Raw genomic sequence first — 49,132 nt, forward strand, 5'->3', positions numbered from 1 at the left:
GTTTGCAAGCTAGCTTGCCCAATATGTTTTGTATGGTTAGTAGAATGGCGATAAGTTGTACTTATGGGAACATTGGTACTTGTTGTAAGCCTTCGTTTTCAGGTAATCCAAATATTATATTCATGTTTTGGACTGCCTGGCCTGCTGCTCCTTTTATGAGGTTGTCAAGGGCTCCCATCATTATGATTCGTCCTGTTCTTTCATCTATTTTGAAGCTTACATCTACATAATTGCTTCCTTCTACCCATCTTGTTTCAGGTGGTGTTTCGTTTTCTAATACTCTTATAAACTGTTCTTTTTTATAATATTTATCGTAAACTGCTTTTACTTCTTCATATGTAACTTCTTTTTTGAGATTTGCGTATGCAGTTACTAATATTCCTCTCTGCATTGGTACTAAGTGTGGTGTGAAGTTTATAAGCACTTCTTCGCCTGCAGCATATCCTAACTGCTCTTCTATTTCAGGTGTGTGTCTGTGTGTTCCTACACCATAAGCTTTTATGTTTTCATTTACTTCGCAAAATAAGTTTGGAACTTTTGCTCCTCTTCCTGCTCCTGACGTTCCTGATTTAGCATCTATAATAATTGATTTTGGATCAATTAATCCTTCTTTTACCATAGGATATATTGACAAAATGCTACATGTAGTGTAACATCCCGGATTTGCAATCAATCTTGCTCCCTTTGTCTTTTCCCTATTTATTTCACATAATCCATAAACAGCTTCATCTATAAATTCAGGACTTTTGTGTTCTATCTTGTACCATTTTTCATAAGTAGCAACATCCTTAATTCGGAAGTCTGCACTTAAATCTATAATCTTTACCTTATTTAATATTTCTTCATTAACTAATGATGAACATAATCCCTGTGGTGTTGCTGTAAATATTACATCTACTTTATCTGCCAACTCTTCTATATTGTCATCCAGACATTTTTCATCAACTATCTCAAACATATTCGCAAATACGTCTGCATATTTCTTATCTATATAGCTTCTTGAGCCATACCATACAACCTCTGCATCTTTATGCTGCTGAAGCAATCTTACTATTTCTACTCCCGCATATCCTGTAGCACCTATGATTCCTACTTTTATCATAACAGCCTCCTCTATTTATTCGGTAAAAAACTAACTAAATTCTATAATTACCTATTTAATTGCCGTAACTTTTATTTTAATCCTTTCCTTTATATATGTCAAAGATTGGTTACTGTAATCCTATCTTTTCTTATTAAAGATATAAATTTATTAATTTCTCTTTCTTTTGTCCGTGGTTCAGTATACATCTTTTATGTATATTATGCAATATATTCTTTAAATTTTGCATAAGACAGCTCATTTTTAATTTTATCTTGCATTTTATACATCATTGTTGTATAGTATCAGATAGTAAAAATATTAATGGAGGAATCACATGAAAGAGAAAGTTGTTTTAGCATACTCAGGTGGACTTGATACTACTGCTATCATCCCTTGGTTAAAAGAAAATTATAATTATGATGTAGTTTGCTGTTGTGTAGACTGTGGACAGGGTGAAGAATTAGATGGTCTTGAAGAAAGAGCCAAATATTCAGGTGCTACTAAATTATATATAGAAGACATTACAGATGAATTTTGCGATGACTATATTGTTCCTTGCGTTCAGGCTGACGCCGTATATGAAAACAAGTACTTATTAGGTACTTCAATGGCTCGTCCGGGCATTGCAAAGAGATTAGTTGAAATTGCAAGAAAAGAAGGTGCTGTTGCTATTTGCCACGGTGCTACAGGTAAAGGTAATGACCAGATTCGTTTCGAGCTTAGTATCAAAGCTTTAGCTCCTGACATTAAGATTATTGCTCCTTGGAGAGATGATAAGTGGAAAATGGATTCTCGTGAAGCTGAAATTGAATATTGTAAAGCTCATGGAATTGACCTTCCATTTGGTACAGATCAAAGTTACAGCCGTGACAGAAACTTATGGCACATCAGCCATGAAGGCTTAGAATTAGAAGATCCTGCAAATGAGCCAAACTATGAACATCTTTTAGTTTTAGGTGTTTCTCCTGAAAAGGCACCTGATGAACCTGAATATGTTACAATGACATTTGAAAAGGGTGTTCCTACTTCAGTTAACGGAAAGCAGATGAAAGTTTCTGACATCATTCGTGAATTAAACCGTCTTGGTGGAAAGCACGGAATTGGAATTATCGATATCGTTGAAAATCGTGTAGTTGGTATGAAATCACGTGGTGTTTATGAAACTCCAGGTGGAACAATTCTTATGGAAGCTCACAGACAGCTTGAAGAATTAGTTCTTGACCGTGCTACAATGGAAACAAAGAAAGATATGGGCAACAAGTTAGCTCAGATTGTATACGAAGGAAAATGGTTTACTCCTCTTCGTGAAGCAGTTCAGGCATTTGTTGAATCAACTCAGGAATATGTTACAGGTGAAGTTAAATTCAAACTTTACAAAGGAAACATTATTAAAGCCGGAACAACTTCTCCATATTCATTATATAATGAAAGTCTTGCATCATTTACAACAGGTGATTTATATGACCATCATGACGCTGACGGATTTATTACTTTATTTGGCTTACCATTAAAAGTAAGAGCTATGAAAATGCAGGAATTAGAAAAAAATAACAATAAATAATTAATTAAAATTTAAAAGCCTGACAATAGATTGATTGTCAGGCTTTTTGTCTTTCCTTTTTTTACATTTTATAGTAAAATGGTCTTTGTGTTTAACTATTATTATTGTTAGTTATTACGGTGATTTTATTACTTTTTACCAATCACCCGATTTTACAGATAAAAGATAATAAAAAGGATAATAAATTATGAAAGTAAAAGATTCAATTATTGTTATCCGCAAGGCTATTTTGTGCCATATAAAAAATCCCGAAATAAGGCAGTTTCTATATGGTCTTTTAAGTTATGAAATGATATCATACGTCTTTTTTGGCGTATTTACAGCTATTATAGATTATTGTGTTTATGCATTTTTGTCTGTTCTTGGAATAAACGTTATGTTTTCAAATGCATTGTCATGGTTGTGTGCCGTGATATTTTCATTCTCGACTAACAGACGATGGGTTTTTAAAATGGGTTTTGATAATATTAAGGATGTTTTACATTCCTTTAATAAATTTGTGTGTGCAAGATTTGCCACCCTTATCATGACTGAAGTAATGTTATTAATAGCACAGTTTGCGGCTTTCAATATATATCGTACTAAGATATTTGCCATGGTTTTAACGGTAATTATCAATTACATAATAAGTAAATTATTTATTTTTAAGTAAAGCGGACTTATATTTATATCGGTTCGTGTTTACATTAATATATAATGAATTGAGGATGTTTAAGGAGAATAAAAATGAACAAGAAAAATTTTTCAATCTCAAAATGGTTCGATGAAAACAAGTTATATTTGCTTGCTTTTATTTTGCCTGTAATTTCAATGTTATTTGTTTACTACTTTAAGGATGTCTATCCTTTTGGAGACCAAATGTACCTTCGTAGTGACTGTTATCATCAGTATGCACCTTACTTAGATATTTTAAAAGAAAAATTATCTTCCGGTGGCAGCCTTCTTTATACCTGGGAAATTGGTGGTGGTATGAACTTTGTAGCTCTTGCGGCTTACTATCTTGCAAGTCCGTTCAATCTCTTAGTTTTATTTTTACCGGGAACAATTTCAGATGCAGTAAGTTTCTTTATTATTGCTAAAATGGGACTTGCCGGTTTTTCAGCTGCATACTATCTTTCAAAAAGATTTGGTAATAAAGACTTAAGCGTTGTGATATTTAGTATGCTTTATGCTTTATCAGCATATTTTGCAGCTTTTAGTTGGAACATTATGTGGCTTGACTGTATGTTCCTTCTTCCATTTATTATGCTTGGACTTGAAAGACTTGTTAATGAAGGAAAATGTAAAATGTACTGCATTTCTCTTGCTTTAACAATTTTTTCTAATTACTATATAGCAATTATGTTATGTATTTACAGTGTTTTATACTTCATTTACTTATCATTAGTTCGTAATTTTGATGAAGAAATAAATAAAGTTAAATCTCACCTTATTGCAATTAAAGATTTTGCTTTATATTCATTATTAGCAGGTGGACTTGCAGCATGCGTTGTTCTTCCTGAATATTTTAACCTTTTAACAACAAAATCTGCTGACTCAAGTTTTCCTGAAAAACTTGAAGAATATTTTTCAGTATTATATATGTTATTCAGATCGTTATTTGCAATTCCGGTTGCAGATTTAAAGTATCCACATGACCCTAATATCTACTGTTCTATCATAGTATTTATTTTGGTTCCATTATTTGTAATCTGCAAAAAAATTAATATCAAAGAGCGAATTGGCAAAACAGCTTTAGCTTTAATTTTCCTTTTAAGCTTTAGTTTTAATATTCCAAACTACATATGGCATGGATTCCATTTTCCAAACAGCCTTCCATGTAGAGAATCATTTATTTACATTTTTCTTATTGTAACTATGGCATATGAAGCATTTTTACATATAAGAGAAATAAATGGAAAACATTTAGCCGCTACTTTTGCAGGCTCTGCTTTATTAATTCTTGTATTAGAAGAATTGTTCAAGAATGCTGACTTTTTCAGTGATTTAGTAATAACAACAGACATTACAAAAATAATTTACACAAGTTTATTATTCCTTGTTATTTACGTTGTACTTATTGCATTGTATAAATATCATGAGAACAAATCATTTATAATTTCCTATTTAATTGGATCTATTATTTTCATAGAATTGATACTTAATTTTACTATTACAGGTATTCCAAGTACTTCTAACAGGGATGCTTATGTTGAAAGTAACGAAGCCTTCAAGCAGTTAAATGAAGCTGCAAAGAAAGATGCTGACGCTGATGGAGTTAAGTTCTATAGAAGTGAACAGTTATCACATAGAACACGTAATGATGGAGCATTGTTCAAATACAATAGTATTTCTACTTTCTCATCTGTATCATCCGCAGCTATTCAGGATTACTTTACTTCTATCGGATTACAGACATCATTTAACGCTTATTCATCATATGGAATTACTCCACTTACAGCAGCTTTATTCTCATTAAGATATGAATACTCTACCGGTGATACTTCTTTCCCTTCAGAAAGTTCACTTTTATCATCAGCAAGTTATATGGCTGATGGAAATAATCAGACAACACTTAATATTTATAAATATGAAAAGAGTCTTCCTCTTGGATTTGTAATTAACTCAAGTACAATGTCTGAATGGGATTTATCAGGTAGTGACCCATTTACAATTCAAAACAGTTTTGTAACTACAGCTATTAGCGGTGGCAGTACAATATTCCATAAAATTCAGTCAGACAGTACAGCTTCATTTACTGCAGAATTTGCTCCAAGCGACGGAACAGATAATAATATTCCAACTGTCACACCGTCAAGTTTGGATGTATATTTCTACTGTCCTACACCTGCTGAAACTTTAAATGCCAATATTACTACACCTGATGGTGTTACAACATCACAATCTTTCTCATCAACTCAGCAGAATTATATCTGCCATATCGGTACCGTTGAGAAAGGAAGCACAATTACAATTACAGCCGGAGATGGTTCTGCAATTTCCGAATGCTATGGTTATGCTTTTGACAGTGATGCATGGGCTGTTGATTATGAATTATTAAATTCTCAGCCATACACTATCGAATCATTTAAAGATACTAAAATTGAAGGTTCTGTAACTGCTGCATCAAGCGGATTACTTTACACTTCAATCCCATATGACAAAGGTTGGTCAGTATATGTTGACGGGAACAAAGTAAAACCTATTGCTATATGTTCCGGCTCATTAATGGGTGTTTATGTATCACAGGGAACACACTCCGTTACATTTAAATATACACCTAGTGGATTTGTTTACGGAATACTTATTTCACTTGTATCATTGTTAATTCTTTTAGCTCTTATATTTAAGAAAAAATTAATTGCATTAATAAAGAAAGAATCTATAAACGGCAATGGCAGCAAGAGCAAAAAAGATAATGCCAAAAGTAATAATTCTAAAATTAAAAATGAAAGTATAAATACAAATAGTAATAAAAATAAACAGAAAGAAATAACTTCTGAAAACAATGCTACAGATAATAATCCTAAAGCTTCTGAGCATTAATCAAATAAAAGATTTATGAATTAGAATTAATAATAAGCATAGATATGAATATATACTAATACGAATATATATCAATGTATTATATTTCATTCATAACAATATAAAAAAAGAACTGAAAATGATATTTTGTCTGCTTGACATTAACGTATCATTTTCAGTTCTTTTTTTTTATTATTAAATTAAATATATGTTGGGTCAAAAACCCCAGTTTGGATACTTACGGATTTTTTGTGTCATGTACACTCACAATCCCAATCTTAAATAATTCAAATTATATTATTCAGCTGCAATAGTATCAAACACATCCATTATATTTGTGCTAACCATATTTTCTCCATCAGGAAGTGCTATATCATCCCATGCAGATGTATTAAAATCACTCTTTACGTCGCTAATATAATTGTCATATACCTTACTAAATGCAGAATTCTTAGTACTTTCAATAATTGCACTCTTATTCTGTGCTGTCTCATCTTTTAAATAACTGTTTTCACAATATACCAGATATAATCCGTCATCCTGAGTAATTATTGAACTCATTTCTTCATTTGCTAAATCAAATGCGGCAATTTCATAATCCTGTGTTGCCTCATTTTTCTTTATTGTTTTTGTTACTAATTCATCATCACTATACTGCTTTGCTTCTTTTGCAAATGTCTGATATCCACCATTAACAAGACTTATTACTTCCTCTAACTGTTTAGTTGCTTTATTTGTTTTCGTCTTTGTAGTATCGATATGAATATACTGAACTTTAATTACTCTGGCTTCTTCATCGCTTATCTCTTCTCCTACATTAGCTGTCAATGTATTATAAGCTTTCTTTGCCTTGTAATAATTTGTAAATAATGTTTCAACTGTCTCTTCTGTTGCCGTTGTATAATCCTTTTCTTCATCTGTAAGACTATTATAATACTCTTTTGCTGCTGCAGCTATTGAAGTCTTTTCTGCATCATCTATTGTTACATTATTCTTATCAGCTAAAGCTGCCATTGTGTATGTGATTGATATATCATTCTTTACTTCGTCTTTTACAAAATCACCAAGTGTAGTCTTCTCAAGTTTCTGGCTCCAGTCAACAATTCCTCCAAAGTCATTTTTGTATTTATTTGCACTGTTAAGTATTATTAATTTTGCTTCCGACACCGAGCATATTAATTTGTCTACTACAAATGCCTCATCACTTTTAAGTCCAAACAAATCTCCGACTACAGGAGTATCGCTTTTTAAACCACATCCACTAAGAACTGTTGTTGCCATTACCATACTAATGCCTAAGGCAATAACTTTTTTCTTTATCATAACTGATACCCTACCTTTCAATTACATTCTCAAAATATCTTCTAATATAGAGTCAACATCAGGAGTTATATGCTTTGCACACTTTCTTATATCTGAAGGAGAATGTTGCATTGCATAACTATAATAAGAACGTTCAAACATTTCAACATCATTATAATTATCTCCAAATGTTACTGTATCTTCTGAAGTAACTTCGAATATATGCTGTACAACTGCAAGTGCATTTCCCTTATTCACATATTCATCAGTTAAATCTACCCAATTATTGCCTGATATGGCGATTTTTATTTTATCACCCCATCTGTCAACTATTGATTCATAAAATTCCTCTGTAAGTCCATATTTTGCATATATGGAGATTTTTGTAATAGGTTCTTTAACTTCCTTAAAGTCCTTTACATTTTCTGTGGAAAATCCATGCTCTGCAAGATATCTTGTAAAATCAGTATCATATGTGCTTACATAAGATCCTGTTTCTCCTGCTAAAAGAACTCTGCAGTCTCTTTTCTTCTGCATTTCATTCATTATTGTTACGCTAAGCATTTTATCTATAGGTGTCTTACATAAGACTTTCCCCTGATACATAACAACTCCACCATTATTAGTGATATAAATAATGTCATTTTTTATCTTTCCAAAAAGGGGTCTGATAGCATCATAGTCTCTCCCTGATGCTACCGCAAACAAAACTCCTTTTTCCTTTAATTCACCCAAAAGAGACAATGTTTTCTCACTTATTCTTGTCTCTCCCGGTTTTATTAATGTTCCATCTACATCGCTTACAACTAACTTTATCATTGTTTTCTCTTTCAATTCCTTTTATTTTATTACTACATATTACTGCTATTTGCTCAAAGATACAACCTTAGAATATTTTCCATATACTTTTTTCCCATAAACTACCTTGTAACTTCTTACTTTGTAATAATATGTATAGCCGGAAACTGCTTTATCATCAGTAAATTTTACAACAGTATTTTTCTTTGTTGTTCTTACTCTTCTATATTTTAACTGGATGTTTGACTTTTTGTATACCTGATATCCTGTAACCCATTTATCTCTCTTCCATCTTACTACAGCACTATTTCCCTGCAACGCCATTGCGGATACAGATTTTACCCTCTTTGGAACTACTTTTGCAGATGCTGCTGCTGAGAATGATGATTTATGTGTTTTTCCACCACTAACAGTATAAGTTCTTATTTTGTAGCTATATGTGTTTCCTGTAACAAGTTTTTTATCTTTATATGATGTTACGGAAGCCGGCACTTTAGCAATCTGTTTATATTTACCTGCACTATTTCTTCTGTAAATAATATATCCACTTACATTCGTTGCCGCATTCCATGTCAGTTTAATTGTGTTCTGATTATATGAAGCAACTGACTTAAAGCCAATCCGACCTGAAATAACAGTTATCAATGCCGTTGCTGTCTTTTTACCATTGTTAGTGGTAACTGTAATTGTTGCTGTTCCCGGAGCTACTGCTGTTACCACTCCCTTTTTAACTTTAGCTACAGCCGTGTTATCTGATTTCCATTTTACATTTTTATTAGTAGCATCCTCAGGAATCACCGTTGCTTTTAAAGTATATGTTTTTCCCACTCTTAAAGTCTTCTTTGTTTTGTTAAGTTTTACTCCTGTTACCGGACGTATAACTTTAATTTCACAAGTACCTACAGCTCCACCTATAGCTGTTGCAGTCGCAGATATTGTGGCTTTTCCTACTCCAACACCTTTTACTTTTCCTGTTTTTGAAACTTTAGCTACTAACGTGTTACTTGAAGTCCATGTTACTGTCTTATCCGGTGCATCAGCAGGATATACTGTTGCATTTAATTTTACTTTCTTGCCTATACCAATTGTTGCCTTTGTCTTATCTAATACACATCCTTTTGTGAATACTTGTATTGTATATGTTGCAAAATTACCACTTACTGCAAATGCTCTTATTGTAGTTGTTCCATCACCTACAGCGGTAATATTTCCTGCATCATCAACTGTTGCTACAGCAGGATTGTCTGAACGGTAAATTACTTTTTCATTAGGATTTGATGTAGTTGCCTTAACACTTACTGTTGTACCTGTAATCAAATTATTTTCAACTTCAGGTGTAACATATTCTGTTGAAACATATCCTGTATAAGAAACTCCGTTTTTTACTACATCAACTTTGGTCCAATATGGATTACTTAACCAGCTTACTGAATAATTTCTGTCTGTAAGCACGTTTTCTTTTATTGTAACGACATCATCTTTACTTAATTTAGTTAATGAACTATATCCGGTACTTGGGCCCTGTCTAAGATTTACATTTGATGTAATAACACCTGTCTTATCTCCTGATTTGCCCATTGTAACAGTTGTATTATCTCCAGGCATATTGTTGTATACAGGAATTATAAAATGACGCTGATTACTTTTAATTCCCAATGTATCATAAGCTTTTGCTGTAGTTCCTGTCTCTGATGCACAGCCAAATATATTTGTCATGTACTGATGTTTATATGTATTTTTAGCTGTTACATTAAACTTCTGCAAATATGTTGTATTCTGTCCTACATTGATATACTTTTCAGCTATATATTGTGCTCCACCTATTATTGAAGCTCCCGGAGTATTCCAAGGTGTACCATATCCATTCTTTGCGTTTGAAGCCCATTTTAAACCGTTTAAAATGGGCTGTGAACTTGTACTTGCACCTATATTATAGAAATTATAAATTCCTTTATATGATGTTGAATAATTTCCGGATACACTTCCACTTGCTCCCATTCCTGCATAAGTTCCGTTTCTACCTGAACCTACTTCCTGTAATATTTTTGAAGCAATATAATATGCACTTGCACCTGAAGTCTGAGCCGCCTGCAATATCTTTGATGAATAGCTTTCTGCCGTTGGAATATATGTTCCATTTGCATCAAGGTAAGCTATATTTGTATTAGCCATAAATGAACCTGTAAGTATTGCCTCAACGCCTGCCTGTGTCTGATTAGCTGCATCATATGCTAAATTTTCAAACATAAAAACATATGTATCGTTAAGAAAATTTCTTGGATCCATAAAGTATGCTACTGCATTTTTAGAAGCTGTTACCCATGTACTTCCATCTTTTGCAATATATTTTCCTGTAGCTGTATTATAGTCACCTGAAGCATTGCTCTGTAAAAACTCTGAATAGTTTGTATGTGTAAGACTTCTGTCATTAGATGCTTCATTATCTACTGCTGTTCCAAAATCAATTCCTGTATTAAAAGGCTGAAATGTCCAGTTAGGATATGTTGCATGTAACTGTCTTAAATACGGCTTGTAACTTTCCGGAAATCCACTTATGCTCGCCTCAAATGTTGCGTCATCTGCTTTGACTTCCGTAACTCCACTAAACTGTATGCTACTTACGATAATTGCAATTGCTAAAATTGTAACCTGTATATTCTTTGCTATTTTTGTAAAAATTTTACTTTTCAAGTGTATCCCTCTTTTCTCCTAAGTCCTTATTTATATTCGGACTTTAACACCTTTCGTATCTCTTCTTCCTGTTTTAAGTTTTCTAAGTTCAACTTTCTTTCCCTTGTATTCAACAACATCATTGTCTCCTACATCTAACAGATAAACATTACTTACACAATCATCTGCATTTAATTTAATTCCTCTTACACCAACTGCAGTTTTCTTCTTTTCAGGAATCTCCTTAAGTGGAAATCTTAAAAATACCCCATTTTCCGTCTGAAGAACTAATATTTCCCTTGTATACTGAAGTTCTGTATTATTTCCTGCACTATCCATTTGCGAAGGTGTATCAAAATTCATTTCTAACTGAACATCATCCATAGGCATAAATTCGTCATCTGAACCTCCTGTTAATGCAATCGGCATTTCATACTCTTCATCCTCGACAGGCTTTGAAGTAATTCTTGTAATCTGAACTCCTACAAGACTGTCATCTTCCCCAAGCTTTGTAGCTGCAATTGTATTTCTTGTTGTCTCAAATTCACTGCCATCAACAAGCTTCATCATACCTTTTTTAGTAGTAAACAATAATTTCTTATCTTTAATCATTGAAGCACTAAATAATGCCACAATGCTTTCTCCTGCACTACTGTAATTTCCAAGATTATCTATTGGAACACCTTTATCCCTAAATTTTTTAATCGGCATTTTTATTATCTTTATCTGATGCATGTTTCCATTGTCTGTAAAAATGCACACCTTGTCTGTATTCATGCAATTAAAATAATATTTGTTTTCTTTAATTACCGCTTCTCTGTTTCTGTCAAATGTGGCCTGGTCAATTAATTTGGCATAACCAAATTTATCCATTACAAATACTACTTCCTGCTCAATTATCTTATTATCATCAAATACAGCTTCTTTTCCATCTTCAATAACAGTTCTTCTTGGCTGACCATATTCTTTCTTGATTGCAAGCAAATCTTTCTTGATTACTTTTGTCATGGAACGTCTGCTGTGAAGAATATCCTCGTATTTAGCAATTTTATTTACTAAATCTTCATATTCTTTCTGCAATGCAAGAACTTCTAAACCTATTAATTTAGCAAGTCTTAAATCAAGAATTGCCTGTGCCTGCTTTTCTGTAAAATTAAGATTAGCTGCTAACAGTTCTGATTCAGGATTCTTAAATTTAATGCCTTCAGTATTTCCATTTACAAGACACTCCTTTGCCTGTTTTAACTGCTGACTTCCTCTGATAATTTCAATAATCAAATCAATAATATTTGTTGCTCTTATAAGACCTTCTTTTATTTCTTTTTGTTCTAAAGCCTTATTAAGCATTGTTGTATATTTTCTAGTAGTTATTTCATACTGAAAATCCACATTATACTTAATTATTGATTTAAGCCCCATAACTTCCGGTCTTCCATCAGCTATGGCAAGCATATTTACACCAAATGTATCTTCAAGCCTTGTCTTTTTATATAGCATATTTGTAAGTTTTTCTACATCTGCTCCTTTTTTAAGTTCAAGTACTATTCTTATACCATTTTTATCTGATGCATTTGAAATATCAACAATATCATTTGTTTTTTTATTTTCCACAAGTGAAATAACGTCTGATATAAATTTACTAATATTAGCACCTATCATTGTGTAAGGAATTTCTGTTATTACAAGCTTGTCTTTCTCTTTTCCTTTACCTTTTTCAAATTCAAGCTTTCCACGTAATTTTAATTTACCGTTTCCTGTCTTATAAATGTCTGCCAACTCAGATTTGTTGGCTACAATTCCTCCTGTTGGGAAATCCGGTCCCGGCATTATTTCCAGTAATTCTTCTGTTGAAATGTCATTATTCTCCATATATGCGATAACTGCATCTATTACTTCACCTAAATTATGAGTAGGTATATTTGTTGCCATACCAACGGCAATACCTTCTGCTCCGTTAACTAAAATGTTAGGAACTTTTACCGGAAGAACTACAGGTTCTTTTTCCATTTCATCGAAGTTAGGCATGAAATCAACAACATCTTTATCTAAGTCTGCTAAATATACATCCTGTGTAAATTTCTTTAATTTTGCTTCCGTATAACGCATTGCGGCAGCTCCGTCTCCTTCAATTGAGCCGAAGTTTCCGTGCCCGTCTACTAAAGCCATTCCCTTTTTAAAATCCTGAGACATTACAACTAATGTTTCATAAATTGAGCTATCACCATGTGGATGATATTTACCCATTGCTTCACCAACTATACGTGCTGATTTACGATGTGGTTTATCATAGTTAAGTCCTAACTGTTCCATGGCGTACAAAACTCTTCTCTGTACCGGCTTAAGTCCATCTCTTGCGTCAGGAAGTGCTCTGGCACAAATTACGCTCATAGCATAATCTATGTATGATTTTTGCATTACCTCAGAATATTCTGTTTTCACTATCTGTTCTGACATATGTTACTCCTATATAATATGTATTGTCCCTCTCTACGATGGGGTTGGTAATCGGAAACATCTATAGAAAATAAATTCATTTTGTTTCCTAAATGCTTATATATCTAATTCTGCATCTGTCGCATGTTCGTAAATGAAGTCCCTTCTAGGTCCTACGTTATTTCCCATAAGCATTTCTGTTACTTCTGATGCTAATCTTGCATCTTCTATTTCTACCTGCTTCAAAATTCTCGTTTCAGGATTAAGTGTAGTTTCCCACAACTGGTCTGCATCCATTTCTCCTAAGCCTTTATATCTTTGAAGCGTAAATCCTTTATGATCTTTTCTGTATTTTTCTAAAGCCTTGTCATCATATAAATACTGACCTTTTCCCTTTTTAGGTACAACCTTATATAATGGCGGTGTTGCTAAATAAACATGTCCATGCGTAATTAATTCAGGCATAAATCTATAGAAAAATGTTAATAACAATGTATCGATATGAGCTCCGTCAACATCGGCATCCGTCATTAAAATAATCTTGTTAAACTTTAATTTTTCTATATCAAAATCATTTCCATAACCTTCAGAAAATCCACATCCAAACGCATTAATCATTGTCTTAATTTCTGCATTTGCAAGAACTTTGTCGATAGAAGCTTTCTCAACATTTAAGATTTTTCCTCTTATAGGTAAAATTGCCTGTGTTCTACGCTTTCTTGCGCTTTTTGCTGAACCACCGGCAGAATCTCCTTCGACAATAAATATCTCACATTCTTCTGCTTTTCTGCTTTCACAGTTAGCAAGTTTTCCATTACTGTCTATTGAAAACTTTGTCTTTGTAAGCATATTTGTTTTTGTTTTTTCTTCCTGCTTACGGATTTTTGCTGATTTTTCAGCACATGCAATAACATTTTTAAGCACTTCAACATTTCTGTCAAAATACAATACCAATTCTTCACCTGTAATTTCAGCAGCAACTTTTCCGGCATCAGGATTATCTAATTTTGTCTTTGTCTGTCCTTCAAATCTTGGTTCAGGGTGCTTAACTGCCACAACTGCCGTCATACCGTTTCTAACGTCTGCCCCTGTAAAATTAGCATCCTTTTCCTTTAATATTCCTAATTCCCTTGCATACTGATTTATTACCATTGTAAATTTTGATTTAAATCCTGTAAGATGTGTTCCACCTTCCTGTGTGTAAATATTGTTACAAAATCCTAAAATATTTTCAGAAAATTCATTTACAAACTGAAATGCTACTTCCATTTCAATCCCATCAACAGTCTTTTTGAAATAAATTACATCATGAACCTTTTCTTTTTCTTTATTTAATTCTGCAACATACGCACAAATTCCATCAGGCTCATGGTAAGTAATTACTTCTTCTTCTGCAACTCTTTTATTTTCAAATATAATTGTAAGATTTGGATTTAAATATGCTGTTTCATGTAATCTGCTTTTAATTGCATCTGCTTTAAAATAAGTTTTTTCAAATATTTCGCCATCCGGGTAAAACTGTACTGTTGAACCTGTGTCATTTTTTCTACATGTTCCTACTTCTTTCAAAGGATACATTATTTTCCCACGCTCATATCTTTGATTATAAACTTTTCCGTCTCTTTTAACATTTACCTCTAACCATACTGAAAGCGCATTTACAACTGATGCACCAACACCATGGAGACCACCGGAAATCTTATAACCTCCGTCTCCAAACTTTCCTCCGGCATGAAGTACTGTAAATACTACTTCAACTGCAGGACGCCCTGTCTTATCATTTATATCAACCGGAATGCCTCGACCATTATCACTAATAGTAGCACTACCGTCTTTTTCCAATGTTACTTTTATTTCATTACAATATCCTGCTAAATGTTCATCAACTGAGTTGTCAACAATTTCATAAATCAAATGATTAAGCCCTTTTGTTCCAACACTTCCTATGTACATTCCGGGTCTTCTTCTAACCGCTTCTAACCCTTCTAATACTGCAATACTATTACCGTCGTAATTACTTTTTGCCATTACTAACTCCTTGATTACTTATTTGGATTCAAAAATCCATTGCCAAAATGTTTTCTTAATAATCTGTCTTCATCTTCAAAATGAGCATAATCGTTAAGTCTCTCGATATGATATGTTCCCAAATCTTTATCATACATAATCTCAGATATACTACAATTTTCAAGTTGTCTGCCAAATGTAAGCCACTTAGCATAATCAGCCTTAACTATGCCTGTAAGTAATGCCCTTATAGCACCTCCATGAGTTACTACCACTACATTTTCATAATCTTTATGTGCTATCTCATCTATCGCTTCAAAAACTCTGTTAAATACCATTTCACAATTTTCACCACCGGGATATGCCATATCCTTTTCCATCTTTGAACGCTCTGCGAGAAAATCCTTATATCTTTCTTTAAGGACACTGTTTTCAAGTCCTGTTAAATCACCAAACTCTGCTTCCCTTAATCTTTCATCAACAAATCTTGGTTTCTTAACATATTCATTTATTATATCTGCTGTTTCCTTCGCTCTAATTAAATTGCTTGAATACACAGCTTCAATTCCATATTTAGCTAAACGCTTTCCTACCAAGTGCGCCTGCTCTCTACCTTCATCGGACAATTCCACATCAACATTACATAATTTACTGTTCTGTCTGCCATGTCTAATTAAATAAATATTCATATCACACCTGCCTTATCTAAATCTTTCCTTTTTTTACATATATATGATACCTTCAGATTGCTTCGTGCTTCACACTCTCGCAATCTGACCAACATTCGCATATCGTGGGATTTCATTCCACTTTTATGCTCATGTTGGGACGGGTCATGAATTCCATAAACCACATTTGAGCAAGCTCATGTGGTTTATGGAATTATAACCCTGGTATCACAGGTATTGAATCATTCCAGGGCCTAATTTGTCCGTTGGTCTTTCTATAAATCCACATTTTTTATAAAAATGTTCTCTTCCCTTTGCACACATTAAATCAAACATCATTTCCGTACCGGGAATCTTTAATTCTAAAACAAATTCTTTTATATTTTGTAATAGTCTGTATCCTATACCACTTCCCTGATATTCCGGTACTACAATCAGATCCTGTACATAACATATAACTGCTCCATCTCCCACGACTCTTCCCATTCCTACCGGTTTGCCATTTTCATATGCAACAACTGTATATAAACTGTTTTCCAATGCTTTTTCAGCCTGTTCTTTAGTCAATGGTTTCCATTTAACTTTTCCCCTTAACATCAAATATGTATCTACATCTAAAACATTTTCTTTAAGTACCATCTTGTTCCTCTATTCAATCACATATTCTGCCCACTTTAACTAATACATTATACTTTATCTGCCAATTCACTTCAAGAAATTTTATTTTTTGCTTTGTTTTTGCTTTATTTTCATGATTATTATTTTTCATTTTGCCCACACTATTTTTATGCAGATTATTTTGTAAACCCATTTTGTAGATTATTTTTGTGGAGGTAATTACAGATATGAAAAACAGATATGCTTTTATAAATTCTTTTAGTTTTTCCCTGATTTTCAAATTATTCGTTTTAGGAATAGCATCATTTTCTTTATATTTACATATTGATATTGATGATTTACCAAATACATTTAGATTTTTTGGATACTTTACCGTACTTTCTAATTTATTCTGTTTTATTATATTACTTTTAAATATTATCAAAATGATTTATAACCGTATTTCTTTTTCGGAAAAATATACTGCTTTAAAAGAATACTCACATTTTTTTGTTTTATTTAAAGGAATGAGCCTTATGTCAATAATCTTAACATTTTTCATATTTCACTATATGGTTGCTAATTACAAATATCCTCTGCTTATAAATAACATCTTAAATCTTCCTATAAAAGATTTATTCGCTCATTATCTGCTTCCGCTTTTTTATGTTATAGACTGGCTTCTTTTCGCCCCTAAGGGATTGCAGAAATTAAATGCTCCCTTCATCTGGGCTTTATATCCTTTTGTTTATCTTATTTTTACATTTGTAAGACTCTATCAGGTGCCTGCTTCTTCATATTTTCATTTAAATGAGGCTCCTTATTTTTTTCTTGATATAAATAAACTTGGATATGAGCGGGTAACAATTTTTTCAATAATTATACTTTTTATTATTTTGTCTATTGGATATTTGATTATCGGAATTGAAAAAATTATGTGTATACTTCAAAATCGAAAGTTATAATCCAGCTTTCACTTATTTTGCACGCAAACAAATACCAGGCTGTGAATGTAATTTGCAGACTTGTTATTAACTTGGGTTACCCCCATTCTTGACAAAGAACAAAAAATAGTGCTTCACTTTTCCAGCAAAGCACTATTTTTATACTTTTTTTCTGAAAGTCGGTTTTCATACCACTTTCGGTTTTCTTATTAAGTTTATTTTTCAATTTCTAACCTAATACAAAGCATCTGATTGCCATGTCAATTCCAACGATAATCAACAATGCTCCACCTGCTATATAAGCCTTTGTTTTTTGTTCAAATCCTGCTCTGTATCCTGTATACATTCCTGCATATGAAGCAACCCATGTTACAACCACTACTAAAATTCCTAAATTCAAAGGATTCGTATTACAAAATCCTGCTGCAATACCTGTAGTTATTGTATATCCTCCAATTACCACCAATGGAAGAATGTATTTTTTTATTTCCATTTTCTCTTCTAATTTTTCATTGATTATATCATTCTTTAGTGCCTTAATAATTAACCTTATTCCTAGCAATACAAATATAGCAATTGCCAAAATGTGTCCAATAACTACTTCGTCGGTTGTTGTTACTATGTTAATTAAAAGTCTTGAAATTATATATCCTACTCCAAGCATTACAAGCTGAAGCAACGAAAGAATTACTCCAATTATAGTAAGTCTGCTTTTTTTAATATTTGCCACCATGGAGCCATTACACTCCATGATTGCAAATACTTCAAAGGATATACCAAATATAATCATTACATTTTCAATCCAAGTCACACAACCCCTCCCTTTTATCTGCTTTAATTTGAGGTTGAATATCAATTGATTTTATATCAATTTATTTTCACAACTAACTAAACCTAATGTTATTCACATAACATATTATGTGCTTTATTTTTATTATTTATCAGCTGAAACTCCATCAGTCTTAATAATGAACTTAACGTTGCTGTTTACTCCATCTGCTGTCTTAGTAAATGTTGTATAATCCTGAGCTGCTCTTGAAGTTGCGTTTATTCTGTTAACTAACTTCTTAACATCTCCGTTGTATGATGAAATAAGTTTCTGAATTGCTTCATCATTGAATTCTTTCATTCCATCTTTAAGTTCATTTGCACCATCATCTAACTTACTTACGCCATCACTAACAGTTGTTGTTGCTTCATTTAACTGTTTTGCACCTTTGTTAAGAGTATCATTGTTTGCAACTAATTTGTCACTACCTGTTTTTAACTTCTTAACACCTGACTTTAATGTTGGCATGCTATCATTTAATGTTCCTACACCTGTGTAAAGTGGAGAAATAGCTTTTTCATATAAAGTTTCAATTCCTGAATCTAATGATTTTGCACCATCTTTTAAGTCTGAGCTTCCTGATACAACTGATGATAAACCTGATTTAATCTGGCTTGCACCTTCAGATACTGATTTTGCTCCGGCTGCTAACTGCTTTGTGCTGCTTGCTACGCTTGTCATTGTAGTATCCAATGTATTTACACCTGTTGCAGCTTTTCCGGCTCCTGTTGCCAATTCTTTAGCACCATCCTGTAATTCTTTTAAATCTTCTTTCTTAGCTGAAACATTGTCTGCTACTTCATCCATAACTTTCAATGAAGCTACAGCTTCTGATAAAGAATTAACATTTTCTGTTGTTTTTGTAAGAACCTTTGCTGCACTCTTTGCATCTGTAACACCATAAGCATCAAGTCCTGTATAAGTATCTGCTGCAATTGCTGTAAGAATTGCAGTCTGAAGTTTCTTAGCATCTTTTAATGCTTTGTCAGCCTCATCGTATGACTTAACTCCGGCTTTAGCTAATTTTGTATAAATTCCTTTTTCCTGCTCTGCGATTGTGTTTCCAAGTCCGTTAATTGTGTCAGCTACTTCATCAACACCTGCGCTTACTTTCAATGCTCCATTCTTCAAATCTGTCATTGAAGTATTTAATATTGAAACCTGACCTGCAATTGTTGTTACACCATTGCTTAATGTTTCCATGTTAGTGCTTACAGTATTACTTCCTGTAGCTAATGTATCTGCACCTGTTGATAACTTATTAACACCTTCATTTAATGTCTTACTTCCATCTGCAAGTGCTTTAGCACCACCACGGATTGTCTTTGAATTTTCTTTTGTTCCAAAGTTTGTATAAATAGCATCTACAGCTTTTTTAACTGACTTCATGCCTTTTACAAGTTTTCCTGAAGATTTATATAATGTATTAATTCCTGAACTTACCTGACTTACACCGCCTGTATATGTTGCAATACCATTTTTAAGTGTAACCATTCCTGACTTAAATTCAGGCATATTGTTATTTAATGTATCAAGTCCTTCAGCTAAATCACTTGAACCATCCTGCAATTTTCCAGCTGCATCATCGATTTCATCAACTTTTTCATCTAAATCTGATAAGTCAATATCGCTAATGTCAAATCCTTCATTACATAAAGCAACTGTCATTGTCATATCGAGACTGAAGTTTTCAACATCTGCTGTCATTTCTACATAATCAGGAATTTCAACTTCATCATCACTTAAATCAAGATTGTCTTTCATTCCAGGCATTGCCATACCAACTACAATCTGATTCTTACCATCAGAAATTACCTTACCATTCTTAACATCTACATTCTGGAAATCATCATTTAATATCATTCCTGAAACTGCGATAAACGGTACATAAATTTCTTCTTCTGCTCCATTTATGTCTGCTTTAACTTTTTCGTTATTTGTGTAATCAAATCTTACAGTAACTTTTCCACTCTTTCCGGCGATTTCATCTGCTGTCATTTCTTTTCCATCTAAATAATATGTTATTTTAACATTAACAGGAGTTTCTTTTTCTGTAGTTCCCTGATAATAAATATCATTTCCTTTTGCTTCCCATTTGATGTTTTCGCCATCTTTTGTAAATGTTTCATCTCCATTTACATTCTTAATATCTTTCAAATCAGATTTATCTACAATAACATCTTCTCCTGCTGCATTTTTCAAATGATCACTTACGATTGTGCTTGTAGCTTTACCTGTGTTATCAGCAATTACATATACTGTTTCATCTTTGCCTATTTCTTTTTCTGAAACTGAGATAACATTATCAATTGCATCTTCTAACTCGCTCTTGTCATCACTATTTACATCTGTCTGAGTTTCTTCTGTAGAAACATCCTCCGGATTTGCAAATGTTGTATATCCATATGTTGATGCACCTGCAACAACAACTGTCATTGCACATGCGATTGTTCTTATTATAAACTTCTTACTAATTAAATTTGATTTTCTCATAGCGAACCTCCTACTTATTTGAAACTAACTCTTTGTTAATGAAACCTTTACTTGTTTTAATTATTAATTTATCAAATATCATAAATAATGACGGTAAAACAAATATAACTACTATCATACTTATGATTGCTCCTCTTGCCATTAAGTTACATAATGAACTAATCATATCGATATTAGAATACATACCTACACCGAATGTAGCTGCGAAGAAACTTAAAGCACTAACTATAATTGACTGCATGGATTCTGTAAGTGCCTTTGTAATGGCTTCCTTCTTACCTAATCCTGAGTATCTTCCATTCTTATACTTTGTTGTCATAAGAATTGCATAGTCAACTGTTGCACCTAACTGAATTGTACCAATTACGATTGATGCAATGAATGGCAATGTTGTTCCTGTGTAATACGAAATACCCATATTCATACAAATAGCCGCTTCAATAACTGCTACCAAAATGAATGGTAATGAAATTGATTTAAATACGAATAATATAATTACAAATACCATTGCAATTGAAAGTGCATTAACTACTTTAAAATCGGTATCTGTTGTTTCAATTAAGTCTTTAGTACAAGGTGCTTCACCTATTAACATTCCATGCTTGTCATAACTCTTTATTATTTTTTCCAACTGAATACACTGTTCATTTACTTCATCTGAAGCCACCGCATATTCAGAACTAATTAATAAAAGTTCATATTTATCATTAATCAAATCTTCTGAGAGATTCTTTGGAATGATATCTCTTGGTATTGACGGACTTAATATTGAATCAATACCTAATACTGTTTTAACTCCATCTAAGTCTTTCATCTGATTAATCATCTTATTTGCATCTGCCTGTGAAAGACTGCTGTCTACCATTGCGATATGAGTTGCACCCATTGCATACTGTTCATCCATCTTAGTATTTGCTGTAATACTTGGAAGTGTCTTTGGTAATGAACCAACTAAATCGTAGTATACTTTGTTGTTCTTGTAACCAAATACTGCAGGTACTAATAATATTAAGAAAATAATTATGCAAATAGCTCTTCTCTTAATAACTGTCTTACCAATTCTACCTACATCAGGGATAATTGGTTTATGTCTTGTCTTCTGAACAAATTTATCAAAGATTAAAAGCATTGATGGTAAAATTGTTACACATCCAATTACACCGAATACTACACCTTTTGCCATTACCACACCAAGGTCTAAACCTAATGTAAATGTCATAAAGCATAATGCAATAAATCCGGCAATTGTTGTTATTGAACTTCCTGTTACTGAAGCAAGTGTTTCACTAATTGCATTTGCCATAGCCGTATTATGATCATCCGGCGTCTTTTCACACTGTGCTTCATAACTGTGCCATAGGAAAATTGAGTAGTCCATTGTAACAGCCAACTGAAGTACTGCTGTTAACGCTTCTGTTAAATATGACATTTCACCTTGAATGAAATTTGTACCAAGGTTATAAACAATTGCCATACCAATTCCAAGTAAGAAGAATAATGGTGCTGCTGCTGAATCCATTGTTAACTGTAAAATTATAAGTGAAAGGATTGCTGCGATAATTACATAAATTGGAATTTCATGCATTACCAAATCTTTAATATCTGTAACTACAGACGACATACCACTTATATAACAATCTTTAGATGCAACTTTTCTTAATTCTTTTACTGCATCCATTGTTTCATCTGAAGACATTGATGAATCATATAAAACAATCATTAATGTGCTGTCAGCATCTTTATTATTGAAAAATTCCCGGATATCATTTGGAAGAACATCCATTGGAACTGTAAGACCTGCAATTGAGTCATACCAGATAACTGATTTTACATGTTCAACTTTCTCCATGTCCTTTCTCATTGCTGATATATCTTTTTCATCCATTCCTTCAACTACACATAAAGAAAAGGCTCCTGTTCCAAATTCATCTAACAGAATATCCTGTCCTTTCATAGTTTCCATATCCTGTGGTAAATAGGATAAAATATCGTAATTAATTCTTGTTGTTATAAAACCAAATGCAGAAGGTATTAATAAAAGTAAACTGATAACAAATATCAATACTCTGTATTTAACAACTTTTTGTCCGAATTTTTTCATTCTTATCACTTCACCTTTCTTATTTTTCTGCACTCAGTATAAAAAAAAAGACCGAATACTTAAATATTCAATCTTTTTTCCATGTCTCTTTTAAATATACAAATCTGTCAATTTGTATATTTGATTTATTCAACTGTAATATCATTGTATTTTACATCTGACACAAAATTTTAACATTAAAAGAAATCTGTCATCTGCTTAGTCATCATATATTCATACGCTGCTGCAATTTCTCTTGGTGGGATATTCATCCCTGACTTTATCCATTCTATAACGATATAACACATAGACTGCGCATAAAACTGTGCAACCCTCTCATACGTAATCCACGGATGAGCCTTATCCATCTTAGGTCCCTTTTTCTCCATAATTGCAAGTAGTATCTGTCTTACACAATCCTCTGCAATGCTCTGCAATGAATTCTGTCCTTCTAACTTTACTGCATTCATATAAAAAGGCTTGTCCTTTTCTAATGATGTAAACATTAAAACAACCGCTTCATTAAACATACCATTCTCAATTAACGGAGCTGCCGGCCTTATAATCTGCTCCATAACTATCCATTCTATCAGTTCATATTTATCTTGAAAATGATTATAAAATGTTGGTCTGATTACTCCTGCTTTATCCGTAATATCTTTTATGGTTATTTTTTCGATAGGATGTCTACTTGCAAGTTCCTTGAAACTTTCTGCCAACGCTAAATCAATTGCCTGCTTTCCCTGTCCTGTCATATTCTCCTCCTAGTGTTTCACACGCATTCTCTGTTCACTCTCTCCATAATATTCACAACTATGGCTTAGTATAACACGTTTCCACTTTTTTTCAACCTGTGTTATAATTATAAAAATAGTAAAATTATACGATTTAATCATATATTTACGGAGGATTTTAAAATGAATAAAATAACAAGTTTTACAATAAACCACCTGAAATTATTACCGGGTGTCTACGTTTCAAGAAAAGATAAAGTAGGCGATAATGTTCTTACAACATTTGACCTTAGAATTACCCGTCCAAATTATGAACCTGTTATGAATACTGCCGAAATTCATACAATAGAACATCTTGGTGCAACTTACCTTAGAAACAACTTTGAGTGGGGTGATAAAACTATATATTTTGGACCAATGGGATGTAGAACAGGTTTCTATATGATTCTTGCCGGAGACCTCACTTCTAATGATGTATTGCAGCTTGTAAAAGATATGTTCCTATTTATAAAGAACTATGAAGGTGATATTCCGGGTGCAAGTGCAAAAGACTGCGGAAATTATCTTGATTTAAATTTATATATGGCTAAATTTATTGCTGCAAAATATTATGACATTTTATCAAATATTACTCCTGAGCAATTAGTTTATCCTGAATAAAATATATTGTTATATATAACAAAGACCCTCTTACCTTATTTAATAAGAGGGTCTTTACTATTACTATTTTAATTTCATTAATTTACAATTTTCTATACCTGCATCCCAAAACTTGCTTAAAGGAAGGTTTCTAATCTGACACACAATACTTGAATTCATTGCTCCATGCCCTACAATAAGAACATCTTTTCCTTCATTTAAATCAGGCATAACAACTTCTTTAAGGAATTCTCCTGTTCGTTTAAACAACTCATAAAATGTTTCGCCTTCCTTAACTCCTTTGTATTTTTCAGGTTCTTTAAAAAATGTACGAATAGGACTATCTGTCGCTTTCGCCGGATTTTCCATTCCTTCATATATTCCAAAGCTCATCTCTCTTAATCTCTCATCATATATAATAGGAACATTTCTTCCTTCAAGAACTAATTTAGCTGTTTCTTTCGCTCTTACTAAAGGTGAACAATAACATACATCAAAATTAATATCTTTATATTTTTCCCCGGCAATTTTTGCCATCTGTCTTCCTTCTTCATTTAATGGTATATCTGTTCTTCCCTGAAGTTTATGTAATTCATTCCATTCAGTTTTTCCATGTCGCATTATGTAAAGCATTTTTGCCTCCTAAACTATGCTCTTCCTTCCGGTAATTTCTTTATGATTGTATTATAAATCCTTATTAAAAATGTAAGTGATACTGCCAACGAAATAATTTCTGCAATTGGGAATGACCACCATACTGCATGTAATCCGCCTACTTTTGCAAGAATATATGCTGCCGGTACTAAAACAAATAACTGACGCATAATAGAAACTATCATACTAAATACCGCTTTTCCTAAAGCCTGAAATACTGTTCCCGCAACGATACAGAACCATGCAATTAAGAAATGAATTCCTATTATTCTAAGTGCCGGTATACCAATTTCTAACAGCTGTTGTGAAGAATTAAACATTCCAAGAAGTACCTGTGGTATTGCTTCAAATGCTATAAATCCAACAAACGTCAGACAAAATGCTACTGCCATACTTAATTTAATGGTATGAATCATACGTTTTCTCTGCTTTGCTCCATAATTATAAGCAATAATAGGTGTAATTCCGTTGTTCAATCCAAATACAGGCATAAAGAAGAAACTCTGTAATTTGAAGTAAACACCAAAAACAGCCGTTGCCGTCGGTGAAAATTCTATTAAAATGCGGTTCATGCAATATGTCATAATTGAACCTATTGACTGCATAATAATAGATGGAACACCTACTGCATATATTGTTCCAATAATTTTTAAGTCCGGTTTAAATCCTTTAAAGCTTAATTTAACATCATGATTATATTTATGATTACATGCGGCTGCCACAATTCCTGCAACACACTGTCCAATAACTGTCGCAATCGCCGCACCTGTAACACCCATTTTTGGTGCCCCAAATAAACCGAATATTAAAATAGGGTCTAAAATAATATTAGTTACTGCACCTGTAAGCTGTGATGTCATGCTGAAAATAGTTCTTCCTGTTGATGTTAATAAACGTTCAAAGAAAAACTGTGTAAATAACCCAAATGAGAAAATCATAACTGTACTCAAATATTCAATTCCCATTTCCATTATTTCAACATCTGCATTGCCAATCTGACTTAAATAAAAAGGTTTAACAACACTAAATCCTAAAATCAAGAATAAAATATAACTTAAAATATATAATACTGCTGCATTTGCCGCCGTGTCATTTGCCTTTTTAAAATTCTTTTCTCCCAATGACTTTGATAATAAAGCGTTCATACCAACTCCGGTACCTGCTCCCACTGCAATTAACAATGTCTGTAATGGAAACGCTAACGAAACTGCTGTCAACGCATTTTCTGACAATTTGGCAACAAATATACTATCCACAATATTGTACAATGCTTGAACAAGCATTGATACCATCATAGGCAATGACATATTAAAAATCAGTTTACCTACAGGCATTGTTCCCATTTTATTTTCTTCTTTTACTTCTGTTGCTATTTCCTGACTCATTTTTCCTCCAAGCTGCTATCTCATGATTATTAAAATATTAAGTATATAACAATCTATAATAATTCTAGTTTAATAATTTTTTAGTTCCAATCGAGTACTATAACACAAACCTTTTTAATAGACAACTATTTTAATTACAGCCAGTACAAACAAGTGAACCGGATAGAAAAGGTAGAAAAACCATTTCCATTTATATTTTCCTCTTTTTTCATTATAAAAGGCAATAGGAATAACACTTAAACTTCCAAGCCATTGAATACCCAAAGAATAAAATCCCATATTAAATACCATATTTCCAATTGCTTTTCCTATATGATATTCTCTAAATGTATAGAAAAAGAATATAAGTAAAATTCCTGTATAACTGTAAGTAACCTTTAGCATATATGCAAGTCCCATAGCGCCAAATACAGCAATTAACTGGGTAATCCAATTTAATGTACCAAAACTAAATACTTTTAATAAGATTTTTGGATATCTTATTCTAAACATTGATATATTATATAAAATCCATATCATTATATAGCCTATAAGCAGTCCTACCATTACGCTCTGACCTAATAGATTTATAAAATGTCCATGTATCATATCGTAAGGTACTTCCGAAACAACAGCAAATAGCAAAAGCCTATATAAATGTTTTTTCTTATCTCTTGTGTGATAAAATCCTTCAACAAGTAAAAAGCAATATATAGGAAAACTCAATCTTCCAATACTTCTCATTACCATATATAAACTACTGCCTTGCGCTAAAAAAGCCATAGCAATATGGTCAATAAGCATAGTCACTACAGCTATAATTTTTAAGGCAAATGAGGATAGTCCATATTTATCCAAATCAATATACATCCCCATTCCTTTTTTATTTAATTCCTGAAAATTCATAGATTATGTATAAGCCAATTACACTAAATTGTAATTGGCTTTTCCTTTCTAGTATTATTTTGCAATTAAAATTGCCACACTCCTTGGTTGGGCAGTAAATATTCTGTCACCATCGTAAGCTGTATTTGAATCAGTTGTGCATAATAATTCCCATTTTTTCTTTTTTCTTGCTGATGGGATTCCAAATTTCTGTGGTTCCCAATGCATATTATAGGCTACATACACATCTGCCTCTTCGTCTCTTCCTGCCTCCATGGCGTATACTCCGCAATACATAGCAGAAAAATGTCTGTTAATATGTGCGAAATCCGGATACCACGCTTTACTTCCATGATATGACATATCCGGAAGTCCATATGATTTATAGTCCATTAATCTTAATTCTTCAGGCATGTGTAAAATCTTATGTTCTTTTCTAAACTTTATCATTGCCTTTGTATATGCAAATATTTCTTTTGCACATGCATTAGTATTCCAGTTTGTCCATGAAATTTCATTGTCAAGACAATAAGGATTGTTGTTTCCCTTCTGAGAATTGCACATCTCATCTCCTGCATAAATCATCGGTACTCCCTGACTAAGTAATACTAATGCCAAAGCATTTTTCATCTGCTTCTTTCTAAGATCCATTACCTTTTTCTTACGGGTTTCACCTTCAAATCCACAATTCCAGCTATAATTGTATACTGCACCATCATTGTTATTTTCACCATTGTCTTCATTATATTTTCTGTCATATGAAACCATGTCAAACAATGTAAATGTGTTATGATTTGCCACATAATTTACATAGGCTACTCCCGGTGGATTTGCCTTAATCTTATATGAAATGGTATTAATCATATCCTCATCCCCTTTAAGGAATCTTCTTGCTGTCACCATAAAATCATCATTAAAATTAGCAAGGTTCTTTATTTCAGGTCTGTCATTATAAAAATCAGTATCTGCAGCAAAACTATATGTAAAAATCTTTGTATCTGATAACAAATTATCCGTCTGAATCATCTTCATAACCGCCGGCTCACAATTTGCATGAATTCCATCTATGTGATAACTCATAACCCAATAATGAAGGCAATCTAAAATTAGTGTTGGATTCGTTCCTTCCGGGAAGAAAAATTCCATTGAAACTTCTATTCCGTTCTTATGAAGTTCCTTTACCATATATTTAAATTCATCTACTTCACTGCCTGATTCCTTAGCATAAGCGTAAGAAGCCTTTGGAGAAAAAATATATCCATCGGTATATCCCCAATAATTTAATTTTTCATTAGGAATACTAAAGCTACCTTTCATTGACGTCGGCTGTTTTTCAACATATACTTCATTAAATTCATATGCCGGCATAAGTTCTATCATTGTAATTCCAAGTTCCTTTAAATACGGAATCTTATCTACAATTCCAAGATATGTTCCCGGATGCTTTGACTTTGCACTCTTATGCTTTGTAAACCCTCTTACATGCAAACGATATATTATTGTTTCATCAAATGGATGATGCAATGGGCCATCACCTTCCCAATCATAATCATCATCTATAATTGTTCCTCTTAAATTTTGTGGCTGTACTCCCCATTCTTTCTTTCCTGAAAGCGACTTTGCATATAAATCAGTTACAATATTTCCATCAACAATAAAATTATAGTCGTATTTTCTATAATCCAAACCTTCTACTGACATTGCATGAACATTGCCTATAACCTGAGAAGCCTCAAATGATAATTGTTCTTCTTTTCCTGTCTCTCTGTCATAAAGAATCACTTTACACTGACTTGTATTCTTTGCGGTAATTGCAAAATTAACTTTATTTCCAATTACGCTTGCCCCCATTATTAAAGGGTTTCCTCTTGTGATTTTTATATTAGTTATATCCATGCTGCCTCCTTGATTTGCTGACCATTTTTATCATAAAAATCTGTAAGTAAACTTAAGCTTTTGTTGTTTACGCAATACATTATTGCTTATTACAGACCCTAATACAAATGTAATTATATCATAGTAAAAATATAAGAGAAACCTTGAATTTAATTTTACATCCTTATAATTTTATTTTTCATTGTCACAATTGCTATTTTTCAAAATTTTATTTTCCTATTTATATGTATTTTTCACCGTTGCTTTAATAGATAAAAACTGATATACTCTAATTTACGGAAAATTTTTGAGTATTATAAATTCATGAGAGGTAATATTAAATGATAAGTACAAGTAATGTTTCATTGAGATTTGGCAAGAAAGCCTTATTTGAAGACGTAAATATTAAATTTACACCGGGTAACTGTTACGGATTAATTGGTGCTAACGGTGCCGGTAAATCAACATTTTTAAAAATTCTCACAGGTGAACTTGAGCCAACAAGCGGTGAAGTTATTATAACTCCGGGTGAGCGTCTTTCATTCTTAAAGCAGGATCATTTCCAGTATGATGAATATACTGTTCTTGATACTGTTATTATGGGTAACCAGAGATTATACGAAATTATGAAAGAAAAAGATGCCATTTATGCAAAGCCTGATTTTAGTGATGAAGATGGAATCCGTGCTTCAGAATTAGAAGGTGAGTTTGCAGAAATGAACGGATGGGAAGCTGAAAGTGATGCCGCTACTCTTTTAAATGGTTTAGGTGTAGATACAGAATACCATTACAGCACAATGAAAGATTTAAACGGTAATTTAAAGGTTAAAGTATTACTTGCCCAGGCATTATTTGGTAACCCTGATATTCTTCTTCTTGACGAACCTACAAACCACTTAGACTTAGATGCTATCGGATGGTTAGAAGAATTCTTAATCAATTTTGACAACACAGTTATTGTTGTATCTCATGACAGATACTTTTTAAATAAAGTCTGCACTCAGATTGCAGACATTGATTATGCTAAGATTCAGCTTTATGCCGGAAACTATGATTTCTGGTATGAATCAAGCCAGTTAATCGTTAAGCAGATGAAAGAAGCTAACAGAAAGAAAGAAGAAAAAATCAAAGAATTACAGGACTTTATTCAGCGATTCAGTGCTAATGCTTCTAAATCAAAACAGGCAACATCAAGAAAACGTGCTTTGGAAAAAATCGAACTTGACGACATTAAGCCATCAAGCCGTAAATATCCATACATTGATTTCCGTCCTGCCCGTGAAATCGGAAATGAAGTATTAACTGTAGAGCATTTATCAAAAACAATTGACGGTGTTAAAGTGTTAGATGACATTTCATTTGTAGTCGGACACGAAGATAAAATTGCTTTTGTTGGTTCTAATGGACTTGCAAAGACAACATTATTCCAGATTTTAGCCGGAGAAATGGAACCCGATGAAGGTTCATATAAATGGGGAATTACAACTTCTCAGTCATATTTCCCTAAGGACAACACAAAAGACTTCGATTGTGACGACATCATTGTTGACTGGCTGACACAATATTCTGAGATTAAAGATCCTACATACGTAAGAGGATTCCTTGGAAGAATGTTATTTGCCGGCGAAGACGGTGTTAAGAAAGTTAGAGTTTTATCCGGTGGTGAAAAGGTTAGAGTTATGTTATCAAAGCTTATGATTTCAGGTGCTAATGTTTTAATTATTGACGAACCTACTGACCATTTAGACATGGAAAGTATTACAGCACTTAACAACGGATTAATCAAATTCCCTGGCGTATTATTATTCTCTTCAAGAGATCATCAGGTAGTTCAGACAACAGCTAACCGTATCATTGAAATTGTAAACGGTAAATTAATCGATAAAGTTACTACTTATGATGAATATCTTGAAAATGACGAAATGGCAAGAAAGCGTACTGTATATACAATGGACGGTCAGGATTCTGATAACTAATTTAGTATTACTACGATATATTGTTAAATATCATTTTCATTACAATTCATATTACTTTTATGATGTAATAGAATGGAGAATATTATGAGACCTGCAACTATAATGTTGCCTCCCGGAGATATGGAGGCAATAGGAATTATAGAATTTGTTCACGGTATGTGTGAACACCGTAATCGTTACAACCATGTACTTAAATATTTCAGTGATAAAGGATTTATCTGTGCAATTGCAGATATTAAAGGACACGGAGAAAATGTTCTTACTCCTGACGACTATGGATATTTTGGCGAAGATGGTTACAAGGGACTTATTCAGGATATTGACGACTATACTACATTTTTAAAAAGAGAATACCCTAATCTTCCATTAATTTTAATTGGTCACAGTATGGGTTCTCTTCTTGTAAGAGGTTACATTAAGAAACATTCAGAGAAGATTGATGCTTTAGTTGTATGTGGTTCACCATCTGAAAATTCATTTACAGAATTAGGTAAAATTCTGATTCGCGTTATGGAGGTTTTTGTTGGAAACAGATACAGAAGTCCTTTTATTTCAAGGATGTTAAACGGACCATTTGAAAAACCATTTAAAAAAGATGGAATTAAAAACGCCTGGTTATGCAGTGACCTTTATGAGGTTGACAAATATAACAAAGACGAAAGATGTGGATTTGATTTCACACTAAACGGCTACTACTCATTATTTTCTTTAATGCAGTATGTCTACAATAAAGATGGCTATAAAAATAAAAACCGTGATTTAGAAATAATGTTTATCTCCGGTGATGATGATCCTTGCAAAATTAACGATAAGAAATTTAAAGAATCCGTACTTCTTTTAAAGAAAAGAGGATTCCAGAATACTTTTTCAAATACCTATCCCGGCATGCGACATGAATTGTTTAACGAACCCGATAGAGAAGAAGTTTTTAAAGATATTTTAAAATTTATAGAAATTAAACTTGGAATTGAAACTTCAAGAGAATAGAAATCTATCACATCTGAAAGAGAAAGATTGTTTCATCTGAAATTATATTTCTCTGTTAAAAGCCAGCGTTTCAATACGCTGGCTTTTACTTTATTTATGTCTCAATACTTTTATATCAAAATAAAGAGAAACTAATATGAATTATTTACAATTTATAATTTGATTAGGCTATATACTAAAATCATCCAACAGTATTTTTACCATTCGAGGATTTTCTCTTTATGTTTACTATTTAACTTTGATTTCCTTAGTTGTGAATTTTCCATATACTTTCTCGCCATTAACCTTTTTATATGCATTAACAGTAAAGTAATATTTCTTTTCACTCTTTAATTTTTTCTTTCTGTAACTTGTTTTCTTAGCTGAAACACTCTTTAGTTCCTTCCAAAGACCTTTCTTTGATGTCTTATAGTAAATAGTATAACCACTAGCACCTTTTATCTTTCATATTCTAAATAGATTGTAGTGTCGGTCGCACCCTGTTGTTTCAACTCTCGAACCTGTCTGTTAATGTCCTGTAATTCCTCATTCGTAGAACATCTTGCATATCCGTAAATCATTAAAAACACCTCTCTCATAATAATGTGTTCGCGTATTATAAGATATAAATGAAAAGATTTCAACTGTTTCGTTTATAGATTTCGGGTATCTTAATAGTTCTTAATAGTTTCGTAACATCTTCTCATGGGTAGAAAAAATATAAACGGAAAGAGATGTTTTATTTTATATAGATTGCAAAACAAAATCCCCAAACAGCGATTTGCTCTTTGAGGATTGTCTTTCAAACATACAATTATTGTTTCTTAATGTACTCATCAATCTCCTTATAAAAATCCATTGCCTTTTCATATTGTTCTCTGGCATCTGTTGCTGATACAATAAAAAAGTCTGCATAATCTGTGTTGTTTCTTATTTGAAATGCCTGACTTAAATACTTTGAATATTTAACATCAAATACTCCCGTTTTGATATAATTCTTTTGAAAATAAGAAATTACACCAGCATGTTTCGAAAAATCCTGTCCATCTAATGCTAATATTGCTCTAACGGAAGTAAACATTGCATAATATGACCTGCCAATAGAATCTTTAAATTGTCCATTATCCAATAACAGTTTTGCAGACTCCAATCTTTCCTTTGCCATTTTCATACGATATTTCATTAAATCAATTCTGTTATCAGGCACTTATCTCCACTCCCTCTCTGTCAATATTCCTATAATATGGTAAATCGTTCTTATACTTCATGTATTCCTCATATGGAATGACAGTTGGTGATACGATTGTTTCATATTCTAATTCCAAATCTGATGAAGCATCCCATACCCGAACTAGTTGTTTTTGTAACAACTCCCGGTTTCCATTTACAATCGCAACAATATCAATATCTGAATCCTTTTCATAATCTCCTCTGGAATATGAACCATATAAAATCACTTTCACAATATTATCACCATATACCTCACGATACACTTTCACTATTTTTTTCAATATAATCTGAAGTTCATTTTGAGTACACATAAATATTACCTCATTTTTAATCTATTGCTATGCATGGTTATCTGCTCTTTTATCTTTATTATATGTATAATCTTATGGAAAATCAATCAAATTATTACTCTACTAAATAATATGTTCCTTGTATATTAGCATGAAAAAATAAGCATGTCCAAATAATTACAAATCATTCAAACATGCTTATATATTTAACTATTACTATATATTCCTTATCCATGCATTTGCCAAATCCATCCAGCATTCACATTCCTTCACTACTCCATATCCGTCAGAACTCATTGTAAGTTCTCCTGCTGTTCCGATTCCATGTGCTCCACCTGCAAACACATGTAATTCTGTAGGTATATTATGCTGTCTTAATGCTGTCGCAAACATTAGTGAATTTTCTACAGGTACTGTCTCATCATCAAAGCAATGCCATATAAAAGTCTGTGGAGTATCATTGTTCACATATTTTTCCATGGACATTTTATAATTAAGTTCATCAAATCTGTCTCCTAAAAGGTTTTCTATTGATTCCTTATGTCCATATTTACCTGATGATATAACCGGATAACACAAAATCTGTGCATTAGGTCTGCATACTTCATTTCCATTTGCCCTGTTATTTGTAAACTGTGCTTTATTCCATGAATTTCCATAACTTGCAACCAAATGACCACCCGCTGAAAATCCACAGATAATTATCTTGTCTGCATCTATGTAATATTTATCTGAGTTTTCCCTAAAATACTTAACAGTTGCTGCTAACTGTAATAATGCTGTTGGATAAACTGCCGGTTTTACCGAATATCTTAATACTGCAGCATGATATCCCATAGCCATGAATTTTAAAGCAATTCCTTCAGCTTCTCTATCAGACGTCATCTCATAACCGCCACCCGGACATATAATAATCAATGGTCTTAATCTTCCATCGTACAATTCTTCTGAATTGCCAATCATATATGTAGTTATCTCAGCTGTTGGATGATGCTCCCCTATCTTTACACTAATCTTTTTGTGTATCATATTCTTTCCTTTCCCTTTGAAAATTCAAAGTTTTTTCATCCGTCATAAAATTATATTTCTAATAATTTCCTAAAATCTGCATATTTAACGCCTCTGCATTAATACCACTTAAAGCATTAACAACTCCCGGCTGGTCTGATTTTCCTTCAAATTCAACGTAAAATCTGTATTCCCATTTCTTTCCCGGAACCGGTCTTGATTCAATTCTTGTCATATTCAAATCATTATAAATAATATGTGAAAGCATTGTATACAATGAACCACTTTCATGCGGCATTTCAAAACTTATACATATATTATTTGCTTCACGTCTTGCAATCTTTCTACGGCTTACTATTATGAACTTTGTTGTATTTATACTGCTTTGATTTACATCTTCAGCTAAAACTTCTAATCCATATAGCTTAGCTGCATTTTTGCTTGCAATACATGCTCTTGTATTATCTTTTTCCTGAGATATAATCTGTGCCGCAATTGCAGTATTAGCACAATTTACTTTATTCCATCCGTATTCATCAATAAATTTGCTACTTTGCATTAACGCCTGTGGATGAGAATAAACTTCTTTAATTGTTTCTAAAGTTGTTCCTTTTACCGCACTTAAACAATGGCTGATTTTTACATCAAATGAATCAACTATATAATTTTCAAATTCAACCAGTAAATCATATACATCTGTTACAATTCCTGCTGTTGAATTTTCAAATGGAAGTACAGCATAATCTGCAACTCCATCTCTTACTTCTTTCATTGCCTGTTTAAAAGCAAGTACATTGTGGTATGTAGCATTGTCACCAAAATAACTCATAGCTGCCTGCTGACTGTACGCTCCGTCAATTCCCTGATATACCACCTTAACATTTTCCATAGGAAGTTTACTTATGATATCAAATCCTATATCATTATTTATTCCTTCTTCTGTTAAAAGCTTATACTGAAGTTTTCTACTCATTGACATTATTTGCTCAAATAATTCTTCAATGCTATGAGCATAAAATTCATCTGAAGCCATAGATTTAAGAACTGCGATTTTTTCCAATTCTCTTTTTCTGTCTAATACAGGCTTTCCTGTATAAAGTTTATACTCTGCAACTTCCTTGCAAAGTTCCATTCTCTCTTCAAATAATTCTATAATCTGTTTATCTACGCGATCAATCTCGCCTCTTGTTTCTTTAAGATCTAACATAATAGTACCTGCTTCTCTATGATTTATTTTCTCATTGCACAGCCCTGACATCCTGCACATCCCGAATTAACATTTTCTGACTGTCCTCTTAATTCATCTAAAAGCTGTTCTGCTGTCTTTTTACTTATTGGATTTATTGCATATGGCGCAATCTGTACTAATGGTTCTAACACAAATTCCCTTTTATGCATTTCTCTATGTGGAATAAACAAATTGCTGTCTGCAACTATTTCATCATCATATAAAACAATGTCCACATCTAATGTTCTTGGTCCCCAGTGAATTTCTCTTGTTCTGTTAGCTGATGCCTCGATAGCATTAACAGCCTTCAATAATTCCTGTGGAGAATATAATGTTTCAATTTCAACACATCCGTTTAAGAAATCATCCTGTTCTACCGGACCATAAGGCTTTGTCTGTATAAACTTGGAAATTGCTCCTACTTTACAGTTTTCATCATCATATAGCATATCTACAGCCTGATTAAGATATCCCTCTTTATCACCTATATTTGAGCCTATGCTAAGATATGCCTTATGCCACTCTCTGCTCACACTTACAGCCACATTTCCAAATGGTAATTTAATAGGGGCATTTGGCTTATTTATAGTAAAATCTACTTTTCTTATTTTCGGAAATTCTTTTAATAATGCCCTTGTTGTCTGCTCAGCAACTGCCTCAATTAAATCAAATCTGTTTTCAGTTAAAAACTTATTTATAAATTTACATGCTTTTGCATAATTAACCGTATCCTCTAAATCATCGCTGAGTCCCGGTGTCATTACATCTGTATACAGATTAGCATCTACATAAAATTTCTGACCATCTCTCTTTTCTTCTTCATTGCATCCATGATATGCGAATATCTCAAGTTGCTCTATTCTAATAATGTCCATAAATACTCCATTAATATATTTAAAATTAGATTAATCTTCTATAATAATAGTGACATAAATATAATGCCGGGATCAAAAACCTCAACTTTGATGTCACTTTATTTCTTATTCATTTACATTAAATATTATCTTATCTTTGTTTGCAAATAGCCTGAGCCATCAAAAGTGCCTGATAATTATCTCTTACATCATGTACTCTGAATATTCTGCAACCTCTTTCATATCCGATAACAGTTGTAGCACATGTTCCAACACTTCTTTCAGGTGCAGGAATATCTAATGTAAGACCGATAACTGATTTTCTTGAAGTTCCAAGAAGCACAGGGAATCCAAGATTTACTACCTTGTCACATTCATTAATAATCTGAAGATTATGTTCGTATGTTTTACCAAAACCTACTCCCGGATCAAGCACTATCTGGCTGTCATTTACACCGTTTCTTCTTCCTATATCAACACTTTCTTTTAAGTCATTTAATAAATCTTCAACGTAATTATCATATTCTGCTTTAGGTCTGTTATGCATTACACATGCTGCAACATCTGTTCCTGCTATTGATTTTGCTACTTCCTCATCATATTTAAATCCCCAGATGTTGTTAATCATATCTATTCCGGCTTTCACACCTGCTTTGGCAACATTTCCTTTGTAAGTATCAAGAGATACTGCTACATCAAAATTATTTTTTATTGCTTCAATAATAGGTACAGTTCTTTCTATTTCCTCTTCGTCACTTATCTTTGTGTATCCCGGTCTTGTAGATTCTCCACCTACATCTATTATCTTTGCACCATCTCTAATCATCTCTTCTGTATGCTTTAAAGCTCTGTCTATTGAATTAAATTTACCACCATCTGAAAATGAATCCGGTGTTACATTTAAAATTCCCATAATAACAGGTTCGTTGTCTAAATCAAAATAATATTTTCCTATTTGCATTGTAAAACTCCCATAATTTCTCTTTTCAATTCTTTATCTGCATTAAATTCACCTCTTGAAGCAATTGTAATGGTTTTGCTTCCCGGCTTTTTTATTCCTCTTGCTGACATACACATATGCTCAGCTTCAACTAAAACTAATACACCCTTTGCATCCAAATATTCCATAAGAGCATCTGCTATCTGATTAGTCATCTGTTCCTGAATCTGAAGTCGTCTTGCATACACTTCGACAGTTCTTGCAAGTTTGCTTATTCCTACCACTTTTCCATTTGGAATATACGCTATATGTGCCTTACCGTAAAACGGCATTAAATGGTGTTCGCAAGTTGAATAGAATGTAATGTCTTTTTCAATAACAACATCACTATTATCACACGAAAATGTTCTTGCTAAATGTTCCCCGGGATCCTGATTCATCCCTGAAAGCAGTTCCTCATACATACGTGCCACACGGTTTGGAGTATCCACTAACCCTTCTCTTGTTACATCTTCTCCAATACCCTCTAACAATAATGTAATCGCCTGCTCAATTTTTTTCTTGTCAAACATGTCAATCTCTCCTTCCGGCTTTAACTGTTTGCGTCATTAATAATATTTTTCAAATCACCTAAGTACGATAAGGAACCAAAAGCAAGTATCATATCTATTTCATTATTTCTGTACAATTTTTCTGCTTCCTTTACTGCTTCTTCTAATGTTGGTTCAAATATCACATTCTTATTAGAATCGGCAACCGCCAAAGCTAACGCTTTACCATTAAGTGCTCTTTTATTATCTGGCGTAATTGTAAAAATCTTTTTGGCTAAACCTGCTACAATTTTTATTTCCTTACTGTAGTCCTTATCCGCCAACACTCCCATTATAAAGGCTATTCTTTTATTTGTAAAATACATTTCTATAGATTCTTTAAGCTTAACTGCCGCTCCAGGATTATGAGCACCATCAATTACAATAAGCGGAGACTCATTTATTATCTCCATTCTTCCAGGCCATTTTGCATTCTTCATTCCTTCTATTATATTTTCATCCGAAATATTATACCCTTTATTTCTTAAGACTTCTAACGTTTCAATAGCTGTACAGGCATTAATTAACTGATATGCTCCCATCATTGATATTTTAATAGACAGTTTTGTATCATTTGCCGTTACATAGTCAAATGAAGTTATATACCCATCTATCTTTATGTTGTAAGGTTCATTTGCTACAACAACTTTGCTATTTTTAATTTCTGCCTTAGACTTTATAACATTTATTATGCTTTCATCCTGATTTGCCACTACTACATCACTGTTTTCTTTAATTATTCCAGATTTAACCCTGGCAATCTCTTCTATAGTTTCTCCTAAAAACTGCATATGATCCAGACTAATCGATGTTATAACACTGCATAATGCTTCCTTTTCCACATTGGTTGCGTCTGTCTCTCCACCCATACCTGTTTCTATCAAAACTATGTCACAAGGCTTGTTTGAAAAATATAAATAAGCCAACGCTGTTTCAACCTCAAACGATGTAGGGTGGTGCTTTCCTTTTCTTACCATTCTTTCACAAGCCATATTTACCGTTGTTATATATTTTGCAAATTCTTCTTCAGTTATATTTTTCCCATCAAACTGAATTATTTCTCTATACTCAAATACTGCCGGAGAAGCATATCTGCCAACATGATACCCTGCCTGTAAAAGCACATTCTGTACAAATGTAAAAACTGAACCTTTTCCGTTTGTTCCCGCAACATGAACTATTTTCACTTTATCCTGAGGATTTCCAAGTTCACCAAGCAGTGTTTTTATAGTATCTAATCCTAATATGCTTCCATATTTTGCAGTTTCTTCAACAAATTTTCTTGCTTCACTATAATTCATAATCTTCTCTCTTTTATATCTAATCTTATTCTATATTTTGCATTTTTCATAATAAAGGTTTCATAACAAAAATTACATTTTCTATACAATAAAAGTTGCAGCAAATATGCTGCAACTTTTATTATATCATATGATGTTGGGGTCAAAAGGTGTTCTGCCCCTATGATACACGGATTTCTTCGCACTTCGTGTTCCCGAAATCCTAAATACATTCTAAGGTGTAGAAGTTGTTTCTACTGCACTTGTAGTCTCTGCAACTGTGCCTGACTCCCCAGCCTGCTGTGTCGTCTGACTTTCATCTGCCTTAAGATACTCAGCTTTAAGATAGCCCTGCTTGTCACCATACTGTACCTGATACCATTCTCCTTCGTTATTTAAAACTGTAACAGCTTTTCCTGAAGGTACCTGTGTTATAATCTCAGCTTCTGTGCTGGCTGACTGTCTCAAATTTAATGTATCTGTAGTGTACATTGTAAGTACCGCCTGTGTTGTTTCTTCAACAGTAGTTGGTTCCTGAGTTGTTGTCTCTACCACAGGTGTTGTAGTAGGTACTTCATTCTTTTTCTTACTTCCTCCGGAAGCAATCTTTGAGATAATTATTATCAGAACAATTAAAACAACTAAAGCTATGCCACCAATCATAAAAACCTGATTTCTCTTTCTGATTTGTTCTTCTCTGGCCTGCTCAGCTCTTTTCTTTCTTTCTAAAATTCTCTGCTGTATCTCATCATCATAAGTTCTTGGCATATTAACTCTGCCTCCTTTTTAAGATGCAATTTATTCTTCTGCATCCTCTTCTTCTGCATAAATCTGTTCAAATACTTCTGCTACCATTTCATATTCTTCATCATCAGGTATAGATTCAATTGAAGGTGTTCCTTCTTCATCTTCATAATGACGATAAAATTCTACTGAAAAATCTGGCTTATCTTCTTCATAATCATCAGATACTGCTACATAATCCTGACCTTCAATCTCAAAAATGCCAATTACTTTGTAATCTACTTCTGAGCCATCATCAAATTCTATTGTTACATACATATCCATGTCATCTTCATCATCTTCAAACTGTTTTCCCATAGTTCACCTCTATTAATTATATTTTTAATACCACTACTTTATCAAAAACCGCCTAAAATTGCAATGCTTCTCCCACAAACTGCGACATTTGCATTGTATTTCCAAGATTTTGCCGCATTCCAAAAATGTGCAGTTTTTTCTTTGTTCTTGTCATTGCAACATAAAATAATCTTCTTTCTTCTTCAACTTCATCCTGTTTTATTGCCCTTGCTGAAGGAATAAGGCCCTGATTTGCATCAACTATAAAAACCACCTCAAACTCAAGCCCCTTAGCACTATGCATTGTAATTATATTTACTCCCTCACACTCTTTTGCCGTCTCATTATCCATTGCATGTTTCATCCATGCTTCAACTGTTTCATATTTCTGAGCATCATACTGAATTATATTTATTATATCTGATAATTTTGAAAATTTTATGCCCTTTTCTTTTGAATACTGTTGCAAATATTTTTCATAATTGCATCCGTTCTTTATATACAAAACACAGGCTTCCGGATTCATTCTTCTTATCATTTTAAAATGAAACTCTAAGTTTCTTATGTTATTCATTATCTCGTCATTATGCCCATATATCTTTTTCAGATTATAAAAATTCATATTATTGTCATTCATAACCTGTCTGCTTATATACCTCACAGGCTTATTCATAATTCTTACTAAATCTTCATTTTCACAAATAGGTTTATTTAAATCTGAATAGGCACATCTTACATACGATAATATATCTTTTCCCACCGAATTGTCGTATATGCTTTGTTTTTTCTTCTTTACGCTGGAATTAATCCTATAATCCGAAAACACATTTTTTATTGAAGGAATCTGGCTGTTATTTCTTACAAGTATTGCAATGTTTTTTAATTCAATTCCTGCCTTTTGATATTGATTTATTTTCTTTGCTATATATTCAAATTCTTCTTTTTGATTGTAAAATATCCTCACATCAGGTTTATTTATATCTTTAAATTTTTTATTTGCAATAATTTTTTTACTAAATCTTTCTTTATTATTTTCAATGAGACTTAACGACATCTGTAAAACTTCCTCCGGACATCTGTAATTGATGTTTAATAAAATTTCTTTGCAATCAGGAAAATCCTTCTTAAAATCAAACATCAGCCTTGGTACAGAACCCCTGAATCCATAAATTGCCTGGTCATCATCCCCTACTATAAAAACATTATTTCTCGGAGTTATTAACATTTTTATATTTTCATACTGCATTTTATTAATATCCTGAAACTCATCTATTAATACATATCTATATTTATCCCGCCATTTTTGTAATGCTTTTTCATCATTTTTAAATATTTCATTACATATAATTACCATGTCATCAAAATCTATTTTATTATTTTCCCGCAATTCGCAATTATACTCAGCATAAATTCTGTCAAATTCTTCCTTTTTGCACACTAATGATTCATATTCATCTAAAGGTATTCCATTTCCCTTAACTTTACTTATTTCTCCGATTATACATCTTGTAAACTCCATCAAATCATTAGTCTGTACTTTTAATCTGGCAACTATCTCCTTGATAATATCTGCCTTATTCTGCTCTGTTAATATCGAACACTTTCTTCCATTACTATCTTGTATAATCCTATAAAATATACTGTGAAATGTTCCAAATGAAACAGGATAAGTTATTATTTCGTTTCTATTACTATCAGATTCATTCATCAGATTCGTAAATCTTTCCTGCATTTCTACTGCTGCTGCCTTCGTAAATGTAACTACAAGAATATTATCAGGACTTACTCCTTCCTCTATAAGTTTCTTTGTTCTTCTGGTAATTACCGTTGTTTTTCCACTGCCAGGACCCGCTAATACTAATGCAGGTCCATCAATATGATTTATTGCCTCTAACTGACTTTCATTAAACATATGTCACCTTTCGCGGCATCTCTCTTTTTAGATGGTATCATATTGTATATATTCTTTCAACAGTAATTTTGCCTACTTATTTTTTGCCGAACTAAAATCCATATCCAAAAAAGCTACTATCACACCATGCGGTAATGATAATAACTTTTTATTAGTTTTCGACTTTTTTATATTTTAGTATATGCTTTATTATAATAGTCTCATTTGGCCATAAAATATGGGCACACCGCCTCAAAGCGATATACCCATATTTTTATATACTATGCTTTTAACATTTCAATTCCTTTTTTAATTCTTGCTAAGGATTCTTCCTTACCAATAACTTCCATTATTTCAAAAGCTCCGGCAGGTGTCATCTGCTTTCCTGACACTGCTGTTCTAAGTGGCCATAAAGCCTGACCATTCTTGCATTCCTTCTTAGCAATATATTCAAATACTACATCATGAAGATTCTGTACTGAATAATCGTCTGTAGCTTCTAATATTGGTAATAATTCCTCTAATACTTCTAATGAATTTTCAGAATTTGTTTTCATCTTCTTATGTGTGTACATAGCCACATCATATTCAGGTAATTCTTCAAAGAAATCAACCATTTCAGGAATTTCAGGGAACACTTCAATTCTTGTTTTTACCATATCAAGAATCTTCTTTAAATCGTAATCCTTTGTAATTACTTTCTTTATATATGGCATTGCAAGTTCATAATACTTGTCATTATCCATCGCCTTAATATATTCACCGTTCATCCATTTTAATTTAACAATGTCAAATACAGATGGTGATTTATTTACCTTATGATAATCGAATTCTTTAATCAATTCATCTAATGTAAAGATTTCCTTGTTATCTTCAGGGCTCCATCCAAGAAGTGCTATATAATTAACAATTGCCTCTGAAACAAATCCCTGCTCAAGTAAATCTTCATATGAAGAATGTCCGCTTCTCTTGCTTAACTTCTTGTGATTTTCATCTGTAATTAATGGCAAATGAACGTACTTTGGTGATTCCCATCCAAATGCATCATATATTCTCTGATACTTTGGTGATGATGAAATATATTCATTTCCTCTTACTACATGTGTAATCTCCTGAAGATGATCATCAATTACATTTGCAAAGTTATATGTTGGATATCCGTCAGACTTAATTAAAATTATGTCATCTAATTCCTTATTTTCAACTGTTATTTCACCATAAATTTCATCAACAAAAGTTGTTGTTCCTTCTGTTGGCATATTGAATCTGATAACATATGGCTTTCCTGCTGCAAGATTAGCCTCTACTTCTTCTTTTGATAATGAAAGGCAATGCTTGTCATAAACTGTAATTTCCTTATCAGCACCTTCTTCTACCTTTGTCTTTAAAGATTCAAGTCTTTCCTTGTCACAGAAACAATAATATGCATCTCCCTGCTCAATAAGCTGCTTAGCATACTTAAGATAAATTCCTGATGCCTGACGCTCACTCTGAATATAAGGACCATATCCCTTATCTTTATCAGGTCCTTCATCGTGTATAAGACCTGTAGATTCCAATGTTCTATAAATGATGTCTACAGCACCTTCAACATAACGTTCACGGTCTGTATCCTCAATTCTTAAAATAAAATCGCCACCTTCATGTTTTGCGATTAAAAATTCATACAATGCTGTTCTTAAATTTCCTACATGCATTCTGCCTGTTGGGCTTGGTGCAAATCTTGTTCTAACCTTTGACATTTTCTTTCTCCTCGATTTAAGTATCTCTTTTTACACACTATTTTTATTATAGTTTATTTTTTATAGGTTGTCTATTGATTCGTATGACAGGTTAAAGATTTTTCTATTCCTTTATTTATCATATTTTACGTCAAAAAAGATGTCATTACACTCTAAGCTAAAAGCTATCTATGTAATAACATCCTTTTTATCTTTTCTAATTCTTAATATTCTGCAATTATAAATTATTGAAATAATCTACTGCATTCTTTAATGATTCCTTAAATGAGTTATCAGATGAATTGTCAAATTCAAATAAATTCTTAATTCCCTGTGGAATTGAGAAATCAAGTTTCTTAACATATTCATCCCAATGCTCTAATTTCCATGTATCTCTGTCTGAATCTCTCTGAATCATTCTCTGACGACAAACTTCTACGTCACATTTAACCCAAACAACAACTAATTCAGCACCACGTTTTAATAACTGCTGTCTTAAGTTTTCCATATATTCAGGCTGTCTTACTTCTCTTGTAAATGGAGCATTGATAAATACTGTATCATTGTACTCTAATGCTTCATATGCAACTTCCATTATTGCATCATATTCATAATCTCTAATATTTTCTTCAAAGAAATCTGAACTTCTGTTATATTCTTGATTAGCAACTACAAATATCTGTTTTGATAATACAATTAATGTATCCTTATCAAGATATACACAATTAGGCATTGCCTTAGCTAATTTTCTTGTTACAAATGTCTTACCACATGCTGGTGGTGATGTTACCAGAATTAATTTCTTCATAATGATTACAACCTCTTTCTAACATATTATCTTTATTGTAAAATATAGAATTTTCTTTCCTAAAAAAATCGTTACAAAAAACCCGATTTTCAAATTATTTTACCACTTCTATTCTTTATTAGTCAATAGGAATAGCATAAGAAAGTAGCTCTAATTATTTACTTTATTTTTGTTTAATTTTACTAAATACTATTATGGTGAACTTTTTTGATTTTATCAAGTACAATTATGGTGAGTTTTTTATTTTTACTAATAGCACTATGGGAATCTTTTTTATAGAATAAACACTTTTTTCAAATTGATTCTACATCAGAAACAGGAAATGGCATCTTAGATGCCTCTAAGATGCCATAAAATTGAAAGGGTTTAGATTATTATATTACCTAAAAATCTAATACTTCTTTAGTTTAATAATTAAAAACGTTTTTTGCAATATTCTTTAAAAATATTATTTTTTTTGTGAATTTTTTCTATGTTTCATCTATTTCTTTATACATAATGCACATTTTTTAGGTCGTTTTTGTAAATTTTTGAAGCTTTTTCTCCTATTTTTACTATTTAACCAATAAAAAAAGGATAAAAATGTTTTTATCCCTTTTTTATCATTATATTTAATTGCAATTGAAGAAAATCCTTTCTTATTTTTTTACTGTTATATTTAATTATAATTAAGAAATTTTTCTTCTCACTTTATTATTATATTGTTATATTTTACTTTAGCTATAGAACTTCTCTTCTTCTTTTTTGTTTCCTGATTCAACTTTGATGTTGTTTTCATCCATCTTAATCTTTGGAATTACAATAGGTGGCATACCTGCTGTTGTCAGTACTGACATTGTTAATGCTCTCATATGTGGATACATTTCATCGTATGCTTTCTTATGTACTTCTTTCTTTTCCATTTCTCCTTCAATATCAAAGCTTGCTCTTACGCTTATTTTGAAATTAAAATCATTTGGTGCATTCTTATTCATCATATCTACTACACAAGTTGCGATACAATGTTTCATATCCTGTGTATATTTAACATTGAAAGATGCTCTCTGTTCAATATCTAACTTTACCTGTCCCTGTAATTCATTTGACATGTCGATTTCATTTACCTGAATGCCTCTAAAAACTAATTCGCCCATTATTCTGTCTCCTTTGCGTCTTTTATTTTATGATATATAATGGTTAATTAACCAATACCTTCATATATCTAAATCGTTACATGACTAGCCGTTCTTACCGACGTCGCCGTTAGTTGCTATTATATCAGATTACATTTTTGATTTCCATAAAATCACACCAACTTTACACGACTTTGTATGACTATACAAAAATACTTAAATTAAATTATCACTTTATACAATAAAAGAGAGCAACTACTGCTCCCTTTTACCTCCCGTTACACTATATAATATTTAAACCCTCTCCTGATTTTCCTTGATGGAAAATCTATATCCGAACAGATAAATAATCTGCTCCCTTTCAATTTTATATTAATTATAATACTTTTTTTCACCGAATAATTAAAGTTCTCATTTTTTATTTTTAGTACACTATTTTATATGTTGAGTGTTTATTTAACTGGTTTTGCGCCATGGTGGTAGTATTTTGACTTATATATTACACTTTCATCGCTTGAAACGTGTTTGTGCTATACACCGTCAATATAGTCACACCTTTTACTATCTTTCATTCAGTATTAATAATTTAACTATTCTAAAGATTTTGCTAAATTAATAACAAGCTATGTTATACTTTTTTAACAACACCCCTGCTCTTTTTAACTCAACGCAAAATTGAATTCATGTAATAGAGCATTGTTTGTATAGTCAAATGTTCAATGATATATTTTAATCACGGTACCGATAATCAATTAGGAGGATGCCAGATTATTGACTAAAAATTTTATGGAATCAATAGGAAATAATATAAAAAAAATACGTAAACAATTAGGTTTAACACAAGAAGAACTTGCTATGCATGTAGGAGTAACACCACAGGCGGTAAGCAGATGGGAAAACGGAACCGGAATGCCGGATATTTCTTTAGTTGTACCACTTGCAAAAACTCTTCGTGTTTCTACGGACTCACTTTTTGGCATTAATGAAGAAAAATATGACAGTCAAATCTATATTAATCTTAAGAGAAACATCGAAAAAATTGAAGCAGATGCAGAAAGCAACGAGGAAGCTGCATTGGCAAAATGCCAGTTCATGTTAAAGAAGATCTACGAAGATCCTGATAATTATATTTATTCAGTTTATTTCGTAGAGCAGGTTGCAAATTTAAGCCGTTTTGTTCACTATAATCATTTTGCGGAAGATAAATGGTCTGAATTTAGGGAACTTGCAATTAAATATGGTTCAAATGCAATAAGATTTACAGATGATAGAGAATGGAATGAAAGAGCTCATTTCGCACTCGCCTGGATTTATATTCATGATGGAAATTATGCATATGCCAGGGAGCATATCGAACAGCTTCCAACAATAAAATCGAATCGTCTGCAGGAAAGCATACTAGCTCAAATTACTTTATTTGAAAATGGATTTGAAGAAATGAGTAAAGTTTTAACTGTTAATCTTCAAAATTTTGTCAGAGCAATTAACAAAGAGAATTTATATGCAGTACAAAGTTTTGCTTGGGGAAATCCTAAGAAAGCTGTTGAACATGGCAAATATTCTCTTTCATTAATGGAAACTTTTTGCCAGAAAAAAGAAATGAAATCATATTGTCGAGGCTTTATGAGAGATATTTATAAGTTTATTATTTTTGCAGAAATTCGATTAGACAATATCGATGAGGCAAAAAAATATTTAGATGAATTAAAAGAACAAATGAAAAGCATGTATGAATATCATCAGGAAGTTCTTGCATCAGAGACTGAACGTGCCAAATACAATGACCGTGCAATAGGTTATATGGAATCTTATACAAAAGAATTTATGGCACAACAATTGCAGGAAATCATTGATTTTGTAATTGGTTGCAACATGGATAATAATGGTCAAAAATTTGCTACTGTAATAAAAAGCAACAAAAATAACTAGACTTTACCTTTTATTAAGATAACCCGTGTGGGTTCGAGGCGCACCATAAAAAAAGTGCGAGACGGGTTGCGGTCATCCGGTGGACACCTCTGCGTAGCAGAAGCAACGACCGAGCCGGTAGGCGAGACATCGAACCCTAAAGTGAATTGTTCAGAGCCCCCATAAATAAAGGGGTTCTGGCAATTTATCCCGATAAATAAGGTTACTTTTAATTACTTTTAAGTTACCTTGTAGTTACTGTTAGCTAAATAGATAAGGCTTTAATGACTGCTTTATCGGTGTCTGACGCTTCATTAGTGTCAAATGTATAATTTCTTAAAGTTGTTTCTTCGTCGGAGTGTCCCATGATTTCACGAACTGTGTTAATATTGATACCTGAATCAATCAGAGTAGAACATACAGTTTTTCTTATCTTATGAACAGACCGATATTTAATATTTCTGTCAATAATGTTAAATTCTTCATCAGAAGCCAAATCAAAAATTTCTCGTAATATCAATGCCATACTGCCAAAGGCTTTAGAGGTTAATTGATAGTCTATAATTTTTGAATAAGCCCAATCCTTGAGGTAACGTTTTGTCATATGGCTGTTTGTCTATTTCCAAGCATTAAAAAAGAAGAGAAAACCGGATTTTGGCTTTCCCTTCTATTTAACTGTTTATAATTTTATTTTTTTATCTCAACCTGCTTTGGCTTTGACCATTTGCCCTGATAAGTTTTCTCTCCTTTGACAACAATGGCTTTTGCTCTTGCATACAATTTTTTAGCCTTTATAAACTTGCTATTTGATACACTATATGTCAATTTCTTAGTTGTTTTTGTCACTATTGTCTTTTTAAACTTCTTATCTTTTGCAATCTGTACTTTGTACTTGGTTGCGCCTTTAACTCTCTTCAATGTAAGACTTATTTTCTTAGCATTTTTCTTTTTAATTGCTTTTTTAACAACTGTCTTTCCAACCTTTACAGATGATGTTTTTGTAGTCTGACTTGGTTGTTTTTTAGTCGTTGTTTGTGCATTTGTATTTGACTCCTGTGGCTTTGTAGTTTCTACTGCTGATGTTGTCTCTGTTTTCTCAGTTGTAGTTTCTATTTCAGGTGTTGTCTCA

The 49,132-nt window shown here is 32.5% G+C and carries 41 protein-coding genes; 8 read left to right on the forward strand and 33 right to left on the reverse strand.

Annotation, left to right across the window (positions count from 1 at the left end):
- Positions 1-61: 61 nt before the first annotated feature.
- Positions 62-1,102, reverse strand: coding sequence for an N-acetyl-gamma-glutamyl-phosphate reductase (gene argC / locus ABMA45_RS08040; RefSeq protein ID WP_022089376.1), 1,041 nt, complete (start codon positions 1,100-1,102; stop codon positions 62-64).
- 316 nt (positions 1,103-1,418) lie between these two features.
- Here argC and ABMA45_RS08045 point away from each other — a divergent pair, with 316 nt between their 5' ends.
- The 3 genes from ABMA45_RS08045 to ABMA45_RS08055 all read left to right on the forward strand — a co-directional run bounded on the left by ABMA45_RS08045 (position 1,419) and on the right by ABMA45_RS08055 (position 6,170).
- The gene (locus tag ABMA45_RS08045; protein WP_022089377.1) at positions 1,419-2,645 is read left to right on the forward strand and encodes an argininosuccinate synthase; all 1,227 of its coding nucleotides are present in this window, start codon (positions 1,419-1,421) and stop codon (positions 2,643-2,645) included.
- Positions 2,646-2,832: 187 nt separating this feature from the next.
- Positions 2,833-3,297: a GtrA family protein gene (locus ABMA45_RS08050; RefSeq protein ID WP_022089378.1), complete on the forward strand. Its 465-nt coding sequence runs from the start codon at positions 2,833-2,835 to the stop codon at positions 3,295-3,297.
- 74 nt (positions 3,298-3,371) lie between these two features.
- Positions 3,372-6,170: a YfhO family protein gene (locus tag ABMA45_RS08055; protein WP_022089379.1), complete on the forward strand. Its 2,799-nt coding sequence runs from the start codon at positions 3,372-3,374 to the stop codon at positions 6,168-6,170.
- A gap of 276 nt (positions 6,171-6,446) precedes the next feature.
- Here ABMA45_RS08055 and ABMA45_RS08060 read toward each other — a convergent pair whose 3' ends face one another.
- The 7 genes from ABMA45_RS08060 to ABMA45_RS08090 all read right to left on the reverse strand — a co-directional run bounded on the left by ABMA45_RS08060 (position 6,447) and on the right by ABMA45_RS08090 (position 16,666).
- Positions 6,447-7,472 (reverse strand): peptidylprolyl isomerase, encoded by a 1,026-nt coding sequence (locus ABMA45_RS08060; RefSeq protein ID WP_022089380.1) that lies wholly within the window; start codon positions 7,470-7,472, stop codon positions 6,447-6,449.
- A 21-nt stretch (positions 7,473-7,493) separates the two neighbouring features.
- Complete coding sequence (locus ABMA45_RS08065) at positions 7,494-8,270, reverse strand: Cof-type HAD-IIB family hydrolase (protein WP_022089381.1); 777 nt, start codon at positions 8,268-8,270, stop codon at positions 7,494-7,496.
- Between the two features lie 45 nt (positions 8,271-8,315).
- The gene (locus ABMA45_RS08070; RefSeq protein WP_022089382.1) at positions 8,316-10,940 is read right to left on the reverse strand and encodes an Ig-like domain-containing protein; all 2,625 of its coding nucleotides are present in this window, start codon (positions 10,938-10,940) and stop codon (positions 8,316-8,318) included.
- 30 nt (positions 10,941-10,970) lie between these two features.
- Positions 10,971-13,373, reverse strand: a complete 2,403-nt coding sequence (locus ABMA45_RS08075; RefSeq protein ID WP_022089383.1) for a DNA gyrase/topoisomerase IV subunit A — start codon at positions 13,371-13,373, stop codon at positions 10,971-10,973.
- A gap of 96 nt (positions 13,374-13,469) precedes the next feature.
- Positions 13,470-15,380, reverse strand: a complete 1,911-nt coding sequence (locus ABMA45_RS08080; protein WP_022089384.1) for a DNA gyrase/topoisomerase IV subunit B — start codon at positions 15,378-15,380, stop codon at positions 13,470-13,472.
- Between the two features lie 14 nt (positions 15,381-15,394).
- On the reverse strand, positions 15,395-16,048 hold the full coding sequence (locus tag ABMA45_RS08085) for a histidine phosphatase family protein (protein WP_022089385.1): 654 nt from the start codon (positions 16,046-16,048) through the stop codon (positions 15,395-15,397).
- A 207-nt stretch (positions 16,049-16,255) separates the two neighbouring features.
- Entirely contained in the window at positions 16,256-16,666 is a 411-nt protein-coding gene (locus ABMA45_RS08090) for a GNAT family N-acetyltransferase (RefSeq protein WP_022089386.1), read from the reverse strand.
- Between the two features lie 206 nt (positions 16,667-16,872).
- On the opposite strand from ABMA45_RS08090, the gene ABMA45_RS08095 reads away from it, so the two are divergent.
- Complete coding sequence (locus tag ABMA45_RS08095; protein ID WP_022089387.1) at positions 16,873-17,589, forward strand: Pr6Pr family membrane protein; 717 nt, start codon at positions 16,873-16,875, stop codon at positions 17,587-17,589.
- 208 nt (positions 17,590-17,797) lie between these two features.
- On the opposite strand, the gene ABMA45_RS08100 is transcribed toward ABMA45_RS08095, so the two are convergent.
- The 4 genes from ABMA45_RS08100 to ABMA45_RS08115 all read right to left on the reverse strand — a co-directional run bounded on the left by ABMA45_RS08100 (position 17,798) and on the right by ABMA45_RS08115 (position 23,725).
- Entirely contained in the window at positions 17,798-18,379 is a 582-nt protein-coding gene (locus tag ABMA45_RS08100; RefSeq protein WP_022089388.1) for a manganese efflux pump MntP, read from the reverse strand.
- Positions 18,380-18,502: 123 nt separating this feature from the next.
- Entirely contained in the window at positions 18,503-20,890 is a 2,388-nt protein-coding gene (locus ABMA45_RS08105) for a x-X-X-Leu-X-X-Gly heptad repeats (protein ID WP_022089389.1), read from the reverse strand.
- 10 nt (positions 20,891-20,900) lie between these two features.
- Positions 20,901-22,991 (reverse strand): efflux RND transporter permease subunit, encoded by a 2,091-nt coding sequence (locus tag ABMA45_RS08110; protein WP_022089390.1) that lies wholly within the window; start codon positions 22,989-22,991, stop codon positions 20,901-20,903.
- 176 nt (positions 22,992-23,167) lie between these two features.
- Positions 23,168-23,725, reverse strand: coding sequence for a TetR/AcrR family transcriptional regulator C-terminal domain-containing protein (locus ABMA45_RS08115; RefSeq protein WP_022089391.1), 558 nt, complete (start codon positions 23,723-23,725; stop codon positions 23,168-23,170).
- Between the two features lie 162 nt (positions 23,726-23,887).
- Here ABMA45_RS08115 and ABMA45_RS08120 point away from each other — a divergent pair, with 162 nt between their 5' ends.
- Entirely contained in the window at positions 23,888-24,364 is a 477-nt protein-coding gene (locus tag ABMA45_RS08120; protein WP_022089392.1) for an S-ribosylhomocysteine lyase, read from the forward strand.
- A gap of 63 nt (positions 24,365-24,427) precedes the next feature.
- On the opposite strand, the gene ABMA45_RS08125 is transcribed toward ABMA45_RS08120, so the two are convergent.
- The 4 genes from ABMA45_RS08125 to ABMA45_RS08140 all read right to left on the reverse strand — a co-directional run bounded on the left by ABMA45_RS08125 (position 24,428) and on the right by ABMA45_RS08140 (position 29,142).
- The gene (locus tag ABMA45_RS08125; RefSeq protein ID WP_022089393.1) at positions 24,428-24,976 is read right to left on the reverse strand and encodes a histidine phosphatase family protein; all 549 of its coding nucleotides are present in this window, start codon (positions 24,974-24,976) and stop codon (positions 24,428-24,430) included.
- A gap of 14 nt (positions 24,977-24,990) precedes the next feature.
- Positions 24,991-26,382, reverse strand: a complete 1,392-nt coding sequence (locus tag ABMA45_RS08130; RefSeq protein ID WP_022089394.1) for an MATE family efflux transporter — start codon at positions 26,380-26,382, stop codon at positions 24,991-24,993.
- A 114-nt stretch (positions 26,383-26,496) separates the two neighbouring features.
- Positions 26,497-27,231, reverse strand: a complete 735-nt coding sequence (locus tag ABMA45_RS08135; RefSeq protein WP_022089395.1) for a TraX family protein — start codon at positions 27,229-27,231, stop codon at positions 26,497-26,499.
- 90 nt (positions 27,232-27,321) lie between these two features.
- Entirely contained in the window at positions 27,322-29,142 is a 1,821-nt protein-coding gene (locus tag ABMA45_RS08140) for a glycogen debranching protein (RefSeq protein ID WP_022089396.1), read from the reverse strand.
- Positions 29,143-29,462: 320 nt separating this feature from the next.
- On the opposite strand from ABMA45_RS08140, the gene ABMA45_RS08145 reads away from it, so the two are divergent.
- Positions 29,463-31,097, forward strand: coding sequence for an ABC-F family ATP-binding cassette domain-containing protein (locus tag ABMA45_RS08145; RefSeq protein WP_022089397.1), 1,635 nt, complete (start codon positions 29,463-29,465; stop codon positions 31,095-31,097).
- Positions 31,098-31,169: 72 nt separating this feature from the next.
- A complete protein-coding gene (locus tag ABMA45_RS08150) occupies positions 31,170-32,084 on the forward strand; it encodes an alpha/beta hydrolase (RefSeq protein ID WP_348030119.1) in 915 nt (304 codons plus the stop codon).
- Positions 32,085-32,521: 437 nt separating this feature from the next.
- Here the strand turns inward: ABMA45_RS08150 and ABMA45_RS08155 are convergent, their stop codons facing one another.
- The 15 genes from ABMA45_RS08155 to ABMA45_RS08225 all read right to left on the reverse strand — a co-directional run bounded on the left by ABMA45_RS08155 (position 32,522) and on the right by ABMA45_RS08225 (position 46,116).
- Entirely contained in the window at positions 32,522-32,644 is a 123-nt protein-coding gene (locus ABMA45_RS08155; protein ID WP_022089399.1) for a recombinase family protein, read from the reverse strand.
- A gap of 233 nt (positions 32,645-32,877) precedes the next feature.
- The gene (locus ABMA45_RS08160; protein WP_022089400.1) at positions 32,878-33,270 is read right to left on the reverse strand and encodes a HEPN domain-containing protein; all 393 of its coding nucleotides are present in this window, start codon (positions 33,268-33,270) and stop codon (positions 32,878-32,880) included.
- Positions 33,263-33,604: a nucleotidyltransferase domain-containing protein gene (locus tag ABMA45_RS08165; RefSeq protein WP_022089401.1), complete on the reverse strand. Its 342-nt coding sequence runs from the start codon at positions 33,602-33,604 to the stop codon at positions 33,263-33,265. Before ABMA45_RS08165 ends, ABMA45_RS08160 begins: the two co-directional genes overlap by 8 nt.
- Positions 33,605-33,799: 195 nt before the next feature.
- Positions 33,800-34,612 carry an alpha/beta hydrolase gene (locus ABMA45_RS08170; protein ID WP_022089402.1) on the reverse strand — a complete coding sequence of 271 codons (813 nt, stop codon included), beginning with the start codon at positions 34,610-34,612 and terminating at the stop codon, positions 33,800-33,802.
- Between the two features lie 58 nt (positions 34,613-34,670).
- Positions 34,671-35,798, reverse strand: a complete 1,128-nt coding sequence (locus ABMA45_RS08175) for a bifunctional chorismate mutase/prephenate dehydratase (RefSeq protein ID WP_022089403.1) — start codon at positions 35,796-35,798, stop codon at positions 34,671-34,673.
- Positions 35,799-35,821: 23 nt separating this feature from the next.
- Positions 35,822-36,694, reverse strand: a complete 873-nt coding sequence (gene folK / locus ABMA45_RS08180; RefSeq protein WP_022089404.1) for a 2-amino-4-hydroxy-6-hydroxymethyldihydropteridine diphosphokinase — start codon at positions 36,692-36,694, stop codon at positions 35,822-35,824.
- Positions 36,695-36,824: 130 nt separating this feature from the next.
- On the reverse strand, positions 36,825-37,634 hold the full coding sequence (folP, locus tag ABMA45_RS08185; protein WP_022089405.1) for a dihydropteroate synthase: 810 nt from the start codon (positions 37,632-37,634) through the stop codon (positions 36,825-36,827).
- A complete protein-coding gene (gene folE, locus ABMA45_RS08190; RefSeq protein ID WP_022089406.1) occupies positions 37,625-38,185 on the reverse strand; it encodes a GTP cyclohydrolase I FolE in 561 nt (186 codons plus the stop codon). The genes folP and folE overlap by 10 nt, the downstream gene beginning before the upstream one ends.
- A 20-nt stretch (positions 38,186-38,205) precedes the next feature.
- A complete protein-coding gene (locus tag ABMA45_RS08195; protein WP_022089407.1) occupies positions 38,206-39,504 on the reverse strand; it encodes a bifunctional folylpolyglutamate synthase/dihydrofolate synthase in 1,299 nt (432 codons plus the stop codon).
- A gap of 213 nt (positions 39,505-39,717) precedes the next feature.
- Positions 39,718-40,251 (reverse strand): SH3 domain-containing protein, encoded by a 534-nt coding sequence (locus ABMA45_RS08200; protein WP_022089408.1) that lies wholly within the window; start codon positions 40,249-40,251, stop codon positions 39,718-39,720.
- 30 nt (positions 40,252-40,281) lie between these two features.
- Positions 40,282-40,584 (reverse strand): DUF1292 domain-containing protein, encoded by a 303-nt coding sequence (locus ABMA45_RS08205; RefSeq protein WP_022089409.1) that lies wholly within the window; start codon positions 40,582-40,584, stop codon positions 40,282-40,284.
- A gap of 52 nt (positions 40,585-40,636) precedes the next feature.
- Complete coding sequence (locus ABMA45_RS08210; RefSeq protein ID WP_022089410.1) at positions 40,637-42,475, reverse strand: ATP-dependent helicase; 1,839 nt, start codon at positions 42,473-42,475, stop codon at positions 40,637-40,639.
- A gap of 260 nt (positions 42,476-42,735) precedes the next feature.
- Positions 42,736-44,196: a glutamate--tRNA ligase gene (gene gltX / locus ABMA45_RS08215; protein ID WP_022089411.1), complete on the reverse strand. Its 1,461-nt coding sequence runs from the start codon at positions 44,194-44,196 to the stop codon at positions 42,736-42,738.
- A 217-nt stretch (positions 44,197-44,413) separates the two neighbouring features.
- Positions 44,414-44,983, reverse strand: coding sequence for an AAA family ATPase (locus ABMA45_RS08220; RefSeq protein WP_022089412.1), 570 nt, complete (start codon positions 44,981-44,983; stop codon positions 44,414-44,416).
- Between the two features lie 716 nt (positions 44,984-45,699).
- Positions 45,700-46,116 carry a hypothetical protein gene (locus ABMA45_RS08225; RefSeq protein WP_022089413.1) on the reverse strand — a complete coding sequence of 139 codons (417 nt, stop codon included), beginning with the start codon at positions 46,114-46,116 and terminating at the stop codon, positions 45,700-45,702.
- 750 nt (positions 46,117-46,866) lie between these two features.
- Between ABMA45_RS08225 and ABMA45_RS08230 the strand changes: the two genes are divergently transcribed.
- On the forward strand, positions 46,867-48,024 hold the full coding sequence (locus ABMA45_RS08230) for a helix-turn-helix domain-containing protein (protein WP_022089414.1): 1,158 nt from the start codon (positions 46,867-46,869) through the stop codon (positions 48,022-48,024).
- A gap of 244 nt (positions 48,025-48,268) precedes the next feature.
- On the opposite strand, the gene ABMA45_RS08235 is transcribed toward ABMA45_RS08230, so the two are convergent.
- Complete coding sequence (locus ABMA45_RS08235; protein ID WP_347994870.1) at positions 48,269-48,523, reverse strand: tyrosine-type recombinase/integrase; 255 nt, start codon at positions 48,521-48,523, stop codon at positions 48,269-48,271.
- 167 nt (positions 48,524-48,690) lie between these two features.
- Positions 48,691-49,132, reverse strand: a 442-nt coding sequence (locus ABMA45_RS08240) for a hypothetical protein (protein ID WP_348030125.1), incomplete at its 5' end; no start/stop codon positions are given.

It is taken from the genome of Eubacterium sp. CAG:156 (genome assembly GCF_000434315.1).
GTDB classification, from domain to species: Bacteria; Bacillota; Clostridia; order Lachnospirales; family Lachnospiraceae; genus Eubacterium_U; species Eubacterium_U album.

What these genes read in the sequence shown, in the direction of transcription:
- argC (WP_022089376.1), bottom strand. Translation starts at nt 1,102, where the DNA reads ATGATAAAAGTAGGAATCATAGGTGCTACAGGATATGCGGGAGTAGAA.
- ABMA45_RS08045 (WP_022089377.1), top strand. Translation starts at nt 1,419, where the DNA reads ATGAAAGAGAAAGTTGTTTTAGCATACTCAGGTGGACTTGATACTACT.
- ABMA45_RS08050 (WP_022089378.1), top strand. Translation starts at nt 2,833, where the DNA reads ATGAAAGTAAAAGATTCAATTATTGTTATCCGCAAGGCTATTTTGTGC.
- ABMA45_RS08055 (WP_022089379.1), top strand. Translation starts at nt 3,372, where the DNA reads ATGAACAAGAAAAATTTTTCAATCTCAAAATGGTTCGATGAAAACAAG.
- ABMA45_RS08060 (WP_022089380.1), bottom strand. Translation starts at nt 7,472, where the DNA reads ATGATAAAGAAAAAAGTTATTGCCTTAGGCATTAGTATGGTAATGGCA.
- ABMA45_RS08065 (WP_022089381.1), bottom strand. Translation starts at nt 8,270, where the DNA reads ATGATAAAGTTAGTTGTAAGCGATGTAGATGGAACATTAATAAAACCG.
- ABMA45_RS08075 (WP_022089383.1), bottom strand. Translation starts at nt 13,373, where the DNA reads ATGTCAGAACAGATAGTGAAAACAGAATATTCTGAGGTAATGCAAAAA.
- ABMA45_RS08080 (WP_022089384.1), bottom strand. Translation starts at nt 15,380, where the DNA reads ATGGCAAAAAGTAATTACGACGGTAATAGTATTGCAGTATTAGAAGGG.
- ABMA45_RS08085 (WP_022089385.1), bottom strand. Translation starts at nt 16,048, where the DNA reads ATGAATATTTATTTAATTAGACATGGCAGACAGAACAGTAAATTATGT.
- ABMA45_RS08090 (WP_022089386.1), bottom strand. Translation starts at nt 16,666, where the DNA reads ATGGTACTTAAAGAAAATGTTTTAGATGTAGATACATATTTGATGTTA.
- ABMA45_RS08095 (WP_022089387.1), top strand. Translation starts at nt 16,873, where the DNA reads ATGAAAAACAGATATGCTTTTATAAATTCTTTTAGTTTTTCCCTGATT.
- ABMA45_RS08105 (WP_022089389.1), bottom strand. Translation starts at nt 20,890, where the DNA reads ATGAGAAAATCAAATTTAATTAGTAAGAAGTTTATAATAAGAACAATC.
- ABMA45_RS08110 (WP_022089390.1), bottom strand. Translation starts at nt 22,991, where the DNA reads ATGAAAAAATTCGGACAAAAAGTTGTTAAATACAGAGTATTGATATTT.
- ABMA45_RS08115 (WP_022089391.1), bottom strand. Translation starts at nt 23,725, where the DNA reads ATGACAGGACAGGGAAAGCAGGCAATTGATTTAGCGTTGGCAGAAAGT.
- ABMA45_RS08120 (WP_022089392.1), top strand. Translation starts at nt 23,888, where the DNA reads ATGAATAAAATAACAAGTTTTACAATAAACCACCTGAAATTATTACCG.
- ABMA45_RS08125 (WP_022089393.1), bottom strand. Translation starts at nt 24,976, where the DNA reads ATGCTTTACATAATGCGACATGGAAAAACTGAATGGAATGAATTACAT.
- ABMA45_RS08130 (WP_022089394.1), bottom strand. Translation starts at nt 26,382, where the DNA reads ATGAGTCAGGAAATAGCAACAGAAGTAAAAGAAGAAAATAAAATGGGA.
- ABMA45_RS08135 (WP_022089395.1), bottom strand. Translation starts at nt 27,231, where the DNA reads ATGTATATTGATTTGGATAAATATGGACTATCCTCATTTGCCTTAAAA.
- ABMA45_RS08140 (WP_022089396.1), bottom strand. Translation starts at nt 29,142, where the DNA reads ATGGATATAACTAATATAAAAATCACAAGAGGAAACCCTTTAATAATG.
- ABMA45_RS08145 (WP_022089397.1), top strand. Translation starts at nt 29,463, where the DNA reads ATGATAAGTACAAGTAATGTTTCATTGAGATTTGGCAAGAAAGCCTTA.
- ABMA45_RS08150 (WP_348030119.1), top strand. Translation starts at nt 31,170, where the DNA reads ATGGAGAATATTATGAGACCTGCAACTATAATGTTGCCTCCCGGAGAT.
- ABMA45_RS08155 (WP_022089399.1), bottom strand. Translation starts at nt 32,644, where the DNA reads ATGATTTACGGATATGCAAGATGTTCTACGAATGAGGAATTACAGGAC.
- ABMA45_RS08165 (WP_022089401.1), bottom strand. Translation starts at nt 33,604, where the DNA reads ATGTGTACTCAAAATGAACTTCAGATTATATTGAAAAAAATAGTGAAA.
- ABMA45_RS08170 (WP_022089402.1), bottom strand. Translation starts at nt 34,612, where the DNA reads ATGATACACAAAAAGATTAGTGTAAAGATAGGGGAGCATCATCCAACA.
- ABMA45_RS08175 (WP_022089403.1), bottom strand. Translation starts at nt 35,798, where the DNA reads ATGTTAGATCTTAAAGAAACAAGAGGCGAGATTGATCGCGTAGATAAA.
- folK (WP_022089404.1), bottom strand. Translation starts at nt 36,694, where the DNA reads ATGGACATTATTAGAATAGAGCAACTTGAGATATTCGCATATCATGGA.
- folP (WP_022089405.1), bottom strand. Translation starts at nt 37,634, where the DNA reads ATGCAAATAGGAAAATATTATTTTGATTTAGACAACGAACCTGTTATT.
- folE (WP_022089406.1), bottom strand. Translation starts at nt 38,185, where the DNA reads ATGTTTGACAAGAAAAAAATTGAGCAGGCGATTACATTATTGTTAGAG.
- ABMA45_RS08195 (WP_022089407.1), bottom strand. Translation starts at nt 39,504, where the DNA reads ATGAATTATAGTGAAGCAAGAAAATTTGTTGAAGAAACTGCAAAATAT.
- ABMA45_RS08200 (WP_022089408.1), bottom strand. Translation starts at nt 40,251, where the DNA reads ATGCCAAGAACTTATGATGATGAGATACAGCAGAGAATTTTAGAAAGA.
- ABMA45_RS08205 (WP_022089409.1), bottom strand. Translation starts at nt 40,584, where the DNA reads ATGGGAAAACAGTTTGAAGATGATGAAGATGACATGGATATGTATGTA.
- ABMA45_RS08210 (WP_022089410.1), bottom strand. Translation starts at nt 42,475, where the DNA reads ATGTTTAATGAAAGTCAGTTAGAGGCAATAAATCATATTGATGGACCT.
- gltX (WP_022089411.1), bottom strand. Translation starts at nt 44,196, where the DNA reads ATGTCAAAGGTTAGAACAAGATTTGCACCAAGCCCAACAGGCAGAATG.
- ABMA45_RS08220 (WP_022089412.1), bottom strand. Translation starts at nt 44,983, where the DNA reads ATGAAGAAATTAATTCTGGTAACATCACCACCAGCATGTGGTAAGACA.
- ABMA45_RS08225 (WP_022089413.1), bottom strand. Translation starts at nt 46,116, where the DNA reads ATGGGCGAATTAGTTTTTAGAGGCATTCAGGTAAATGAAATCGACATG.